Below are 41504 nucleotides of genomic sequence, written 5' to 3'. Positions count from 1 at the left end.
GTGGCCCGGGACTGCATCGCGGTGGCCCAGGAGATGACCTGTTGCCACCGGGCCGCGACGTCCAGCAGGAGGGCGTCGTCCAGGTCAGCGACCTCCACCCGCTCCAGCACACCCACCAACCCCGCACCCACCAGCCCTTCGGTCAGTGGCGTGGGCTCGGTGCCTGTCCTGGCGGCCGGGTGCTGGGAGGGCCACGCGACCAGGGCCGCGGGAGCGGTGCTCGTGTACTCGGCTGTCATCCCGCCCCAGCTCAACAGTGGTACCGCTGTCCGTGCCGGGCGTGCGGTCACCGACGGCCCGGTCAGCACCTGCCCCAGCACACGTTCCAGCGTGCGTTCCAGCGTGTTTTCCACGCACGCAGGACGCTCCACCTCCGTGCTCACCTGCTCACCCACACTCCCACCCCCTACCACCCTTAGACCTATCAAGCCGTTCGCATACGTCGAATATATGTTCGATATCTGGCCGTCGCATCACCAGATCCAAATCTGTGGACAACCCGCGGACGGGCCCGATCCCCGCTGCTAGCATCACCGCCGTGACTCCGAAGCGCTCCGTTCTCCCGCCCCCGGTCGTCTGACCGGAGCGGCACCACGACCGGCCCGGCGGGCCGGCGTCCTGGCGTGCTCCGTGACTGTTCCCCGCTCCCGGAAGACCCGGGAGATCCTTCGGAACGCGCCGGGCTGCGGCCCGGCCTGGAGCACACATGTCATCCACTCGAACAGGGCTGGTCTTCGTCTGCCTCGCCGGCATCCTGTGGGGCACGGGCGGCCTCGCCCTGGAGATCCTTCGTGACCGTTCGCCGATGTCCGTCCTCACGGTCAGCGCGCACCGCATGCTCGTCGCGGCGGTGGTCCTGCTGGCGGCATCGCTCGTCCTGCGCAAGGGGCCGCACCTCGCGGCGCTGGTGCGTGCCCACCCGGCGCGCGCCGTCGCCGTCGGGCTCGGGACGGGCGCCTACCAGGCGCTCTACTTCGGATCGGTGGCGACCGCCGGCGTCACGGTCGCCACGGTCGTCAGCCTCGGCGTGGCGCCGGTCCTGCTCGCCGTCGTGGACGTGGTCCGTGCGCGCCACCGCGCGGTCACCCACGGCACGGTGCGACTGACGCTGGTCGTCGGCGCGGCCCTGGCAGGGCTCGTGCTGGTGAGCGCGGCGTCGGGTTCGGGCGCCGGCGGCACCCGGCCGGTGCTCGGCCTGCTGCTCGCCGCGGCGTCAGGATCCGTCTATGCGCTGACGACGACGCTCGGCAGCACCGTGCTCGCCTCCGGCGGCGCGGACCCGCTCGCGTTCACGACCGTGGCGACGACGGCGGGCGCCGTCGGGCTCGTGCCGGTCGCGCTTGCGGGAGGCGGCCCCTTCCTGACCGGTGACCCGACGGCGCTCGTCACGCTCGGCTACCTCGGCGTCTTCACGATGGCGCTGGCCTACGGGTTGTTCTACGCCGGGCTGCGCACCACGCGCAGCGGCGCGGCGGTGATCGCGACGTTGCTGGAGCCGGTCACAGCCGCGGTCGCGGCGGCGGTGGTGCTGGGCGAGCGGCTCGGGCCGGGCGGCGTCGTCGGGACGGTGCTCGTGCTGGCCGCGGTGGCCGGGCTGGACGAGCGGGGCGACGGATAGACCGCGGTCAGGCGAACGACCAGCGCCCGCCCTGGTACCGCTGCGGCGGTACCGGCGCGGGCGCGTGGTCGACGGCGGTGACCTGGCCGGTGTTGTACTGGTCGGCGATGTACTGGCTGAACTGGCCGGAGTCGACAGTGTGCGAACTGTCGAGGTAGTCGTGGCCGCCCGACCCGGCGCCGTAGGCCCCGGCTGGGTACCCGGCCGTGTACCCGTCCGGGACGGGCGCTGCGTCACCGCCGTAAGCCGGGGTCCGCGCGGCGGCCGGGGACTGGTGCGCACCGACGTACCCCGGCTCGCGGGCCGGCTGGTAGACCGGGTACGCCCCGGTGTTCACCTGCTGGGCGGCCGGCTCCCACCGGTCGGTGGCGGGGTTCGGGGTGTCGAACGCGGGCGCGGCCTCGTGCTGACGGGCCACGTTCTGCGCCGCGAAGAGGGCCGACGCGCCGGCGTCGGGCTGCACCCCGTTGAGCTCGCCGTGGATGCGGCCGGCGAGGTTGGCGGCGATGGCGAACCGCAGCGGCGCCAGGGAGTCGACGGACATCGTGCCCGTCACTGCGGGCGGCGGGAGGAAGGCGAAGACCTCGTCGTCGCCGAGGCGCAGGCCCTGCGCGAGCGCGGTGCTCAGGGTCTCCTCGAGGAGGTACTCGGCGCGGCCGTCGGGCTCCTCGAGCTCGGCGAACATCGCGTCCAGGGTGTTCCAGCGGCGTTCCAGCGTGCCCTCGACCGTGTCGAGGAACCACCACCCGTCGAGCGACTCGAGGAACATGTCGCCGAAGCAGGAGGCGAAGCGCGGGGTCTTGTCCCCGATCCCTATCCACGACCAGGACGACAGCGCGAACTCGTAGGCGTCAGGTGCGAACTCTCGGATCAGGTGCACCCTGCGCATGTTGCCATGGTCACACTCCGAGCAAAAGAGGCGTTCCGGACACGTAACGATTCGGCTCGGGTGAAAGAGCAAAGGTTTTCCTGCCGGAAACACGGCGGCGCTCCGGGAATCACCTGGCGGCTCCCCGACGGACGTCGTTACCGTCGCGCCATGGAGCACGGGAGCGAGGCGGCGGAGCGGGACGTGGCGCGCAGCGGGCCGGACCAGGGGCGGCTGGACGAGCGCGTGCAGGAGTACTACTCGGGCCGGACGGGCTGGGACGAGCACGCCCGCCTCACCGTGCTGTCGGCGCAGGGTCCCGTGGAGCACACCAGGACCCAGGAGCTCGTCCGGGAGCGGCTCGCGCCCGGTGCGCGGGTGCTCGACGTCGGCGGTGCCACCGGGGTGCACGCCGCGCCGCTGGCCGCCGACGGCTACGACGTGGTGCTGGTGGACCCGGTGCCCGCACAGGTGGCGCGCGCGGCTGAGCACGGCACGTTCGAGGCGCGCGTCGGTGACGCGCGCGATCTGGCGGAGGTAGGGCTGGCGGACGACGCCTTCGACGCCGTCCTCCTGCTCGGTCCGCTCTACCACCTTGCCGGGCGGGCGGACCGGTTGCGCGCGCTGCGTGAGGCGGTGCGGGTGACCCGGCCGGGCGGGACGGTCGTGGCCGCAGGGATCACGCGGCTGGGGGCTCTGGTCGGCGGGGGTTACGAGGCGTTCGACGCGTCGGTCTGGCGGGGTGCGCTCGAACGCGGCGAGGCGCCGGCGGACCTGCCGTTCCCGGCCGCCCACTTCCACGACGCGGCCGAGCTCGCCGCGGAGGCGACGGAGGCGGGTCTGCTCGACGTCGTGGTGCACGGTGTCGAGGGGCCGGCCGGCGGTGCGCTGGAGCGTGTCGCGCTGGACGACCCGGGCACGCCGGCGCTCGTCGAGGCGGCCCTGACGATCGCCCGCGCCCTGTCGACGACGCCCGGCGTGACCGACATGAGCCAGCACGTCCTGGCTCTGGGGACGGTCGGCACCGGGATGTCGGTGGCCCCGGGTACCGTCGCGCCATGAGCACCGCACCCGAGACCAGCGCCGTCCCCCGGCCCGACCTGCCGCTCGCCGCCGACGAGGTGACGATGCTGCGGGCGTTCGTGAACTACTACCGCGCGACGATCCTGCGCCAGTGCGAGGGGCTGTCGGTGGAGCAGCTCCGCACCCCGCACCCGCCGTCGACCATGACGCTGGCCGGGATGCTCAAGCACCTGGCCTACGTCGAGGACGTCTGGTTCTCGGTGCGCCTGCTCGGCAACGAGCCCGCCCCGCCGTGGGACACCGTGGACTGGTCCGCGGACCGGGACTGGGACTGGAACAGCGCACTGGCCGAGACACCCGAGGAGCTCGCCGCGGGGTTCCGCGACGCCGTCGCGGCGTCCGAGCGGATCCTTGACCAGGTCCTCGCCGAGTCGGCGGCACGGCAGGAGCCCGCGCTCGACCGGCTCACCGTGCGTCCGGGGCGGCGCGGCCGCATCTCGTTGCGCTGGATCCTGGTGCACATGGTCGAGGAGTACTCCCGGCACGCGGGGCACGCCGACCTGCTGCGGGAGGCCCTGGACGGAGCAACCCACCTCTGACCGCCGACGCTGCGCAGGAACGCTGCGCAGGAATACCGCGCAGGAGTCCCGTGCAGGAACACGGTCAGAGCAGGAACCACGCGTAGTCGGCGGCCTCCAGCACGAGCCAGAACCGGAGGAACCGGCCGATCAGCCCCGTGCTCACGAACAGCCAGATCCGCACGCGCAGCACGCCCGCGACCACGGACATCACCATGAACGGCGGTACGCCGGCGAACGCGGAGGCGAGCAGCACCAGGCCGGTGTAGACGGGGCGGCCGTCGGTCCGGTCGCGCCAGCGGGACATCGTGGCCGCGACCTTGGGCGACTCGAGCTTGCGGCGCAGCCAGGGGAGCCGGGTGGTCCCCGCTCCGGCCCAGTACCAGAGCAGCTTGCCGGCGACCTGGCCCACGGCCGCGACGGCGGCGAGCACGGTGCTCGGGTACGTCTGGTCCGCCGCCGCGATGGCCAGGTATCCCTCGAGCGCGAGGAATGCGGCCACGGCAGCGGCGGCGGAGTAGAAGAACGTGGAGACGAGGAGCATGGTGCCGGGTCCGCGCTCAGGCCCGCGGGCGGGGCGGGGCCGGCGGACGGGGCGGCGCGGGGCTCGGCGAGGTGGCCGTGGTCACACGGGGACGTTAGCGCCTGCGGCGACGAGCTGCCGAATCAGCGCCTCGGCGGGCGGTGCGGGCGGCCCCACCGTGAGGGCCATGACGCGGCGGAGCGCACCCGGCAGCGGTGCCGTCGCGATGCCCGGGTGCCGGTGCGCGCGCAGGGTCAGGCCGGGCAGCAGGCTCACGCCCGCGCCCGCGGCGACCAGCGCCTGGACGGCGACGTAGTCGTCGGTCTCGAACGCGATCCGCGGGGCGAACCCGACGGCGGCGCAGCGCGCGACCAGGTCGGCCCGGCAGCGTTCGCACCCCGCGATCCACTCCTCGTCGTCGAGGGAGCGCAGGTCGGGCACGTGACCGGGTCCCGGTGCGGCTTCCAGGTCGGCGGCGGTCACGAGGTTGACCGGGTCGTCCAGGATCGTCGTGGACTCGAAGCGGGACAGGTCGTCCATGGTCCGGGCGTGGCGCACGTCCACGTGCTCGAACACGAGCGCCACGTCGACGGCGCCCGACTGGAGCGCGGCCACGGCGTCGGGCGGCTCGTGCTCCACCAGGCCCACGGACAGGCCCGGGTGTTCCTGCACGAGCCGGGCCACGGCGTCGGGCACGACGGTGGCCAGGGCGGACGGGAAGGCGGCGAGCCGCGCGCGCCCGGCGCGCAGGCCGGCGAGGGCGTCGAGCTCGCGGCGCGCTCCCTCCACCCGCCCGAGGATCTCCTCGGCGCGGTTGGCGAGCAGGCGTCCGGCCTCGGTCAGCCGGACGCCGCGCCCGTGGCGCTGGAGCAGCGGGATGCCGGCGTCGGCCTCCAGGCGGGACAGGTGGTGGCTCACGGACGGCTGGGCGTAGTGCAGCTCCTTGGCCGCGGCCGTCACGGAGCCGGTACGGGCCACCGCCGCCAGGACGCGCAGCCGGGTGAGGTCAAGCTCTGCGGTCATGCCTCCAGGCTAACCCAGAAAGATAGGCAGCATCGATCGAAAGTCTTCGTAACAGGTATTGGACCTATGGGTCATGGTCGGGTCACGCTGGTTCCATGACGTACCCCGCGACGATCGCCCCCGCGCTGCCCACGATCGCCGACGTGCTGGCCGCCCAGGCGCGCCTCGACGGCACGGTGGTCCGCACGCCCGTGGGGGAGTACCCCGAGCTCGACCGCGCGACCGGCGCCACCCTCGTGGTCAAGCACGAGAACCAGCAGCGCACCGGCGCCTTCAAGGCCCGCGGCGCGAGCAACCTGCTCCTGGGGATGTCCGACGCCGAGCGCGCCCGCGGCGTCGTCGCGTACTCCACGGGCAACCACGCGCAGGGCGTGGCCTACGCCGCACGCCTGACCGGTACCTCCTGCACCATCGTCATGCCTGACGACCCCAACCCCCTGAAGCTGCGCGCGGTGCTCGACCTGGGCGCCGACGTCCTGCTGCACGGCGCCACCTTCGACGACGCCCGGGCCCAGGCGACGGCCCTCGCACGGGACTCCGGTGCGCGCCTCGTGGGTGCGGCGAACGAGCCGGACATCATCGCGGGCGTCGGCACGCTGTACCTGGAGCTGTTCCAGCAGGCGCCGGGCCTGGACGTGCTGGTCGTACCCGTCGGCGGCGGGTCGGGTGCCGCCGCGGCGAGTCTCGTGGCCGCCGCGGTGGCGCCGGGCACCGAGGTGATCGCCGTGCAGTCCGCCGCCTCGCCTGCGGCCCATGACTCGTGGCACACCGGGACCCTCGCCGAACGGGCGAACACCACCCGTGCGGAAGGACTCGCCGTCGGGTGCGGGTTCGAGGTCACGCAGGCGATCATGCGCGAGCACCTGGCCGACTTCGTGCTCGTCACCGACGACCAGATCGCCGCCGCCCAGCGTCTCTACCTCACCGGAGCACGCACCGTCGCCGAGGGCGCGGGCGCGGCGGCCCTCGCCGCCGTCCTCGCGGCTCCCGGGCGGTTCGCCGGCCGTCGCGTCGGCGTGGTCTGCACGGGCGGGAACGCCAGCGCGGACGAGCTGCGCCGCGCGCTCGGCGAGGAGCACTGACGACGGCTCGGCGCTGACGGGGAACGCCGGCCAGAGCACGCCGACCAGGACGCGCCGACCCATGCCCCCGGCTAGGCTCGGCCGCATGGCCCGCTACTTCGACGTCCACCCCGTCGACCCTCAGCCGCGCACCATCGGCCAGGTCGTCGCGATGCTGCGCGACGACGCGCTCGTCGCCTACCCGACCGACTCCTCGTACGCGCTGGGCTGCCGCATGGAGTACCACGACGGCGCCGACCGCATCCGCCGCATCCGGCGGCTCGACGACAAGCACCACTTCACGCTCGTCTGCTCGGACTTCGCCCAGCTCGGCCAGCTCGTCAAGCTGGACAACTCCGCCTTCCGGGCCATCAAGGCGGCCACGCCGGGTGCGTACACGTTCATCCTGCCGGCCACGGCCGAGGTGCCCCGGCGTCTGGCGCACCCCAAGAAGAAGACCGTGGGCGTGCGCATCCCCGACTCCGCCGTGGCGCAGGCCCTGCTGCGCGAGCTGGGTGAGCCGCTGCTGTCCTCGACGCTCATCCTGCCCGACCAGGCCGAACCGATGACGGACGGCTGGACCATCAAGGAGGAGCTCGACCACGTGCTGGACGCCGTGGTCGACGGCGGCGACGCCGGGACCGAGCCGACCACCGTCGTGGACTGGTCGGACGGTTATCCCCAGGTCGTCCGAATCGGCGCGGGCGACCCCTCGCGCTTCGAATAGCCTTCTGCCATGCCGTCTTCCACGCCCTCCTCCACCACGGACCCCGCCGGGCTCGAGCAGGCCCGCACCAAGATGACCGAGGCGGGGGTCGCCCCCGCCGCCATCGAGACCTTCACGCGGTTCTACCACCTGCTCCAGGCGGGTGAGACGGGCCTGATCCGCGAGGACGACGTCGAGCCGCTGGTCGACATCCCGAACCGGGCGGAGCTGAGCATCGGCGACGACGAGGCGGCCGCCGCCCTCGCGCAGACCGCGATGCTCAAGCTCAACGGCGGGCTCGGCACCTCGATGGGCATGGACCAGGCCAAGTCGCTGCTGCCGGTGCGCGAGGCGCCCGGCGGCACGGAGATCCTCACCTTCCTCGACATCATCGTGGGCCAGGTCCGCGCCGCCCGCCGGGCGACCGGTGCCCGCATGCCGCTGCTGTTCATGAACTCGTTCCGGACGCGCGACGACTCGCTGGCGGCCCTGGAGCGCTACCCGGACATCGCCGTGGACGGGCTCCCCGTGGACTTCCTGCAGAACCGTGAGCCCAAGCTGCGCGCCGCCGACCTCACGCCCGTCACCTGGGAGAAGGACCCCGAGCTGGAGTGGTGCCCGCCCGGCCATGGCGACCTCTACCCGGCGCTGCACGCCTCGGGCGTCGTCACTGCGCTGCTGGAGGCCGGCTTCCGGTACATGTGCGTCTCCAACTCGGACAACCTCGGCGCCACGCCCGACGCCACCATCGCCGGCTGGTTCGCCGCCTCGGGTGCCCCCTACGCCGCGGAGCTGTGCCGCAAGACCCCCGCCGACGTCAAGGGCGGGCAGCTCGTGATCCGCAAGGCGGACGGCCGCATCGTCCAGCGCGAGACGGCCCAGACCCACCCGGACGACGTCGCCGCCTCCCTCGACGCCACGCGGCACCCGTTCTTCCACACGAACAACCTGTGGTTCAACCTCGAGGCCCTGGCGGCCGAGCTGGAGCGCACCGGCGGCGTGCTCGAGCTGCCCCTCATCCGCAACGACAAGACGGTCGACCCGGCCGACTCCTCGTCGCCCGCGGTGGTGCAGATCGAGTCCGCGATGGGTGCGGCCGTCGCCGTCTTCGAGGGTGCGACCGCCATCGAGGTCGAGCGGTCCCGGTTCCTGCCCGTCAAGACCACCAACGACCTGCTCGTGCTGCGCTCCGACGTGTACCACCTGACCCCGGAGTACCGGCTGGAGGCCCAGGCCCCTGCACCCCTGGTCGACCTCGACAAGGCCCACTACAAGCTGATCGACGGCTTCACCCGGCGGTTTGCCGCCGGGGCGCCCTCGCTGCGTGACGCCGACTCGCTCACCGTGCACGGGGACTGGACCTTCGGCGCGGGCGTGCGCGCCGAGGGGAAGGCGGCGCTGTCCGGCGACGGCGGCACCGTGCCCGACGGGGCGACGATCGGTCCGGACGGGTTCTGACCGCGACGGCGCTGATCGCGACGGTTCTGACCGCGAGCTATCGTCCCGCCGCGCCTGGCCCGGCCGCTCGCCACGCCTCCTCGATCGCTACGATCCGGCGGCGCAGGGCCGCCGGATCGGCGTCCGGGGGCACCGGACCCGTTGCCGCGAGGCCGGCCAGCCAGTCGGCCCAGGCCTGCCAGCGTGGCAGGTAGAGGTCGCGGACCAGGCCGTGCCAGTGCCGGCCGGAGTAGTCGTGCAGGCCGTTGTGCTGCCCGCCCCAGACGCTGACCAGGCTCCGGGCCTCGCGCTCCATGGCCGTCCGCTCGGCGTCGGTGTCGCCCCAGGCGCGGGCGGCGTCGACCCAGGTCGCGACCCGCGTCTCGGGGCGGGCCGCGGCGAGGTCGTCGAGCTCCAGCAGGTCCGCGCGCAGTCCTGCCATGTGGGAGCGGACGCCGGCGGGGTCACCCGCGCGGGCGGCGGCCAGGATGGCGCGTACGTGCGTCCGGGTGCCCTGGGCCAGGACGTGCGCCGTGACGTCGGCGAGGTCTGCGGCCAGCGTGTCCCGCCCCGGATCGTCGGCGGGCAGGGCGTCGAGCACCGTCCGGAGATCCCCGGCGGCCCGGGCGAGGCGGGGGAGCGCGGCACCGACGGCGGGGTCGTTCTCGGCGTCCACGTCGGACGACGGCGTGGCGGGCGCCGGCGCCGGCGCCGCGAGGGCCTCGCCCGCGCTGCGTTGAGCCGGAAAGGGGAGGCCGGTGGTCCAGGGCCGGGCGATCACGGGCGTCGGGACGGAACGCGTGCGGCCGGGGCCGTAGAGGGTCGAGAAAAAAGTGTGCCACGCGCGGAGCGCCATACCCACCAGATCGTCTGAGTCGTCACCCGACACACCTCGGCCGGGCCGGGCTGGGCCGTCATCCGACCCGAGCTTGCCGAGGCCGTCACCGTCGAGCCCGGCCCGGTCCGGCCCGTGACCGCCCAGCCCGTACCGCCGCAGCACGAACCGTTCCAGCCAGCCGTCGAGCTCCGCGGGGGAGTGGGGCCCGTCGTCCCAGGCGAGGTCCGTCGCCAGCTCGTAGAAGACCTCGTTGTTCTCGATCGCCTCGGGGGCGAGGCCGACGCCGCGCAGGTGAGGCACGCCGTCGGGCAGGTTCACGACGTCGCGGACGAGGCCGGCCAGGTCGCCGAACAGGGCCGGCCGCCCGCCGAAGTTGTGCAGCGCGCACCAGACCCAGGGGCGTCCGGCGAGCGGGGCGCCGTCGGCGAGGAGCGCCTCGTGCAGCGGCACGTGCTCGCCCCAGAGGTCGAGCACGAGGGAGCGGTCGGCGGGGACGTCGCGCAGGTACGCCGCCGTCCGGTCGGGGGTCCAGAACGCGCCCTTGTAGTGGAACGGCCAGCCCTGCAGCACCCAGACCGGCTCCGGCTCGCCCGCGGCCCGGGCCGCGGCGGCGAGCGCACGGTACGTCCCGCGGCCGGCCGCGCGCAGGTGCTCGGGGTCGCCCGACGGCGGCACCGACTCGATGTACGGGTCGACGGCGTAGTACCCGGTCCCTGGGCCGAGGAGCTCGCGCTGGACCTGCCCGAAGACGGCGTGCAGCTCCTGGAACCGCGCCGAGGCGGGGTGGAGCAGCGGGATGCGCCAGCCCTGCCACTCGATCTCGCCCGGCGGGTACCGGTCCGGCGGCCCACCCGCACCCGCGAGAGCGGGCGGCACGTGCCCGCCGAAGCCCGGGAGCACCGGTGTCATGCCCAGCTCGTGCATCCGGGCGAGGATCTGCCGCGCCAGGCCCACGCGGCGGTCGGCCCAGCGTGCGGGCAGCGGTCCGCCGAACGAGTGCATGCCGCCCATGAACGTCCACGGGAGGTGCGCGGCGCCGCCGATCCACTCGGCGACGACCGCCTCGGGCAGCCCGGCCCGGCGGAACGTCTCGGCCAGCACCGCCTCGTGCGCGACGAGCGCGAGCGGGTGCGTCATGCCGTGCAGGGCCATCCAGTCGAGCTCACGCTCCCACCGCTCCCAGCCCCAGAACGGCGTCGAGTACCCGAAGGTCACGACGTTGAGGTGGTACCGGATGCCGTGCGGGGACGACAGTGCGGTACGGGGCGCGTCGGGAAGGGGGCCGGGCGGGCGGCCCAGGGTCGGCCGCCGCCACGTGAACCGCACACCCAGGTACCGGCGTGCGTACCGGCCCAGCGCCACCGACGCCGCCACCGGGTCGGTGGCGCGGAGGGTGAGGTGGCCGTGCGCGGCGCGGTAGTCGGCGGCCCCGCCCACGGGGGCGCGGTCCGGGACGGTCGCGTCCGGAGCGGCCGGTTCCGGGACAGAGACGGGCAGCGCCTCGACCGTGACCCGCCCCGGGTCGATGCCCGCGCGTGCGGCGACACCACGCACGGCCCCGGCCCAGGTCGGGCCCGCGCTGCCACCACCGGGAAGGGCGATCCCGCAGGCACCGGAACCCCCGGTGCCTGCGCCTCCGGTCCCCGCACCGTGCGACCCGAGCCCCTCGACCCCCGTCATGCCACGTCCCGCCCCGCGTCCCCGAGCGCCGTCCCTGCCCAGGCCGGGAAGTCCACCACGCCCTCGCCGGTACGTGATTGCTCCGCGGCGAACGCCATGAGGTGGCTGTCCAGCGCGGTGGCGAACGACAGCTCGCCGCGTCCCACGGTCCCGTCGGCCACGGCACGGCAGAAGGCGTCCATGAGGCCGTCGTCGCCCCCGGCGTGACCGCGGTGGTCGGCAGCCACCGACTCGGACCGCGCGACGAGCGTGTGGGTCGTATGCCGCAGCGGTCCGGCCGTCCCGGAGGCGACGACGTCGACACCGGCCGGGAGCAGCTCCTGCGGCAGCCGGCCCGACGGCGCGTACAGGTCCACCCGGATCTCGCCGGAGTCCATGTGCCCGTGGAGCTGTCCCCGCGTGCCGGTGATCGCGAGGTGCCGCGTGTTCTCCGCCGTGAACGCGCTGGCGGTGAGCGTCGCGGTGAGGCCGGAGGCGAACCGCAGGAGCGTCTGCTGGTGGTCGGCGACGTCGTTGTCGCACCGGTAGACGCACCGCCCGTACGGGCCGCGCCGCAGGGCCGCGAGCCGGCCGGCGGGGGACACGTCGTCGCCGAGCACGGTGACCGGGTGGCCGGTGCGGTCCCGCAGGGCGTCCACGTAGTAGCGCGGTGCGTAGAAGGGGCAGTCGGCCGCCGCCGGGCAGCCGTCGGTGCAGCGTGCCGGGGCGCCGTCGGGCGCGTTCTCCGGGCGGAAGTGCAGCAGCGACCCCTCGCTCGTCACCGTCAGCGGCGGGGCCCCGGCGAGCCAGCGGATCAGGTCGAGGTCGTGGCACGTCTTGGCGAGCACCATCGGGCTCGACCGTTCCGCGCTGCTCCAGCTGCCCCGCACGAACGAGTGCGCGAAGTGCCAGAACCCGATGTTCTCGCGGATCTCGATCGTCGCGAGATCGCCCAGCGTCCCGGATGCCGCGACCGCACGCACCGCACGCCAGAACGGCGCGAACCGCAGCACGTGCCCGACGGCGACCCGGGCGTCCGTGCGGCGCACCACGCGGGCCAGGTCAGTGAGCCCGGTCAGGGTCGGGGCGGCGGGCTTCTCCAGGAGCATCGGCAGCCCGGCCTCGGCGACGGCGGCCGCGGCCGGGACGTGCAGGGCGTCCGGCAGGGCGACGACCACCGCGTCGGCCACGGCGTGCGGCGCGGCGTGGGGCGCGGCGTGGGGCGCGGCGTGGGGCGCGGCGTGGGGCGCGGCGTGGGGCGCGGCGTGGGGCGCGGCGTCGGGCCCGCCGAGATCGGCCACCAGCGCCCGCCAGTCCGGGTAGCGCGCCGCCCTCGTGCCCGCGAGGGCGTCCAGGCGCGCCGGGTCCGGGTCGGCGACGGCGACGATCCGCGCCCGGTCGGGGTGCGCGGCCACCCAGCGGCCGTAGGCGTCCGCCCCGCGACCACCCGCGCCGAGCACGGCGAGCCGCAGCGGGCCCGTCATCGTTCGGCTCCCTGCACGAGGCCCGAGACGATGTACCGCTGGGCGAGGAAGAAGACGATCACGACGGGCACGGTCACCGCGATGGAACCGGCCAGCAGCACCGTGACCGGCACCTGGAAGTCGCCGAGCTGCGCGATGCCGAGGGGTGCCGTCCACAGGTCGCGGTGCTGCACGAGGAACAGCAGCGCGTAGAAGTACTCGTTCCAGGCGATCATGAACACGTAGATCGCGGTCGCGACCACGCCGGGCACGGCGATCGGCAGCACCACGCGGACCAGGAGCTGGCCCAGCGAGCAGCCGTCCATGACGGCGGCCTCCTCGACGCTGGCCGGCAGCGCCAGGAAGAAGTTGCGCATCATGTACAGCGCCACGGGCACGGTCGCGGCGACGTAGACGATCAGCAGCCCGACCAGGGAGCTGGTCAGCCCCAGCCGGGACAGGATCACGAACTTCGGCACCGCGAGCACGATCCCCGGGAACAGGTAGACGGCCAGGATGATGCCGTTGGTCACGGCCCGGCCCCGGTACCGCAGGCGGGCGGCGGCGTAGGCGCCGAGCACGCACACGGCGACGCTCAGCACCACGGTCCCGGCGGCCACGCCCAGGGAGTTGAGCACGAACCGGCCGAGCCCGAACCCGCCGTCGGCCTCGTCGCGCATCGCCGTGGCGAACGCGGACAGGTCCAGGCCCGAGGGCAGGCCGAGGGGGTCGCGGGTGACCTCGCCGTACGGGCGCATCGACAGCACGACGCCGTAGGCGACCGGGCCCAGCGACCACAGCAGCGCGACAGCGACGACGACGGCGCGGCCGGCGCGCGCGGCGCGGGCGGGACGTACACCGCTCATGGTGCCCCTCTCTGGCGTCACGTCTGGCGTCACGTCTCGCTCGTCCGGCGGGACAGCAGCACGTACCCGACCAGCAGCACACCGAGGATCAGGCTCATGAGCAGCCCGAACGCGGCGGCGCTGCCGATGTCGGCCTTCGTGACGAGCTCGGTGTAGACCTGGATGGCCATGACCTGGGTGCTGCCCGCGCCCTCGGTGAGCAGGTAGACGTCGTCGAACGTCTGGAACGACCAGATGAACCGGAGCAGCAGCAGGAGCAGCGCCACCGCGCGCAGCTGCGGCAGCAGCACGAACCGCAGGACCTGGCGGCGGTTCGCGCCGTCGAGCGCGGCGGCCTCCTCGATCTCGCCGGGCACCGACTGGAGGCGCGCGGTGAGGAAGAGGAAGGCGAGCGGCGCGGACTTCCAGATGTCGAACACCACCACCACGAGCAGCGCGACCGGCACGGGCACGCCCCAGACGTCGGCGCTGGTGGTGCTCAGGAAGCCGACCGGGGTGTCCCAGCCCAGGTAGGCCCGGCCGAACGCGTTCACCAGCCCGTACTGCGGGTTGAGCATGGTCTTCCAGATGGTGGCCGCGGCGACCACGGGCAGCACGTACGGCACCAGCAGCAGCGCCCGGACGACGCCGCGGCCGGGGAACGGCCGCCGCAGCGCCAGGGCGAGCACCAGGCCCACGGCCAGCGACCCGGCGGCCGTCAGCCCCGCGTACAGCACGGTGGTCCACAGCGCGCCCCAGAACGCCTGCGAGGCGACGGCCCGCCGGAAGTTGTCCAGCGACCACTCCACGGGCTCCGTGCCGAGGTAGGGGATGTCGACCAGGCGCGTCTCGGAGAACCCGAAGACCACCACGAGGGCGAACGGCAGCAGCACCACGAGCGCCACGACCGCCAGCGACGGCGAGACGAGGAGCCAGCCGGACCGGTGCTCCCGGGCGCGGGCGGACGTCACTGGTCCTGCTGCAGCGCCGTCACCTCTGCGGCCATCTGCCGCGTCACCTCGGCGGGCGAGGTGCCGCGGTACAGGGGGTCGAGCTGCTGTGCGAGGGTGCCCTGGGTGGCCACGAGGCCGGCGAGCGTCGCGTCGGGGGTGCCCTGGCCCCAGCGGGACACGGCCGTCATGCCCTCGCCCATGGCGGTCACGAGGTCGTCGCCGTACACCTCGGCGACCGAGGACTCGACCTTCGGCCCGAAGCCGAGCCCGCCCCATGCGTCGAGGAACGCGGTCGGGTCCTCGGGTGTGCCGGTGCGCAGCGGCAGGCGGCCTTCCGTCGCGACGGCGAGCGTGTCGGCGTATCCCTCGTCCATGACGTACTCGATGTACCGCCGGGCCTCGTCGGCATGCGCTCGGGCGGGGACCGCGTAGGCGAGCGTGGCGCCGAACTGGGCCGTCTCGGCGCCTGCGGGTGGCTCCAGCGCGGTGATGAAGCCCGAGTTCTTCGCGAGGAACGCGGGGTCGTCGGCGCACTGCTCGCAGGTGGGCGGCACGGCCTCGTCGAGGTCGGCGAGCTCGTCGAGGACGTGGGTCGAGAAGAGCAGCATCGCGGCGTCGCCCGCCAGGTATGCCGCGCGGGCGGACTCGACGTCGTAGTCACCCGCGACCGACGAGTCGCGCAGCTCCTTGAACCGGGCCGCGGCCTGCGTGCACTCGGGGGAGTCGATCGTCACGGCGCCGTCGGACACCAGCCGGCAGCCCGCTGACTGGAAGACGGACTCGATGCCCTCGGTGCCGGACGCCGTGCCCGGCTGGGTGCCGAGGGCGATGCCCGTGACGCCGAGCTCGCGCTCGATCGTGGTGGCGGCGTCGGCCAGCTCGTCGACCGTGGTGGGCACGTCCACGCCCGCCTGGTCGAGCAGGTCGGTGCGGTAGGCGATCAGGTGCACCCAGCCGTCGCTCGGGACGGCGGCGAGCGTGCTCTCGCCCGTGTCCCCGTCGCTGACGGTGACCGCCCCGAGCGCGTTCTCGTTGAACGTCGCGGGGTCCAGCGTCTCCATCGCGGCCTGGACGACGTCCGTGTCGAGCAGGCCCTGGGCCTGCCAGGAGGTCACCTGCGCGGCGCCGGCGAGGATCACGTCGGGCACCTCGCCGGAGGCGGCCCCGGTGACCAGGGCCTGGTCCTGGTCGGCGGCGGCGAGAGGGACGACGTCGACCTCGATGCCGGTCTCCTGCGTGAACTGCTCGGCGACCGCCTCCTGCGCGGCCACGCGGTCCGGCGTCGACTGCGGGGTCCAGAAGGTGATCGTGTCGGCGGGCTCCTGGCCGGGTGCGCCGCACCCGGCCAGGAGGGCTGCGGTGGCACTCAGTGCGACGACGGTGGCGGTCGGGCGGATGCGACGGTGCATGGTCGGTCCCTCCACGGTGCAGGAGCAGACTGGGTGCCCCAGACAATTCACCCCCGCACGGCGGCAGTCAAGGCCGACGCGCCGGTACGGGCACGTCGACCACCCTGGCGTCGCCGACGTCAGGCAGGAGAGCACCGGCCGAGGCTGCGGCGACGTCGGCGGTCAGCGCGTCCAGCTCGGTGTGCGGCACCAGCAGCCGCAGGTGCGCGACGGAGCCGTAGCTCGGCGGCTCCATCACCGCGCCGTGCCCGGACGCCCAGTCGCGCAGGAGGTTGTCGATGCGGCCGGCGTCGGCGTGGGGGACCGGTACCTCGACCTCGTACAGCAGCTCGCGGCGGAGCATCGCCCCGGAGGTCGCGGCGACGTCGAGCGCGGCGGCCACGGCGCCCGAGTAGGCGCGCACCAGTCCGCCGGCGCCGAGCTTCACGCCGCCGAAGTACCGGGTGACGACGGCGACGACGTCCGTGACCTGGCGGTGCCGGAGCACCTCCAGCATGGGCACGCCGGCGGTGCCGCCGGGCTCGCCGTCGTCGGAGGAGCGGGCGGTCTGGGGCGCACCGGCCGCGCGCGTGCCGAGCACCATGGCCACGCAGTGGTGGCGGGCGTCCCAGAGCTCCTTGCGCAGGCGGGCGATGACGGCGTCGGCCTCCGCCACGGTGGCGGCGGGTGCGAGGTGTGCGAGGAACCGGGACTTCTTGACGACGAGCTCGTGGTCGACGGGCCGGGCGATGGTGCTGGGGAGGTCCACCGTACGAGCCTACGGCGCGTCCTCTTCCATTAATAGTGTGCCAAGCGTACTTTGAAACCATGACCAGCACCAATGCCACGTCACCACGAGCAGGGGCCGGGGAGCCGGGCCGGTACCCGCGGCCGCCCGTGAGCCTCGAGGAGGCCGAGTGGGTGTGGCGTGAGCTGTCGACCGAGGCGATGCGGCCCGGCGCGAAGCCGGAGACGGTGCGGCTCGCCGTGATCACGGGGCTGGTGCGGGCGACCGGTTCCCGGTACGGCGATCTGCTGCGGGTCCGCGTCGAGGACATCGACCTGGGGCCGGCGCGGGCCCGGACGTCGGAGGGCAGCGTGCTGGTGCGGCACGGCAAGCACCGCACGCCCCGGCGGCACCTGCTGCCCGCCGAGGTCGTGGTGCTGCTCAAGCACTGGATGGTGGTCCGGGAGGAGCTGGCGGCCGAGCTGGAGGGTTCGGTGCCGCGCGCGCTGCTGCTCACGGTGCACCACACGCACGACAACGGCACGACGGTCGCGTCGGGGCTGCCCATCACGCGTCAGGGGCTGGTCCTGTCCTGGCGCCGGTTCGTGCACCGTACCAACGCCCGCTACGGCGCCCTCCGCCCGCCCCTCCCGACCCGCTTCGAACAGATCCGCCGGGCCTGGCAGGACGCCGCCCAGGAGGACCGCTGAGAGCTGGATCTTCGCCCTGGATCGCGGGTCAGAAGGGCGAACGTCCAGCACTCACCGGGTGGAGATGCCGAGGAGCGGGGACGTCGGGGTCGACGACGGGAGCTCCGTGAAGCCGTACCGGTCGTAGAACTTCCGGGCGGCCGTGTTCTCCGCGGCGTAGCCGAGGTGCAGGCCCGGTACCCCGCGGTCGGCGAGCGCCGCGCGGAGCGTGTCGATGAGCCGGGAGCCGAGGCCGCGGCGCTGGAGCACGGGGAGCAGGTCGATGTGCAGGTGGGCGGGGTGGGTGGTGAGCTCGCCGTGACGTAGTCCGCGGACCATGCGCTGGGGGTCGGTGCCGTCGTGCAGGAGCTGGGCCTCGGTGTAGCCGGGGTCGGCGCCGGTGGCAGGGCCGGGCGCGGGGTGGCGGGCGGTGAAGCCCGGGTTCCACTCGCGGGCCCACCAGTCGGCGAAGGCCTGCGTGTCGGCCACGCCGATGACGTACCCGGCGGCGCGGCCGTCGTGCTCGACGACCCAGGCGAGGTCGGGGGAGTGCTCGACGTAGGGCAGGGCGTAGACGTCGGGCATGAGCAGGTCGTCGGAGTAGAGGCCGCGTGCGTCGCCGCCGGCCGCGGCGGTGCGGACGCAGATGTCGGCGACGTCGGCGCGGTCGGTGGTGCGGTAGGGGCGGATGAAGGGCTCGGTCACGCGAGGCACATTAGCCTGCTGCGCGGAACTGTGACCGGTCTGTGACCTGACGGCCGGATCCGGGGGTGGCGGATGCGGCGGGAGCGGTGTGCTGGTGCCGGTCAGGGCCGGGTGGGCGGGTGTGGGTCGTGACCGTGAATTTGCCGCCGGAACACCCCGGTAACGGGAATGTCATGGGACGGCAATGTGCATTCGTCGCCCAAGTTCGTTACGGTCGATTTGTCATGCAGAACCTCGAAGAGGAACTCAAGCACATCCATCCGACCGAGACCACGGTGGCGCTGAGGGAGCCCACCGTCGATGACGGAGCAGCGATGTGGCGCCTCGCGCGCGACAGCAAGACGCTGGACCTCAACTCGTCCTACGCGTATCTCCTCTGGGCCCGTGACTTCGCCCGGACGTCCGTGATCGTGACCGTCGACGGCGAGCCCGCCGGCTTCGTCACGGGGTACGTCCGGCCCGACGAGCCGACCACGCTGATGGTCTGGCAGGTCGCCGTGGACCACGCCTACCGCGGACAGCGGCTGGCCTCCCGGATGCTCGCGCACCTCGCGGACCGGCATCCGGGCTGCACCCACGTGGAGACCACCATCACCTCGGACAACACGGCGTCGATCGCCCTGTTCATGTCCTTCGCGTCGGCACAGGGTGCGCCCGTCGACGTGCGGACCGTCTTCCCTGCGGAGGCGTTCCCGGACGGCCACGACGCGGAGCTGGTGTTCCGCATCGGCCCGCTCGCCTGACGCCGTCCCTTCCTGGCCCGGGTCCGGGTCGAACCCCACCAGATCTCCGTACCAGAGCCAGTACCACCACACGACCACAGCCGAGTCCGGTCACCAGGGCCGGACCGTGGAAGGAGCCATGCGCCCGAACACCGTGATGTCCATCGACCCGACGACCAGCAGTACCCCCGGACCTGCCGGGGGTGACATCTTCGACGAGCTCGAGTCCCAGGTCCGCAGCTACTGCCGTGGCTGGCCCGCGACCTTCACGACGGCGGCCGGCAGCACCATCCAGGCCGAGGACGGCCGCAGCTACCTCGACTTCTTCGCGGGGGCAGGGGCGCTCAACTACGGGCACAACCACCCGGTGCTGCTCGACGCGCTGGTGGACTACCTGCGCAGCGGCGGGATCGTGCACTCGCTCGACATGCACACCGTGCCCAAGCGGGCGTTCCTGACGGCGTTCCGGGACCGGGTCCTGGCGCCCCGCAACCTGGACTACAAGGTCATGTTCCCGGGGCCGACCGGAGCCAACTGCGTGGAGAGCGCCCTCAAGCTGGCTCGCAAGGTGACCGGCCGGCAGCACGTGCTGTCGTTCACCAACGCGTTCCACGGCATGACGCTGGGTGCGCTGTCGGTGACCGGGAACTCGATGAAGCGCAACGGCGCTGGCCTCCCGCTGACCAACACGTCCAAGATCCCGTACGACGACTACTTCTCCGGCGCCACGGAGGACTTCCTGTGGCTGGAGCGGGTGCTGGGCGACAGCGGCTCGGGCGTCGACAAGCCGGCCGCGATCATCGTGGAGTCCGTGCAGGGCGAGGGCGGCCTGAGCGCGGCGCGCCCCGAGTGGCTGCGCGCCCTGTCCGACCTCTGCCGGGAGCACGGCATCCTGCTCATCCTGGACGACGTGCAGGCCGGGTGCGGCCGCACAGGCGACTTCTTCAGCTTCGAGGAGGCGGGCATCACGCCCGACATCGTCTGCCTGTCGAAGTCGATCTCCGGCTTCGGCCTGTCGATGGCGCTGACCCTGATCCGGCCCGAGCTGGACCAGTGGGAGCCCGGTGAGCACAACGGGACGTTCCGCGGTCAGAACACGTCGTTCGTGACGGCGACCGCCGCCCTGGAGGAGTTCTGGTCCGACGGGACGTTCGCCGCGCAGGTCCAGGAGCGCGCCACCGAGCTGCACGACGGCCTGGCCCGGATCGCGCACGGCTACGAGGACGCCGTCGTCAAGGGCCGCGGGCTGCTGACCGGCATCCGCTTCCCGGACCCGACGGCGGCGGGCCGCATCGCGGCGGCGTCGTACGAGCGGGGCCTGCTGGTCGAGACGTCCGGGCCCGAGGACGAGGTGCTCAAGACCATGCCGGCCCTGACCATCACCGCCGACGAGCTGCGGTCCGGCATCGACGTCATCGCCGCGGCGACCGCCGAGGTGCTCGGTGCGCCGGCCGTCACGGACCAGGCCGGTCCCGGCCCCCACGAGACCCCAGCACAGCAGACCCGACCCCGAGGAGAGGACAACAAGTGATCGTCACGCGACTGACCGACCTGGAGGGCACCGACCGCGACGTGCGCTCCGAGACCTGGCGCAGCCGCCGGTTCGTGCTGGCCCAGGAGGGCGTGGGCTTCTCGTTCCACGAGACCACCATGTACGCCGGCACCGAGACCGAGATGTGGTACGCCAACCACATCGAGGCCGTCTACTGCGTGGGCGGCACCGGCGAGCTCGAGAACCGGGAGACCGGGGAGGTGCACCAGATCTCCGACGGCACCATGTACCTCCTGGACGGCAACGAGCGGCACACCATGCGCCCCACCACCGACCTGCGGCTGATCTGCACCTTCAACCCGCCCGTCACCGGACGGGAGGTGCACGACGCCGACGGCGTCTACCCGCTGATCACCGAGAGCACGGACGACACGAAGGAGGGGGCTGCCGTATGACGACGGGCACCACCGACAGGACTGAGGACCTCTACCCGACGCGCGTCGAGGGCGACGCCACCGAGATCCCCCGCCAGGACCGCGTGGTCTGGGGCACGGCCGCCGACGGCCCCCTGGACCAGGACGTCCTGGACGGCTTCGACCGCGACGGGTACCTCGTGCTGGAGGACCTGGTCACACCCGCCGAGGTCGACGAGTTCCGGGCCGAGCTGCGCCGGCTGTCCACCGACCCCGCGGTGCGCGCCGACGAACGCACCATCATCGAGGGCACCTCCCAGGAGGTGCGGACCATCTTCGAGGTGCACCGCACCAGCGACGTGTTCGCGCGGATCGCCGCCGACCCGCGCGTCGTGGGCCGGGCACGGCAGCTCCTCGGGTCGGACGTCTACATCCACCAGAGCCGGGTCAACCTCAAGCCCGGCTTCGGCGGGGGCGACTTCGCGTGGCACTCCGACTTCGAGACGTGGCACGCCGAGGACGGCCTGCCCCGGATGCGCACCGTGAGCATCTCGATCTCGCTGACGGACAACTACTCGTTCAACGGCCCGCTGATGATCATGCCCGGCACGCACAAGACCTACGTCTCGTGCAGCGGCACCACGCCCGAGGACAACTACAAGCAGTCCCTGGTCATGCAGAACGCGGGCACCCCCAGCGAGGAGATCCTGACCCGCATGGCCGACGAGCACGGCATCGACGTGCTGGCGGGCCGTGCCGGCAGTGCCGTCATGTTCGACTGCAACTGCATGCACGGCTCCAACGGCAACATCTCTCCGTACCCGCGCTCGAACATCTTCCTGGTCTACAACAGCGTCGAGAACACGGCCGTCGCGCCGTTCTCGGCGGGGACGGCACGCCCCGCCTTCCTCGGCGCCCGGGAGTTCACCCCGGTCGGCTGAGAAGCCCGCGCAGGAACGACCCGGGCGCCCGGACCATGCGTGTGGTCCGGGCGCCCGGGTGGTAGATCAGTCAGGCAGAGCGCCTGACGCCGACTCCAGGTGCGCCCGCACGAACCAGTGGAACTGCTCCAGGTCGTGCAGGTGCCCGATCAGCAGGTCGTTCGTCACGTCGTCCAGCCCGGCCGTCTCGTCCGCGGCCGCACGGTGGGACGTGATCACGCCGTCGTAGACCACGTCGAGCTCCGCCAGGTGCTCGATCGCCGGCGCCCGGCCCAGCTTGTAGTCGTCCCAGGTGCGGGCCTCGACCAGGGCACCCGGCGTCCCGACGGGCACCACGCCCAGCGTCGCGATGCGCTCGGCGATCTGGTCGACCATCGCCCGCACCGCTTCGACCTGCGGGTCCAGCATCTCGTGGACACCGATGAAGTGCGGCCCCACGACGTTCCAGTGCACGTGCTTGAGCGTGAGATGCAGGTCGTTCAGCGCGTGCAACCTGCGCTGGAGGATCTCCGCGACCTGGGCGCCCTGCTCGGGCGTGAGCGACGGGACGGTGTAGCGGGGCAGCTTCGGGGACATGACGGGACCTCTCTTCCGGTCAGGCTTCCGGTTCGCTGGATCCATCGTCACGCGAGGTGCGCCCGGTCGCCAGCGCGAGCGCCGCCGTGCCCGCCACGGCGAGCGCGGCGAGCAGGACGGCGCCGGGCAGCGTGGTGCCGGAGGCGAGGAGGGCGAGCACGCCGAGCACGGCGGTCGCGGCCAGGACGACGACGTCGCGGCGCCAGCCGGTCAGGAGGGCGGCGATCTCGACGCGGCCCCTGGTGGGTACGTGGGCGGCCCACCAGGTGAGGCGGGTCAGGAGGTAGGCCTGCAGTGCCACGAGCAGGGCGAAGGGGTCGAACGGTCCGGGTTCGAAACCCCACAGGAGCACGGCGGCCAGGACGACGGTGCCGCCTGCGACGGCCGGGGTGGGACGCACGACGAGCAGTCCGGTGGCCAGCACGGCCACGGTGACGAGCAGGGCGGGTGCGAGTCCGGGGGTGCGTGACGCGGCGGTCAGCAGCAGGAGCGGTGTCAGGGCCAGGAGGGCGAGCCGGAGCACCCAGCCGCGCAGGGTGGGGCCGGTGACGGTGGTGATCTCGGGCAGGGGCCGGCGGGCGGGGTCGGTGCGCCGGGAGCGGACCCGGTCGGTCCACGCGGCCAGGGCGGCGCGGATCATGGCTGTCGCCCCGGGACGTGCCGCCGGGCCGCGCGGGCCAGGGCCTCGAAGCGGGCGGCGGCGCGATCGCGCTCGGAGCCGGCCCAGCGCACGACGGGTACGCCCTCGCCCTCGAGCGCGGCGACACGGTCGGTGCGCTCGAGGTGGGTGATGCGCCAGGCGATCCGCAGGTGGTTCTCGGTGACGGGGTGGACGTCGGGCAGGGTGTCGACGACGACGACGGGGTGGCCGGTGGCGCGCCAGGTGCGCACGAGGTGCAGGGGTGCGTCGTCGAGCAGGGTGGTGAAGAGGTAGACGACGGCGTCCGCGGGGACCTGGGGCGGCCGGACCCGGTGGCCGGCGGCGCGGCCGGTGGGGTGCGCCAGGGCGAGGCCGTGCACGACGCGGCGCAGGTGGCGCTGTCCGGCGGCGGGCGGCAGGGGGCGGCGGCGCCGGGCCAGGTCCTCCAGGCCGACGCGGTCGCCGGCGTCGACGAGTGCCTGGGCGACGGACGCTGCGGCGTGCCGGGCCAGGTCGAGGGAGGTCGGCTCGTCGACCCGGAGGGTGCCGTAGCCGCGCCAGGTGCGCAGGTCGGGGCCGACGTCGTCGCGGGAGTCGACGACGAGCACGGCGGTCGCCTCCGCGGTGGCGTAGGTGCGGCGCACGTAGAGGGTGTCGAGGTCGGGGGAGCGTCGGGCGGTGGTGCGCCAGTCGATGCGGCGCAGGCGGTCGCCGGGGGTGAAGGGGTGGATGTCGCGCAGCTCCGAGCCGTCGCCGAGCCGGCGGGAGGAGTGGGGGCCGGTGAGGCCGCGCAGCCGGTTCGGCAGGGGCAGGCGGCCGAGTGGGGCGGAGCCGGGCACGACGAGGCGGCGGGCCCCGCCGACCGTGGTCGGCTCCTCCTCCCAGGTGTGCTGCCGGGAGCCGCGCACGTCGACGGTGAACGTGTCCTGGGGTCCCGTGCGGACCGAGGAGAGGCGGAGCGGCACGTGCCGTGCGCCGTCGTCGGCGAGACCGCCGGGCGGGCGGGCCGCGAGCGCCAGGTGGGTGGGGCGGTGGCCGGTGGCGGTGATGCGGAGGTGTGCGATGTCGGTGGTGTCGTGGGGGGTGGGGCCGGGGGTGAGGTGGAGGGTGGCGGCGAGCTCGCCGGGTGTGGTGGGGCCGGGTGGTTGGCGGAGGGTGGCGTGCAGGGGTGTGGTGGGGCGGGTGGTGGTGGCCCAGGTGGCGGCGAGGAGGCCGGGGATGCCGATGAGGGCGAGGTCGGGGCGTCCGGCGAGGACTGCGGTGGCCAGGAGGAGGACGCCGGTGACGGCGGCGGCGGTGTGGGCGGAGGTGAGGCGCCAGCCGCGGGTGGCGTCGGCGCGGGTGCCGCGGGAGGTGCGGCCGCGTTCGACGATGATGCCGCCGATGGTCATGGGGTGCGCACCGTGGTGGGGGTGGGGACGGTGTGCAGGAGGTCGGTGATGACGGTCTCGGGGCGGGTGGCGGACGCCCAGGCGGTGGGGGTGAGGGTGATGCGGTGGGCGAGGACGGGGACGGCGATGCGCTTGACGTCTTCGGGCAGGACGTAGTCGCGGCCGTCGAGGACGGCGACGGCGCGGGCGAGGAGGACGAGGTTCTGGGAGCCGCGGGGTGAGGCGCCGACCTCGAGGGCGTCGTGGTGGCGGGTGGCGGTGGTGAGGTCGACGCAGTAGCGCACGACGTCGGGGTCGACGGGGACGGCTTCGGTGCCGGCTTGCATGGCGAGGACGGTGGTGGGGTCGACGACCTGGTGGACGGGTGCGGCTTCCTGTCGGCGGGTGAGGCGGCGGGTGAGGACCTCGGCTTCCTGGGTGGGGTCGGGGTAGCCGACGGCGAGGCGGACCATGAACCGGTCGAGCTGTGCCTCGGGCAGGGGGTAGGTGCCTTCGTACTCGACGGGGTTGGAGGTGGCCAGAACGTGGAAGGGGTGGGGCAGGGGGCGGCTGGTGCCTTCGATGGAGACCTGGCGTTCGGCCATGGCTTCGAGGAGTGCGGACTGTGTCTTGGGGGCGGTGCGGTTGATCTCGTCGGCGAGGAAGAGGCCGGTGAAGACGGGTCCGGGGCGGAACTCGAAGGTGCGGGTGGCGGGGTCGAAGACGGAGGAGCCGGTGATGTCGGCGGGGAGCAGGTCGGGGGTGCACTGCAGGCGGGCGAAGTCGAGGCCGAGGGCGGTGGCCAGGGAGCGGGCGGCGAGGGTCTTGCCGAGGCCGGGGACGTCCTCGAACAGGACGTGGCCGCCGGCGAGGATGGTGGCCAGTGCGGTGCGCAGGGCGTCGTGCATGCCGACGACGGCGGTGCCGACCTCGGTGAGGACCTGTTCGCCCAGTGCGGCGACCTCGGCGACGGGCAGCGGCGTGGCCGTGGGGTGGGCGGGGCCGGGGGTGCTGAGGTCAGGCACGGTGCTCCTCGGTGTCGGTGGGTGCGTCGGTGGGTGCGGTGCGGCGCGTGGGGTCGGGTGCGGGGCCGAGGCGTTCGATCGCGTCGAGCCAGCTCTGCACGGTGCGGGCGCGGGGTGGCAGGCCGGAGGCGAGCTGGCGGACGACGGTGGCGCCGAGGAGGCGTTCGACCTCGGGGCGGGTGGCGGGGTCCTCGGCGTCGACGCCGTGGGCGCGGAGCCGGTCGACGGCCAGGGCGCGGATGCGGCGTACGACGCGGTCGGTGACGAGGCCGTCGCGGCCGAACACGGACCAGCCGAGGTCGGAGACGTCGTGTCGTCCGCCGGGGCGGGCGTCGACGGCGGTGCGGGGCCACTCGGGGTCGGCGACCGTGGTCTCGGTGGCGGCCCAGAGGATGCTGACGGCGCAGGTCAGGGCGGTGGCCGCGGCGGCGTGCCAGAGGTCGACGACGCTCCACCAGGCGAGGCCGCCGGCGCCGAGCGCGACCAGGACGGTGGGCACGACGATGCGGCGCGGGTTCCATGGTGCGCCGGTCACGGAGTGCCCTTCGGGTCGGGTGCGCCGGGGCCGCCGTCGTGCGTGGCGTCTTGGGGGGCGTCCTGGGTGGCGGGCACGTCGGCTACCTCCAGGCTGCGGGCGATGTCCGCGAGCGCCTCGCGGGCCTGGTCGACGGCGGCGCGGTCGACGGGCCGGTCGGTGAATCGGGCGCGCTGGTAGAGGGTGCGCAGGCGGGTGACGGCGGCGGGTGGTGCGGGGGTGGCGGCCAGGACGGTGCCGGCGAACTCGGTGGTGGTCTGGGCGGGGTCGCGGTGGGTGCCGGCGCGTTCGGCGGCTTCCTCGAGGGCGACCCAGGCGGCGACGACGGCGTCGCGGGGGAGGATGTGGCCCTGGAGGTGGGCGAGGGCGCGGGTGACGGCGTCCTGGATCTCGGGGATGTCGACCTCGTGGTCGAGGGCGGCGGTGGTGGTGCCGCCGGGGAGGGTGTCGGGGTGGGTGGTGGTGCGGGCGCGGTAGGTGGCCAGGAGGTGGCGCACGAGGCGGGTGGTGCCGGCGAGCAGGAGGAGGCCGACGATGATGGCGGCGGTGAGGGCGAGCCAGGTGGTGTCGGGGGTGGTGTCGGGCAGGGGCTGGGCCGTGGGGGTGGGGCTGGCGTCGGGCGCGGTGACGGGTGGTGGGGCCAGGGTGAGAGCGGGGGTGGGCAGGTGGGGCGGGTCGAGGTCCCAGGAGGTGGCGGTGGCGGCGCCGAGGACGGCGGTGGTGACGAGCAGGAGGGTGATCGTCAGGCGGGTGGCGGGTCTCATGCGGTGGTGGGTGCCGTGGTGGGTGCCGTGGCGAGGTGGTGGGCGTGCAGTCCGGCGACGGCGGCGGTGACGAAGGAGGCGGGGTCGGCGTCCAGGCCGCGGCCCATGGTGCGCAGGCCGGCGGGGGAGGTGCGCAGGGTGTCCAGGAGGGTGGTGTCGGCGGGGACGTCGACGAGGGTGTGGCCGGCCGGGGTGGTGGTCAGGGCGGGTGCCTGGGCGCGGATGCGGCGGGTGAGGTCGTCTCCCCAGCCGGTAAGGCGTTCGACGGCGGGGGTGGGTGCGGCCACGGGGATGTCGGCGGGGGCGAGGGCGACGCGGGTGTAGGCGGTCAGGGAGTGGTGGGAGATGCCGAGGTGCCGGTCGCGGGGGTCGGCGCCGGAGACGCGCAGGGAGGCGACGGGGCGGCCGCCGAGGGTGGCGGCGGCGTTGACGGCCTCGCCGGCGGCGACGCCGGAGTAGCCCCACCGGGTGCCGGTGCCGAGGTTGCCGGGTCCCTGGGCGACGACGGCGACGTCGCACCCGGCGACGTGGCGGGCGGCCAGGAGCCCGGTGTGCACGGTGACGGCCTCCAGGTCGCCGCCGTAGGCCTGCCCGACGGTGACGCAGGTGGTCAGCCAGCCGGCGTCGCGCAGGGCGGCGACGGTGCGGGAGAACGCGGCGGGCAGGGCTCCGCCGTCGGTCATGACGTAGGCGACCTTGAGGTCGCTGCCGCCGGGGGCGTGCCGCAGTCCGGCGACGACGGCGGGCAGTGCGGAGTGCAGGTCGGCGACCACGACGGGCATACCGTCCAGGGTGTCGGCGTCGGCGAGGGTGGCGTGGTGGGGTGATTCCTGCTCGTCGACGCCGAGGACCATGCTCTGCAGGGGGGTGTACCGGGCCTTGACGAGGTGGCCGGGTCCGGGGTCGGGGTCGGGCGGCAGGGTGGTGCCGGCGGATGCGGGGCCGACGACGAGGGCGTACCCGCCGGTGCCGAGCCCGCGGGCCAGCGCGGACACGTTCAGCAGCAGGGCGTCCCCGGTGGCGGGGTCGCCGACGAGGTCGGTGTAGGCCAGGGCGCGCACGGTGACGGGGCCGGTGGCGCCGTCGTCGTGCGCGCCGGGCAGGGGGCGGTCGAGGGTCACCTCGAGCTCGCGTGCCCCGCGCCAGGCCTTGCCTGTGGAAATCACCGTACCGATCCGCCACGTCATCACAGGTTGGAGGCTACCGTTGTCCTGATGTCCAGCGACCCGTCCTCCACAGCCGGCCCCGGTGCCGCCGCCGGCGCGGCCCTGAACCCGGCCGAACGCCTCCTGAACCTCGTCATCGCGCTCGTGAACACGAACGCGGCGATGACCAAGCAGCAGGTGCGCACCGCCGTGGCCGGGTATGCGGACGCGCCCAGCGACGAGGCGTTCGAGCGGATGTTCGAGCGGGACAAGGACATGCTGCGGGCCCTGGGCATCCCCGTGGTCACCGTGGGTACCGGCGGGCACACCGACGAGCTGGGGTACCGGATCGACCAGGACGCCTACGCGCTGCCGCCGATCGACCTGACCCCGGCAGAGCTGGGCGTGCTGTCGCTGGCCGCGCAGTTCTGGCAGGACAAGACCCTGCAGACCGACATCAACCGTGCCCTGGTCAAGCTCCGGGCCGCGGGGGCGGGCGACCCGTCGGCCGACGCGCTGGCGGGGCTCGCGCCCTCGGTGCGGGCCGTGGGTGACGCGTACGGGCCGCTGATGGAGGCGATCGAGGCGCGCCGCGCCGTCACGTTCAGCTACCGCGCCGCGTACGACGGCACCGTCCGCACCCGGCACGTCGAACCCTGGCGCATCGCGGCCCGCGACGGCGGCTGGTACCTCATGTCGTTCGACCGCGACCGGCAGGCACCGCGCGTGTTCCGGCTGTCCCGGATCGAGTCGCGGGTACGGATCACGGGCCCCACGGGCGCCTACGAGATCCCCGACTTCGAGACGGACGTGATGCTCGGCAAGGCGCACGGCGAGGTCCGTCAGGCCGTGGTCGCCGTCCGCCCCGAACGTGCGGGCGCGCTGCGCGCCCGCGCCAAGCCCGTGCCCGACGGCGACCGCCGGACCTGGCTGGACCGGCTGCCCGGCGCCGGCGACGGCGCGGACGCCACCGGGTGGGACGTCCTGGAGGTGCCGTTCCGGTCCCTGAGCGGCATGGCGTCCGAGGCGGCCGGGTACGGGGCGGCACTGATCGTCCTGGAACCGGAACCCGTCCGGGAGGAGACCCTGCGACGGCTGACCGCGGCAGCGGCCCTGGCCCCCGCCGGGAGCACGGAGGTGCCCCGTGGCTGAGCGCGCCGACGACCGCCTCCTGCGGCTGCTGGGCATCGTCGCCTACCTCGACGGCGCCGGACCCGTCCCCGTCGAGGACCTCGCCCGCCGGTTCGGGACCACCCCCGCCCAGATCCAGAAGGACGTCGACGCCCTGTGGGTGTCCGGAACCCCCGGGTACTGGCCCGACGACCTCATCGACTTCGACGCCGCATCCATCGACCGTGGCGTGGTGCACCTGACCGAAGCACGCGGCATGACCCGGCCCCTGCGGCTCGGCACCCGCGAGGCCGTCGCACTGGTCGCCGCCCTGCGCGCCATGAAGGCCACCGGAGCCGTGCAGGCCGACCCCGCCCGGTCCGCCGTCGTCGAGTCCGCGCTGCGCAAGCTGACCGACGCCACCGGTGAGGCCGCGAGCGCCGTGGACGTGCGCCTCGCGCCGGGTGGGGACCGGCAGGTGGTGGCGGTGATCTCGGCGGCGCTGGCGGCCGGGCACCGGCTGCGGATCCGGTACGTGACGTCGTCCGACGTGGTCAGCGAGCGGGAGGTGGACCCGGTGCGGCTGCACACGCAGGACGAGTTCGCCTACCTGGCGGCGTGGTGCTACCGCGCCGGGGCGCCGCGCACGTTCCGGGTGGACCGGATCCTGGACGCGGTCGAGCTGGACGTGCCCGTGCAGGAGCACCCAGGGGTGGGCGCCGAGATCGACTTCGCGGCCCTGTTCGCGGGCGGTTCCTCACCGCTGGCGACGATCCGGTTCGCGCCGCGGGCCCGGTGGTTCGCCGAGGAGGTCCCGGTGGAGTCGGTGCGCAACCTGCCCGACGGGGACTTCGAGGTGACGCTGCGGGTGACCAACCCGGGCTGGCTGCGCAGCACGCTGATCCAGCTGGGGCCGTACGTGCGGTCGGTGTCGCCGCCGGAGCTGGCGCGCGACGTGGCAGGGGCGGCCCGCGAGGCGCTGGCGGCGTACAGGGCAGCCTTCTCGCCCGATCCGCACTAGGCTGGGCGACCATGTGGTTCTGGGTGTGGGCCCTGCTGATCGCGGGCAGCCTCGTCGGAGCATTCTTCCTGGCGCGCTCTCTGTGGCGGTCGGCGAAGGGTCTGCTGGAGGAGCTGGGCCGGGCCTCGGCCCGGTTCGCCGAGTCGGCGGACCGGTTGCAGGAGGCCGCGGACCAGGCACGGGAGGCGGCGAGCACGCAGCACGCGGGCCCGAGTCTGTTCGACGACGTGACGATCCACTACCAGCGGGTGAACGCGCAGCGGGCGGCCCGCGGAGAGCGCCGGGAGGCGCGGCGGGCGCGGCACGTGGCGACGTGGCAGAAGTGGAAACACTTCAACGACTGAGGGCGTTCACCGGGCCGTCATCCGCCGGTCGTCGGGGTCGGCTTACCATCACGCGGCCGATCACGCATAGGATCGGCCTGAACACCGCACTCAGCCGAACGGAGTCTCACCATGGGCGCCATGCAGCCGTGGCACTGGATCGTCCTGCTCGTCGTCGTCCTGCTGCTCTTCGGGTCGACCCGCCTGCCGGGTCTGGCCAAGAGCGTGGGCCAGTCGATGAAGATCTTCAGGAAGGAGATCAAGGACATGCGCGACGACGGTCGCCAGGACGGCAACGACGCCGCGACCCACGCCGTGGACGACAAGGTCGTGCGCAACTCGCCGGACGCGACCCCGGGTGGGAGCACGGGCTCCGGCTCGACTCCCGGGTTGATCGACAACAGGGACCGCGACATCCCCAAGGCCTGACCGGTGGCACGAACGAGGCGGGCGTCCGACGGTCGGATGCCACTGCTCGAGCACCTGCTCGAGCTGCGCAAGAGGTTCGTCCTGATCGCGCTCGGCCTGGTGGTCGGGGCGGTCGCCGGCTGGTTGCTGTACGACCCGTTGCTGGTGCTGCTCCAGCGCCCCCTGGTGGTGGCGGAGGAGATGCGCGGCAACGAGATGACGCTGAACTTCGCCGGGCCGATGGCGGCCCTGGACCTGAGGATCAAGTCGTCGCTGTTCCTGGCCGTGTTCCTGACCTGCCCGTGGTGGCTGTACCAGGTGTGGGCGTTCATCACGCCGGGCCTGAACAAGAACGAGCGCAAGTACGCCTACGCGTTCGTCGGGGCGGCCTTCCCGCTGTTCCTCGGTGGCGCCTACATGGCCTGGCTCGTGTTCCCGCACGCGATCCAGATCCTGTCGGGGTTCCTGCCCGACGGCGCGACCGCGTTCACCAACGCGCAGGAGTACCTGTCGCTGGTGATGCGGCTGCTCATCGCGTTCGGGCTGGCGTTCCTGTCACCGGTGCTGCTGGTGGGCCTGAACTTCGCCGGGCTCATGTCCGGCAAGGGGCTGCTGGGCGGCTGGCGGTGGGCGATCCTCGTGGCGTTCACGTTCGCGGCGATCATCACGCCGACGCCGGACGCCCTGACGATGATCCTGGTCGCGCTCCCGATCTGCGTGCTGTACTTCGGTGCGGTCGGCGTCGCGCTCCTGCACGACAGGCGCGTCCAGCGGCGCCTGGAGGCGGCGGAGGTCTGACCAGCCTGTGTGACCGGCCCGTGTGACCACCCGTGTGGTGTCACACGGGTTTGTCATACAGGGACCGTAGGCTGTGCCCCATGAACGACCTGAGCCCTGCCGAGCGGTACACGGCCTTCCGGTCCCAGCGCCGTTCAGCGGCCGACCACCCCGAGCTCACCGCGTTCCGGGAGGTCATCGGGTTCGACCTGGACGACTTCCAGGTCGTGGCGTGCGAGGCGCTCGAACAGGGTCGGGGTGTCCTGGTGGCCGCCCCGACCGGTGCGGGCAAGACGGTCGTGGGCGAGTTCGCCGTCCACCTGGCGCTGGCCTCGGGCCGCAAGGCGTTCTACACCACGCCCATCAAGGCGCTGTCCAACCAGAAGTACGCCGACCTGGTGCGCCGGCACGGGCCCGAGAACGTGGGCCTGCTCACCGGGGACACCACGATCAACGGCGAGGCACCCGTGGTGGTCATGACCACCGAGGTGCTGCGCAACATGCTCTACGCCGGGTCCTCGACCCTGGACGGGCTCGCGTACGTCGTCATGGACGAGGTGCACTACCTCGCCGACCGGTTCCGCGGCCCGGTCTGGGAAGAGGTCATCATCCACCTCTCCGACGACGTGCAGCTCGTCTCCCTGTCCGCGACCGTGTCCAACGCGGAGGAGTTCGGCGACTGGCTGGAGATGGTGCGCGGCGACACCGCCGTCGTCGTCTCCGAGCGGCGGCCCGTGCCGCTGTGGCAGCACGTCCTGATGTCCTCGCCCGAGCCGCGCGGCAAGCCGCGCCTGCTGGACCTGTACGCGGGGCACGTGGACCCGACCGACCCCGGCACGAGCCCGCCCATCAACCCCGACCTGTCCGCGGCGTTCCGGTCCGGCCGGGGCGGCACCCGCCCCGGGGAGCACGGTGGTCGCGGGCGCGGGTACCGCGGCCGGGGCGACCGCGGGTACCGCGGCCCCGGCGGACGCCGCACCGGCGGCTCGGGCGGCGACATGGGCCCCAGCCGGCGCACCCCGCCACGCTTCGTCGTCATCGACGGGCTCGACGCCGACGGGCTGCTGCCCGCCATCTACTTCGTGTTCTCCCGGGCCGGCTGCGAGGCCGCCGTCGAGCAGTGCCTCAAGGCCGGGCTGCGGCTGACCAGCCCGCAGGAGGAGGCCACGATCCGGGCCGTCGTCGAGGAGCGCACCGCCGCGATCCCGCCCGAGGACCTCGACGTGCTCGGGTACTGGTCCTGGTCGCAGGCCCTGGCCCGCGGCGTGGCCGCGCACCACGCCGGCATGCTGCCCGTGTTCAAGGAGACCGTCGAGGACCTGTTCTCCCGCGGCCTGGTCAAGGTCGTGTTCGCCACCGAGACCCTCGCCCTGGGCATCAACATGCCCGCCCGGTCCGTCGTGCTGGACAAGCTCGTCAAGTGGGACGGCACCAGCCACGTCCCCGTCACACCCGGCGAGTTCACGCAGCTCACCGGGCGGGCCGGCCGGCGCGGCATCGACATCGAGGGACACGCCGTCGTCGTCGACCACCCCGCCCTGGACCCCGTGGCCCTCGCGGGCCTGGCGTCCAAGCGCCTGTACCCGCTCAGGTCCAGCTTCCGGCCCACCTACAACATGGCCGTCAACCTCGTCGCCCAGGTCGGCCGCGACCGGGCTCGCGAGGTCCTGGAGACGTCGTTCGCGCAGTTCCAGGCCGACCGCGGCGTCGTCGGCCTCGCCAAGCAGGCCCAGGCGCACGCCGAGGCCCTCGACGGGTACGCCAAGGCGATGGCCTGCGACGTCGGCGACTTCGCGCAGTACATGGACCTGCGCCGCGCCATCAAGGACCGCGAGCGCGAGCTGTCCCGGGCCGCCACCGGCGCCCGGCGGGCCGAGGTCGTCGCGTCCCTGGAGAAGCTGCGGCGCGGCGACGTGGTGGAGGTGCCCTCGGGCCGGCGGCGCGGCTACGTCCTGGTGCTCGACCCGGGTGAGCCCGGCGGGTTCGACGGGCCCCGCCCCACCGTGCTCACGCAGGAGCGGCAGGTCAAGAAGCTGACGCTGGCCGACGCGCCCGACGGCCTGGAGACCGTCACCACCGTGAAGATCCCCAAGTCGTTCAACCCGCGCAAGCCGGACGCGCGCCGCGACCTGGTCTCCACGATGCGCAACGCGCTGGGCGCCATGGCGGACGACGTGCCCTCCGCGCACAGCACCAGCAGCCCGATCGGGTCCGGGCGGGCCGCCCGCGGCGGCACCCAGGCCCGGCGCCGCTCGGACGCCGCGACCGACGCCGAGCTGGCCCGGCTGCGCAAGGCCCTCAAGGCGCACCCCTGCCACGCCTGCCCCGACCGTGACGACCACGCCCGGTGGGCCGAGCGGTGGAACAAGCTCAAGCGGGAGCACGACCAGCTCGTGCGGCGCGTCGAGGGCCGCACCGGGTCGATCGCGCGCACCTTCGACCGCACCCTCGACGTGCTGCTCACCCTCGGGTACCTGGAGCGGACCGCGAGCGACGGGGCCGGGCGCGTCCGGGTGACCGACGACGGCCGGTGGCTGCGGCGCCTGTACGCGGAGAACGACCTGCTGCTGGCCGAGTGCCTGCGCCGCGGCGTGTGGGACGGGCTCGACCCGGCGGGACTGGCCGCCGTCGTGTCCACCGTCGTGTACCAGGGGCGGCGTGACGACGCCCCCGACCCGTACATCCCCGGCGGCCCCACCGGCCGGCTGGCAGGTGTCCTGGACGACACCCAGCGGGTGTGGTCCGAGGTGGACGACCTGGAGGAGGCGCACGGCATCGACGCCACCGGCCCGCTCGACCTCGGGCTGGTCGGCGCGATGTACCGGTGGGCGTCGGGCAAGGGGCTCGACAGCGTGCTGCGCGGCTCCGACCTGGCCGCCGGCGACTTCGTCCGCTGGTGCAAGCAGGTCGTGGACGTGCTGGACCAGCTCGGTGGCGCGGCGCCGTCGGAGAAGCTGCGCACCACGGCCCGCAAGGCACAGGACGCGGTCCTGCGGGGGGTCGTGGCCTACTCGAGCCTGTGAGCAGTCCTCCGGATCACCCGCCTGACCAGGGCGCCGGAGGGTCGGATCGCATACAGTTCCGACCGTGAGCCAGCCTGTCCGATCCATCCTGTACCGCAACGGTGTCGTCCACTCCGCCGCCGACCCGTTCGCCGAGGCGATCCTCGTCGACGACGGCGTGGTGGCCTGGGTGGGGGCCGACGACACCGCGGCGGGCCTGGCCGCCCGCGCCGACCGCGTCATCGACCTGGACGGCGCCCTGGTCACCCCCGGGTTCGTGGACGCGCACGCGCACGTGCTGGAGACCGGCCTGGCCGCCGACTCGGTGGACCTGAGCGCGGGCGCGGGAGTGCGGTCCCTCGGGGAGGCGCTGGCCGTGCTGCACGGGCGGGCGCGACGGCTGGAGGCGTCCGACCCGTCGGGCGAGCAGGTGCTGCTCGCGTTCGGCTGGGACGAGCAGGCCTGGCCCGAACGGCGCGCGTTCACCCGGTCCGAGCTCGACGCCGCCTGCGGCACGCGCGCCGTGTACGCGGCCCGTGTCGACGTGCACTCCGCGGTGGTCTCCACCGCGATGGCCGCCCGCGCGGGCATCGAGCACGACCCGGCGTGGACAGGCGCCGGCATGTCCGGCTCCGGATGGTCCGACGCTCCTGCCGACACCGGCCTGGTCACCGCGGACCTGCACCACACCGTGCGCGCCGTCGCGCACACCCTGACGGCCGAGCACCGCACCCGCCTGTACCGCGAGACGCTCGCCGCCTGGGCCGCGCGCGGCGTCGTGTCCGTGCACGAGATGAGCGGCGAGCACCTCGACACCCGCGCCGGCCTCGCCGAGCTGCACGCTCTGACCAGCGACGAGACCCTCGCCGCGGCCCTGACCGACCCCGGCGTCACCGCCCTGCCGCACCTGGCCGCCTACCGCGGCGAGCTGTGCCGCACCGCCGACGACGCACGCGCGCTGCTCGCCGAGCTGCCGTTCCTGGCGGGCATCGGCGGGGACCTCAACGTGGACGGCTCCATCGGGTCACGCACCGCCGCGCTGCGCAGCCCGTACTCCGACCTGCCCGCCGACCCGGCGTCCGCATCGTTCAGCGGGGTGCTGACCAACCCCGACGGCACGCCCTGGACCGGGAACCTGTACCTCAACGCCGACCAGATCGCCCACCACCTGGCGGCCGTCCAGGAGGCGGGCGTGCAGGGCGCATTCCACGTCATCGGCGACCGGGCCATGGACGAGATGGTCCTCGGGCTGCAGGTCGCCGCACAGATCACCGGCGACAGCGCCGTGCGCGCCGGGCACCACCGCATCGAGCACGCCCTGTTCGTCGACGCGACCACGCTCGCCGCGCTCCTGGTCCGCGGCGTGGGCCTGTCCGTGCAGCCCGCCTTCGATTCCACGTTCGGCGGCAGCAAGGGCGTCTACGCCACCCGGCTGGGCGCCAGCCGCGCCGGGTCGCTCATGCCGTTCGCCGACCTCGCGCAGGCCGGGGTGCCGCTCGCCTTCGGCTCGGACACCCCCGTCACCCCCGTGGACCCGTGGCAGGGCGTGCGGGCCGCCACCGGTCACGAGGACCCCGAGCAGCGGATCTCGGCAGGCGCCGCGTTCCGCGCCCACACCCGCGGCGGATGGCGCCTGGCCGGCCTCGACCACACCGGTGCCGGACAGCTGCGCGTCGGCGCACCCGCACACCTGGCCGTCTGGCGCGCCGAACAGCTCGGCGTCCAGGCAGCGCCCGGCCGCCTGTCCTCCTGGAGCGAGGAGGCCCGCGCGGGCACACCCCTGCTGCCCGACCTGTCGCCCGACGCCCCGGAACCGGAGTGCCTGCACACGCTGCGCGCCGGCGTCGTGCTCCACGACACCTTCTAGGCGGCCCGGCACCGCGCCGCAGGTAGGCTGCCGTCGTGCGCCTGCGTGAGCCCTCCCGGCTGCTCTCCCTGTTCCTCGCGGTGACCGGAGGCCTCGTCCTGTGGGCCGCGTTCCCCGACGCCGGGGCGTGGCCCGCCGCGTTCGTCGCCGTCGCCGTCCTGTACTGGGCCCTCGGGCGGGACCACGCCTGGTGGAACGCCCTGATGGGCCTTCTGTTCGGGCTCGCGTTCTTCCTGCCGCACCTGTGGTGGGCGCACGAGTCCACCGAGACCGTCCCCTGGATCGCGGTGGCAGGCGTCGAGGCCCTGTTCCTGGCCGGGTTCGGCGCCCTGTGGACCTGGGTGCGGCGCGCCCGGTTCCTGCGGCGGCGCGGCTGGCGGCTGGCCGCCGCGTTCGCCGTGCTCTACGTCGCCGTCGAGCAGTGGCGCGCCGAGATCCCCTTCGGCGGGTTCCCCTGGGGGCGGCTCGCGTGGGCGATGGCCCCCACCCCGACCGGCCGCGCCGCCTGGCTGGGTGGCACCGTCGCCGTGAGCCTCCTGGTCGCGTTCGCCGGCGTGCTGCTCGCCCTCGCGGTCGCGGCCCTGGTCCGCGCGGCCGGGCGAACCTCCCGCGCCGGGACCACCCCCGGGGCACGCACCGCACCCCGCGAGGTGGGGCACGCCGTCGGCGTCCTGACACTGGGCGCCATGGTCGCGCTCGCCCCCCTGCTGCTGCCGCTGCCCACGTCCGCGAGCGCCGGCCCCGTCCGCACGCCCGAGGGGCAGGAGGTGTACGACGCGGGCAGCGACGTGGCCGAGCAGGGCACCCTGTGGGTGGGAGCGGTGCAGGGCAACGTGGGGGAGCCGGGTCTGGGGGCGTTCGCGAACCGGGCCGAGGTGCTGAACAACCACCTGGAGGGCACGTACACGCTGGCCGGTGACTTCGCGGGCGAGCTGGACGTGGTGCTGTGGCCGGAGAACGGCAGCGACCTGGACCCGCAGACGGCGCCGGACGTGGCGCGCGGGCTCGACGCGGCGGCCACGGCGGTGGGCGCGCCGATCCTGGTGGGGGCGCAGGAGTTCCCCGAGACGGGCGGTCGGTACAACGTGTCGCTGCTGTGGCAGGCGGGTCAGGGGGTGATCGGCCGGTACGCGAAGCAGCACCCGGCGCCGTTCGGTGAGTACATCCCGATGCGGTCGGTCCTGCGGTTGCTGTCGGACCAGGTGGACCGGGTGACGACCGACATGATCGCCGGGGTGAATCCGCCGTACGTGGACGTGCCGAGCCGGCTGGGCCAGGGGGACTACCGCCTGGGCACCGTGATCTGCTTCGAGGTGGCGTACGACGAGATCGTCCGGGACGCGGTGCGTCAGGGCGCGCAGGTGCTGGTGGTGCCGACGAACAACGCGTCGTTCGGGTTCACGGCGGAGTCGACGCAGCAGCTCGCGATGTCGCGGGTGCAGGCGATCACGACGGGGCGGGCCACGGTGCAGATCTCGACGGTGGGCGTCTCGGGCGTGATCACGCCGGACGGCACGGTGGTGCGCCGGTCCGGTCTGTTCACGGCGGACGAGTTCGTGGCGAACCTGCCGTTGCGGTCCACGGTCACGCCGGCGGTGGCGGCCGGGTACTGGCCGGGCTGGGTGGTCGGCGGCCTCGCGTGCGTGCTGGTCGTGGCCGGTGTGGTCGGGGGGATCGGGGCGCGGGGCGGGGTGCGCGAGGCCGCGCCGCGGTAGCCGGACATGAGACGACCGCCGGCCCGGACCTCGTGGGTCCGGGCCGGCGGTCGTGTCGTCCGTGCCGTGGCGCCGGGGGCGCCGCGGCGTCAGGCCGAGCGGCGCAGCTTGCCGGCGCGCAGCAGCTCGAGACGCTCGTCGAGCAGGTCCTCGAGCTCCTTGACGGTGCGGCGCTCCAGCAGCATGTCCCAGTGGGTGCGCTGGGGCTTGGCAGCCTTGGGCTCCGGCTTCTCCGCGTCGCGCAGGAGAGCCTCCTCGCCGCAGCGGCACTCCCAGATCGGGGGGACGTCCGCGTCGGTGGCGAAGGGCAGGATGATGGTGTGGCCGTTGGGGCAGTCGTAGTAGGCCTGGAACCGAGGGGCGAAGTCCACGCCCTCGTCGGACTCCATGCTCTTACTACCGATGCTCATACCGCGCAGGGACCGGTCGGGCACGTTGTCCTCCAGAGGGTTGTCGGGATGGGTGGCGGGAAAAGGTCCGTATAGCCAACGCAGGGACCCTCGGTGATGTTCCGGCTCCCGGCCGGGCATCGACAGCGGCCGTCGACGCCGTGGGACGTCGACGATCTTCGCGCCGCCTGATCAGGCTACGCGTCGCAGGTGCGCTCGCAAGCGCACTCCGGGCAAACTGGGCGTTGATGTGCGCGATCTCACGTACATCGTGGCAGGGGCGGGGGAGTGGGGCGGGAACAATCGACGCGACCACCCGGTTGAGGCGGATGTTCATGCAGATGCATGAAACAACCTGAGGGGAGCACGACATCATGCAGTTCGGGATCTTCAGTGTCAGCGACGTGACGACGGACCCGACCACGGGCCGCACGCCGGACGACACGGAGCGCGTCAAGGCGATGCTCACCATCGCCAAGCACGCCGACGAGGCAGGCCTGGACGTGTTCGCCACCGGTGAGCACCACAACCCGCCGTTCGTGGCCTCCAGCCCGACGACGATGCTCGGCTACCTCGCCGGCGTGACCAAGAACATCACGCTGTCCACGGCGACCACGCTGATCACCACCAACGACCCGGTCCGCATCGCCGAGGAGTACGCGATGCTCCAGGTCATCTCCGACGGCCGGATGGACCTCATGATGGGCCGCGGCAACACCGGCCCCGTCTACCCGTGGTTCGGGCAGGACATCCGCCAGGGCATCCCGCTCGCCATCGAGAACTACGCCCTGGTGCGCAAGCTGTGGACCGAGGACGTCGTGGACTGGGAGGGCAAGTTCCGCACCCCGCTGCAGGGCTTCACCTCGACCCCGCGCCCCCTGGACGGCGTGCCGCCGTTCGTGTGGCACGGCTCGATCCGCAGCCCCGAGATCGCCGAGCAGGCCGCCTACTACGGTGACGGGTTCCTGCACAACAACATCTTCTGGCCCATGAGCCACACCAAGCAGATGGTGCAGTTCTACCGCCAGCGGTTCGAGCACTACGGCCACGGCCGCGCCGACCAGGCGATCGTGGGCCTCGGTGGCCAGGCGTTCATCCGCAGGAACAGCCAGGACGCCTGGACCGAGTTCCGCCCCTACTTCGACAACGCACCCGTCTACGGGCACGGCCCCTCCATGGAGGACTTCACGCGCGAGACGCCGCTGACGGTCGGCTCCCCGCAGCAGGTCGTGGACCGGTACGGGACGTTCATCGACGAGGTCGGCTACTACCAGCGCCAGCTCTTCCTGGTGGACCACGCCGGGCTGCCCCTGAAGACCGTCCTGGAGCAGATCGACCTGCTGGCCTCCGACGTCGTGCCCGAGCTGCGCAAGATCGCCGCCGCCAAGCTCCCCGCGGACGTGCCGGCGAACCCGCCCACGCACGCCGAGCGCGTCGCGGCCGCCCGGGCCAAGGGCGAGACCGCCGCCACCCACGTGGGCGAGGGCGGGGACGAGTTCACCGGCCGTCGCGCGGAAGAGGTCGTCTCGTGACCACCCCTGACGTCGAGGCGGGCCGCCCCGAGTCCGGCCGCACGATCGCCGTCGTGCACGCCGGGCTGGGCCAGCCCTCCTCCACCCGTCTGCTGGCGGACCGCCTGGCCGACGCCACGGTCCGCGAGCTGGCCGCCCTCGGCCACGACGGGCACGTGGAGATGGTGGAGCTGCGCGACCACGGCCACGCGATCATCGACGCGATGCTCACCGGGTTCCCCACCGGGGACCTGGCCCGCGACATCGAGACGATCACCGGGGCCGACGGCGTCATCGCCGTCACCCCGCTGTTCACCACCACCTACTCGGGGCTGTTCAAGTCCTTCGTCGACATCCTCGACAAGGACGCCCTCACCGGGATGCCCGTGCTGCTCGGCGCGACCGGCGGCACACCACGGCACTCGCTCGCGCTCGAGTACTCGATGCGCCCGCTGTTCACCTACCTGCGGGCCGACGTCGTCACCACCTCGGTCTTCGCGGCCACGGACGACTGGGCGCAGGCCGGCGGCGAGAAGCACGACGGCGGCAGCTCCCTGCCCGAGCGCATCGAACGGGCCGGCCGGGCCCTGGCCGGCCTGCTCGCCGCACGCGGCGAGCACACCAAGCCCGCCGACCCGTTCGCCGGCACGCCCAGCTTCCTGGACATGCTCGGCGGGGACTGAGCCCCGGGGCTTGCACGCCCCGGACCCGGCAGGGAACATAAGGGACATCGGTCCCGGCGGTCGGGACCGCGGCGAGGGTGAGGGAGCGCGGCCATGGCAGACGGTACGGAGAACCCGGTCCCCGACGGTGCGCCCTACCAGGAGGCCGGCACCGACCGCGTCGCCCGGATCGTCGCGGCCCTGCGCGCGGCGCACGCCGAGCAGGCCGAGAAGGCCCGGTCGGCGGCCGCCGTCGCCGTCGCCGGCGACGCCGTCGCGGACGACGTGACGGCCCCCGAGCCGGTCACCGCCACCGCCGCTGCCGTCGACGACGAGACGAGCGAGACCCCCGCCCCGCGCCGCGCGGCCACGGGCGTCCGACCGACGGCACGCACCCTGCCCACCCTCCGCTGGGACCCGGGCGCCCGCTACCGGGCCTCCCGCCTCGCGGCCCGGCCGGCCGGAACCGCACCGGCACCTGCCGCACCGGTCCCGCCGGTGCCCGCACCGCCCGTGCCGCAGCCCACGACGCCCGGGGAACCCGCGGAGATTCCCGCCGCAGAACGTCCCGTGCCTCCGCCCCCGCCCATGCCACCGGTCCAGGTCCCGCACGCGCCCTCGGTGCACGCACCGTTCCAGCCGTCCTTCCAGCCGTCCTTCCAGGCACCCCCGCCGCTCGCCGGCCGCCTGTTCCGCGGCCCCGCCCGGCGCACCGCAGTGTTCGAGCGGGAGATCTGGCACCCCGCCACCCGGTCCGCGCGCGTGCCGCGAGACGTCGGCGACGCCCTCCTGCGCGCCGTGGAGCGGTACCGCACCGGTTCGATCTCCACCTCGGGCCTGGTCCGCGCGATCGCGGAGACGCACGCCGCCTGACCCACCTGTCACCGGTCCACCTGGCGGGCACCCGAAGGGCCTTACCACCCCGGGCCCCGGGCGGCGTCACCCGATTCCCCACGTCTTTTCACATCGTGGCAAAGTAGCGCCACCGCGCG

Annotated in this window: 40 protein-coding genes and 1 pseudogene; 22 read left to right on the top strand and 19 right to left on the bottom strand. The window is 73.8% G+C overall.

Annotated elements, in window-relative coordinates:
- Nucleotides 1–353: pseudogene (locus ACIBBF_RS21875) on the bottom strand (hypothetical protein); the annotation flags it as partial.
- Between the two features lie 353 nt (nt 354–706).
- Here ACIBBF_RS21875 and ACIBBF_RS21870 point away from each other — a divergent pair.
- Complete coding sequence (locus tag ACIBBF_RS21870) at nt 707–1618, top strand: DMT family transporter (protein WP_397417539.1); 912 nt, start codon at nt 707–709, stop codon at nt 1616–1618.
- A 7-nt stretch (nt 1619–1625) separates the two neighbouring features.
- On the opposite strand, the gene ACIBBF_RS21865 is transcribed toward ACIBBF_RS21870, so the two are convergent.
- Nucleotides 1626–2507 carry a hypothetical protein gene (locus ACIBBF_RS21865; RefSeq protein ID WP_397417537.1) on the bottom strand — a complete coding sequence of 294 codons (882 nt, stop codon included), beginning with the start codon at nt 2505–2507 and terminating at the stop codon, nt 1626–1628.
- 150 nt (nt 2508–2657) lie between these two features.
- On the opposite strand from ACIBBF_RS21865, the gene ACIBBF_RS21860 reads away from it, so the two are divergent.
- Nucleotides 2658–3548, top strand: a complete 891-nt coding sequence (locus ACIBBF_RS21860; protein WP_397417535.1) for a class I SAM-dependent methyltransferase — start codon at nt 2658–2660, stop codon at nt 3546–3548.
- Nucleotides 3545–4108, top strand: coding sequence for a DinB family protein (locus ACIBBF_RS21855; RefSeq protein WP_397417533.1), 564 nt, complete (start codon nt 3545–3547; stop codon nt 4106–4108). Before ACIBBF_RS21860 ends, ACIBBF_RS21855 begins: the two co-directional genes overlap by 4 nt.
- Nucleotides 4109–4172: 64 nt before the next feature.
- Here ACIBBF_RS21855 and ACIBBF_RS21850 read toward each other — a convergent pair whose 3' ends face one another.
- Together ACIBBF_RS21850 and ACIBBF_RS21845 are read right to left on the bottom strand one after the other, a co-directional pair.
- The gene (locus tag ACIBBF_RS21850) at nt 4173–4631 is read right to left on the bottom strand and encodes a VTT domain-containing protein (RefSeq protein WP_397417531.1); all 459 of its coding nucleotides are present in this window, start codon (nt 4629–4631) and stop codon (nt 4173–4175) included.
- 81 nt (nt 4632–4712) lie between these two features.
- Nucleotides 4713–5633 (bottom strand): LysR family transcriptional regulator, encoded by a 921-nt coding sequence (locus ACIBBF_RS21845; protein ID WP_397417529.1) that lies wholly within the window; start codon nt 5631–5633, stop codon nt 4713–4715.
- 95 nt (nt 5634–5728) lie between these two features.
- Here ACIBBF_RS21845 and ACIBBF_RS21840 point away from each other — a divergent pair, with 95 nt between their 5' ends.
- The 3 genes from ACIBBF_RS21840 to ACIBBF_RS21830 all read left to right on the top strand — a co-directional run bounded on the left by ACIBBF_RS21840 (nt 5729) and on the right by ACIBBF_RS21830 (nt 8858).
- Nucleotides 5729–6715, top strand: coding sequence for a threonine/serine dehydratase (locus ACIBBF_RS21840; RefSeq protein ID WP_397417526.1), 987 nt, complete (start codon nt 5729–5731; stop codon nt 6713–6715).
- Between the two features lie 85 nt (nt 6716–6800).
- Nucleotides 6801–7421, top strand: a complete 621-nt coding sequence (locus ACIBBF_RS21835) for an L-threonylcarbamoyladenylate synthase (protein ID WP_397417524.1) — start codon at nt 6801–6803, stop codon at nt 7419–7421.
- A 9-nt stretch (nt 7422–7430) separates the two neighbouring features.
- On the top strand, nt 7431–8858 hold the full coding sequence (locus tag ACIBBF_RS21830; protein WP_397417522.1) for a UTP--glucose-1-phosphate uridylyltransferase: 1428 nt from the start codon (nt 7431–7433) through the stop codon (nt 8856–8858).
- Nucleotides 8859–8895: 37 nt separating this feature from the next.
- On the opposite strand, the gene ACIBBF_RS21825 is transcribed toward ACIBBF_RS21830, so the two are convergent.
- From ACIBBF_RS21825 to ACIBBF_RS21800, 6 genes are all read right to left on the bottom strand, one after another.
- The gene (locus ACIBBF_RS21825; RefSeq protein ID WP_397417520.1) at nt 8896–11355 is read right to left on the bottom strand and encodes an alpha-N-acetylglucosaminidase TIM-barrel domain-containing protein; all 2460 of its coding nucleotides are present in this window, start codon (nt 11353–11355) and stop codon (nt 8896–8898) included.
- A complete protein-coding gene (locus ACIBBF_RS21820) occupies nt 11352–12818 on the bottom strand; it encodes a Gfo/Idh/MocA family protein (RefSeq protein ID WP_397417518.1) in 1467 nt (488 codons plus the stop codon). The genes ACIBBF_RS21825 and ACIBBF_RS21820 overlap by 4 nt, the downstream gene beginning before the upstream one ends.
- On the bottom strand, nt 12815–13663 hold the full coding sequence (locus ACIBBF_RS21815; RefSeq protein ID WP_397417515.1) for a carbohydrate ABC transporter permease: 849 nt from the start codon (nt 13661–13663) through the stop codon (nt 12815–12817). Before ACIBBF_RS21815 ends, ACIBBF_RS21820 begins: the two co-directional genes overlap by 4 nt.
- Before the next feature lie 29 nt (nt 13664–13692).
- The gene (locus ACIBBF_RS21810; protein ID WP_397417513.1) at nt 13693–14613 is read right to left on the bottom strand and encodes a carbohydrate ABC transporter permease; all 921 of its coding nucleotides are present in this window, start codon (nt 14611–14613) and stop codon (nt 13693–13695) included.
- Nucleotides 14610–16004 (bottom strand): ABC transporter substrate-binding protein, encoded by a 1395-nt coding sequence (locus tag ACIBBF_RS21805; protein ID WP_397417511.1) that lies wholly within the window; start codon nt 16002–16004, stop codon nt 14610–14612. Before ACIBBF_RS21805 ends, ACIBBF_RS21810 begins: the two co-directional genes overlap by 4 nt.
- 67 nt (nt 16005–16071) lie before the next feature.
- A complete protein-coding gene (locus tag ACIBBF_RS21800; RefSeq protein WP_397417509.1) occupies nt 16072–16752 on the bottom strand; it encodes an IMPACT family protein in 681 nt (226 codons plus the stop codon).
- A gap of 59 nt (nt 16753–16811) precedes the next feature.
- Between ACIBBF_RS21800 and ACIBBF_RS21795 the strand changes: the two genes are divergently transcribed.
- The gene (locus ACIBBF_RS21795; protein ID WP_397417507.1) at nt 16812–17420 is read left to right on the top strand and encodes a tyrosine-type recombinase/integrase; all 609 of its coding nucleotides are present in this window, start codon (nt 16812–16814) and stop codon (nt 17418–17420) included.
- Between the two features lie 51 nt (nt 17421–17471).
- Here the strand turns inward: ACIBBF_RS21795 and ACIBBF_RS21790 are convergent, their stop codons facing one another.
- The gene (locus tag ACIBBF_RS21790) at nt 17472–18104 is read right to left on the bottom strand and encodes a GNAT family N-acetyltransferase (protein ID WP_397417505.1); all 633 of its coding nucleotides are present in this window, start codon (nt 18102–18104) and stop codon (nt 17472–17474) included.
- A 224-nt stretch (nt 18105–18328) separates the two neighbouring features.
- Between ACIBBF_RS21790 and ectA the strand changes: the two genes are divergently transcribed.
- From ectA to thpD, 4 genes are all read left to right on the top strand, one after another.
- On the top strand, nt 18329–18847 hold the full coding sequence (gene ectA, locus ACIBBF_RS21785) for a diaminobutyrate acetyltransferase (protein WP_397417503.1): 519 nt from the start codon (nt 18329–18331) through the stop codon (nt 18845–18847).
- 136 nt (nt 18848–18983) lie between these two features.
- Nucleotides 18984–20357, top strand: coding sequence for a diaminobutyrate--2-oxoglutarate transaminase (gene ectB / locus ACIBBF_RS21780; RefSeq protein ID WP_397417548.1), 1374 nt, complete (start codon nt 18984–18986; stop codon nt 20355–20357).
- The gene (locus ACIBBF_RS21775; protein ID WP_397417501.1) at nt 20354–20773 is read left to right on the top strand and encodes an ectoine synthase; all 420 of its coding nucleotides are present in this window, start codon (nt 20354–20356) and stop codon (nt 20771–20773) included. Before ectB ends, ACIBBF_RS21775 begins: the two co-directional genes overlap by 4 nt.
- Nucleotides 20770–21672: an ectoine hydroxylase gene (thpD, locus tag ACIBBF_RS21770; protein ID WP_397417499.1), complete on the top strand. Its 903-nt coding sequence runs from the start codon at nt 20770–20772 to the stop codon at nt 21670–21672. Before ACIBBF_RS21775 ends, thpD begins: the two co-directional genes overlap by 4 nt.
- Nucleotides 21673–21738: 66 nt before the next feature.
- Here thpD and ACIBBF_RS21765 read toward each other — a convergent pair whose 3' ends face one another.
- Genes ACIBBF_RS21765 through ACIBBF_RS21735 form a run of 7 tightly spaced genes read right to left on the bottom strand, consistent with a single transcriptional unit; the run spans nt 21739 to nt 27772 of the window.
- Nucleotides 21739–22248 carry a Dps family protein gene (locus ACIBBF_RS21765; RefSeq protein WP_397417497.1) on the bottom strand — a complete coding sequence of 170 codons (510 nt, stop codon included), beginning with the start codon at nt 22246–22248 and terminating at the stop codon, nt 21739–21741.
- Nucleotides 22249–22267: 19 nt separating this feature from the next.
- Nucleotides 22268–22888 carry a hypothetical protein gene (locus ACIBBF_RS21760; RefSeq protein ID WP_397417495.1) on the bottom strand — a complete coding sequence of 207 codons (621 nt, stop codon included), beginning with the start codon at nt 22886–22888 and terminating at the stop codon, nt 22268–22270.
- Nucleotides 22885–24279 (bottom strand): DUF58 domain-containing protein, encoded by a 1395-nt coding sequence (locus ACIBBF_RS21755; protein WP_397417493.1) that lies wholly within the window; start codon nt 24277–24279, stop codon nt 22885–22887. Before ACIBBF_RS21755 ends, ACIBBF_RS21760 begins: the two co-directional genes overlap by 4 nt.
- Entirely contained in the window at nt 24276–25283 is a 1008-nt protein-coding gene (locus ACIBBF_RS21750) for an AAA family ATPase (protein ID WP_397417491.1), read from the bottom strand. Before ACIBBF_RS21750 ends, ACIBBF_RS21755 begins: the two co-directional genes overlap by 4 nt.
- Nucleotides 25276–25818 (bottom strand): hypothetical protein, encoded by a 543-nt coding sequence (locus ACIBBF_RS21745; RefSeq protein WP_397417488.1) that lies wholly within the window; start codon nt 25816–25818, stop codon nt 25276–25278. The genes ACIBBF_RS21750 and ACIBBF_RS21745 overlap by 8 nt, the downstream gene beginning before the upstream one ends.
- Nucleotides 25815–26582 (bottom strand): DUF4129 domain-containing protein, encoded by a 768-nt coding sequence (locus tag ACIBBF_RS21740; protein WP_397417486.1) that lies wholly within the window; start codon nt 26580–26582, stop codon nt 25815–25817. The genes ACIBBF_RS21745 and ACIBBF_RS21740 overlap by 4 nt, the downstream gene beginning before the upstream one ends.
- Nucleotides 26579–27772 carry a DUF3866 family protein gene (locus ACIBBF_RS21735; RefSeq protein WP_397417484.1) on the bottom strand — a complete coding sequence of 398 codons (1194 nt, stop codon included), beginning with the start codon at nt 27770–27772 and terminating at the stop codon, nt 26579–26581. The genes ACIBBF_RS21740 and ACIBBF_RS21735 overlap by 4 nt, the downstream gene beginning before the upstream one ends.
- Before the next feature lie 24 nt (nt 27773–27796).
- Between ACIBBF_RS21735 and ACIBBF_RS21730 the strand changes: the two genes are divergently transcribed.
- The 8 genes from ACIBBF_RS21730 (at nt 27797) to lnt (ending at nt 37950) form a co-directional block, all read left to right on the top strand.
- Nucleotides 27797–28879, top strand: a complete 1083-nt coding sequence (locus tag ACIBBF_RS21730; protein ID WP_397417481.1) for a helix-turn-helix transcriptional regulator — start codon at nt 27797–27799, stop codon at nt 28877–28879.
- Nucleotides 28872–29858, top strand: a complete 987-nt coding sequence (locus ACIBBF_RS21725; RefSeq protein WP_397417479.1) for a helix-turn-helix transcriptional regulator — start codon at nt 28872–28874, stop codon at nt 29856–29858. Before ACIBBF_RS21730 ends, ACIBBF_RS21725 begins: the two co-directional genes overlap by 8 nt.
- Before the next feature lie 11 nt (nt 29859–29869).
- On the top strand, nt 29870–30202 hold the full coding sequence (locus tag ACIBBF_RS21720) for a hypothetical protein (RefSeq protein ID WP_397417477.1): 333 nt from the start codon (nt 29870–29872) through the stop codon (nt 30200–30202).
- 111 nt (nt 30203–30313) lie between these two features.
- Nucleotides 30314–30610: a Sec-independent protein translocase subunit TatA gene (gene tatA, locus ACIBBF_RS21715; protein ID WP_397417475.1), complete on the top strand. Its 297-nt coding sequence runs from the start codon at nt 30314–30316 to the stop codon at nt 30608–30610.
- A 36-nt stretch (nt 30611–30646) separates the two neighbouring features.
- Nucleotides 30647–31387 carry a twin-arginine translocase subunit TatC gene (gene tatC, locus ACIBBF_RS21710; RefSeq protein WP_397417473.1) on the top strand — a complete coding sequence of 247 codons (741 nt, stop codon included), beginning with the start codon at nt 30647–30649 and terminating at the stop codon, nt 31385–31387.
- Between the two features lie 80 nt (nt 31388–31467).
- Entirely contained in the window at nt 31468–34389 is a 2922-nt protein-coding gene (locus tag ACIBBF_RS21705; RefSeq protein WP_397417471.1) for a DEAD/DEAH box helicase, read from the top strand.
- A 64-nt stretch (nt 34390–34453) separates the two neighbouring features.
- Nucleotides 34454–36235 (top strand): amidohydrolase, encoded by a 1782-nt coding sequence (locus ACIBBF_RS21700; protein WP_397417468.1) that lies wholly within the window; start codon nt 34454–34456, stop codon nt 36233–36235.
- A gap of 35 nt (nt 36236–36270) precedes the next feature.
- Nucleotides 36271–37950 carry an apolipoprotein N-acyltransferase gene (gene lnt, locus ACIBBF_RS21695; protein WP_397417466.1) on the top strand — a complete coding sequence of 560 codons (1680 nt, stop codon included), beginning with the start codon at nt 36271–36273 and terminating at the stop codon, nt 37948–37950.
- 89 nt (nt 37951–38039) lie between these two features.
- Here lnt and ACIBBF_RS21690 read toward each other — a convergent pair whose 3' ends face one another.
- Nucleotides 38040–38384, bottom strand: coding sequence for an RNA polymerase-binding protein RbpA (locus ACIBBF_RS21690; protein WP_397417464.1), 345 nt, complete (start codon nt 38382–38384; stop codon nt 38040–38042).
- Between the two features lie 329 nt (nt 38385–38713).
- On the opposite strand from ACIBBF_RS21690, the gene ACIBBF_RS21685 reads away from it, so the two are divergent.
- From ACIBBF_RS21685 to ACIBBF_RS21675, 3 genes are all read left to right on the top strand, one after another.
- Nucleotides 38714–39871, top strand: a complete 1158-nt coding sequence (locus ACIBBF_RS21685) for an LLM class flavin-dependent oxidoreductase (protein ID WP_397417462.1) — start codon at nt 38714–38716, stop codon at nt 39869–39871.
- A complete protein-coding gene (locus ACIBBF_RS21680) occupies nt 39868–40533 on the top strand; it encodes an FMN reductase (RefSeq protein ID WP_397417460.1) in 666 nt (221 codons plus the stop codon). The genes ACIBBF_RS21685 and ACIBBF_RS21680 overlap by 4 nt, the downstream gene beginning before the upstream one ends.
- Nucleotides 40534–40626: 93 nt before the next feature.
- The gene (locus ACIBBF_RS21675; RefSeq protein ID WP_397417458.1) at nt 40627–41385 is read left to right on the top strand and encodes a hypothetical protein; all 759 of its coding nucleotides are present in this window, start codon (nt 40627–40629) and stop codon (nt 41383–41385) included.
- Nucleotides 41386–41504 lie beyond the last annotated feature (119 nt).

The organism is Promicromonospora sp. NPDC050880 (genome assembly GCF_044456525.1).
Taxonomy (GTDB): Bacteria; Actinomycetota; Actinomycetes; order Actinomycetales; family Cellulomonadaceae; genus Promicromonospora.
Note: the sequence above shows the minus strand (reverse complement) of the source record. Positions and strands in the feature narration are given on the sequence as shown.

What these genes read in the sequence shown, in the direction of transcription:
- ACIBBF_RS21860 (WP_397417535.1), top strand. Translation starts at nt 2,658, where the DNA reads ATGGAGCACGGGAGCGAGGCGGCGGAGCGGGACGTGGCGCGCAGCGGG.
- ACIBBF_RS21755 (WP_397417493.1), bottom strand. Translation starts at nt 24,279, where the DNA reads ATGACCATCGGCGGCATCATCGTCGAACGCGGCCGCACCTCCCGCGGC.
- ACIBBF_RS21805 (WP_397417511.1), bottom strand. Translation starts at nt 16,004, where the DNA reads ATGCACCGTCGCATCCGCCCGACCGCCACCGTCGTCGCACTGAGTGCC.
- tatA (WP_397417475.1), top strand. Translation starts at nt 30,314, where the DNA reads ATGGGCGCCATGCAGCCGTGGCACTGGATCGTCCTGCTCGTCGTCGTC.
- tatC (WP_397417473.1), top strand. Translation starts at nt 30,647, where the DNA reads ATGCCACTGCTCGAGCACCTGCTCGAGCTGCGCAAGAGGTTCGTCCTG.
- ACIBBF_RS21845 (WP_397417529.1), bottom strand. Translation starts at nt 5,633, where the DNA reads ATGACCGCAGAGCTTGACCTCACCCGGCTGCGCGTCCTGGCGGCGGTG.
- ectA (WP_397417503.1), top strand. Translation starts at nt 18,329, where the DNA reads ATGCAGAACCTCGAAGAGGAACTCAAGCACATCCATCCGACCGAGACC.
- ACIBBF_RS21760 (WP_397417495.1), bottom strand. Translation starts at nt 22,888, where the DNA reads ATGATCCGCGCCGCCCTGGCCGCGTGGACCGACCGGGTCCGCTCCCGG.
- thpD (WP_397417499.1), top strand. Translation starts at nt 20,770, where the DNA reads ATGACGACGGGCACCACCGACAGGACTGAGGACCTCTACCCGACGCGC.
- ACIBBF_RS21765 (WP_397417497.1), bottom strand. Translation starts at nt 22,248, where the DNA reads ATGTCCCCGAAGCTGCCCCGCTACACCGTCCCGTCGCTCACGCCCGAG.
- ACIBBF_RS21815 (WP_397417515.1), bottom strand. Translation starts at nt 13,663, where the DNA reads ATGAGCGGTGTACGTCCCGCCCGCGCCGCGCGCGCCGGCCGCGCCGTC.
- ACIBBF_RS21850 (WP_397417531.1), bottom strand. Translation starts at nt 4,631, where the DNA reads ATGCTCCTCGTCTCCACGTTCTTCTACTCCGCCGCCGCTGCCGTGGCC.
- ACIBBF_RS21855 (WP_397417533.1), top strand. Translation starts at nt 3,545, where the DNA reads ATGAGCACCGCACCCGAGACCAGCGCCGTCCCCCGGCCCGACCTGCCG.
- ACIBBF_RS21835 (WP_397417524.1), top strand. Translation starts at nt 6,801, where the DNA reads ATGGCCCGCTACTTCGACGTCCACCCCGTCGACCCTCAGCCGCGCACC.
- ACIBBF_RS21720 (WP_397417477.1), top strand. Translation starts at nt 29,870, where the DNA reads ATGTGGTTCTGGGTGTGGGCCCTGCTGATCGCGGGCAGCCTCGTCGGA.
- ACIBBF_RS21795 (WP_397417507.1), top strand. Translation starts at nt 16,812, where the DNA reads ATGACCAGCACCAATGCCACGTCACCACGAGCAGGGGCCGGGGAGCCG.
- ACIBBF_RS21865 (WP_397417537.1), bottom strand. Translation starts at nt 2,507, where the DNA reads ATGCGCAGGGTGCACCTGATCCGAGAGTTCGCACCTGACGCCTACGAG.
- ACIBBF_RS21870 (WP_397417539.1), top strand. Translation starts at nt 707, where the DNA reads ATGTCATCCACTCGAACAGGGCTGGTCTTCGTCTGCCTCGCCGGCATC.
- ectB (WP_397417548.1), top strand. Translation starts at nt 18,984, where the DNA reads ATGTCCATCGACCCGACGACCAGCAGTACCCCCGGACCTGCCGGGGGT.
- ACIBBF_RS21840 (WP_397417526.1), top strand. Translation starts at nt 5,729, where the DNA reads ATGACGTACCCCGCGACGATCGCCCCCGCGCTGCCCACGATCGCCGAC.
- ACIBBF_RS21685 (WP_397417462.1), top strand. Translation starts at nt 38,714, where the DNA reads ATGCAGTTCGGGATCTTCAGTGTCAGCGACGTGACGACGGACCCGACC.
- ACIBBF_RS21820 (WP_397417518.1), bottom strand. Translation starts at nt 12,818, where the DNA reads ATGACGGGCCCGCTGCGGCTCGCCGTGCTCGGCGCGGGTGGTCGCGGG.
- ACIBBF_RS21705 (WP_397417471.1), top strand. Translation starts at nt 31,468, where the DNA reads ATGAACGACCTGAGCCCTGCCGAGCGGTACACGGCCTTCCGGTCCCAG.
- ACIBBF_RS21830 (WP_397417522.1), top strand. Translation starts at nt 7,431, where the DNA reads ATGCCGTCTTCCACGCCCTCCTCCACCACGGACCCCGCCGGGCTCGAG.
- ACIBBF_RS21730 (WP_397417481.1), top strand. Translation starts at nt 27,797, where the DNA reads ATGTCCAGCGACCCGTCCTCCACAGCCGGCCCCGGTGCCGCCGCCGGC.
- ACIBBF_RS21675 (WP_397417458.1), top strand. Translation starts at nt 40,627, where the DNA reads ATGGCAGACGGTACGGAGAACCCGGTCCCCGACGGTGCGCCCTACCAG.
- ACIBBF_RS21740 (WP_397417486.1), bottom strand. Translation starts at nt 26,582, where the DNA reads ATGAGACCCGCCACCCGCCTGACGATCACCCTCCTGCTCGTCACCACC.
- ACIBBF_RS21825 (WP_397417520.1), bottom strand. Translation starts at nt 11,355, where the DNA reads ATGACGGGGGTCGAGGGGCTCGGGTCGCACGGTGCGGGGACCGGAGGC.